General features: G+C 67.1%; 49 protein-coding genes (2 of these 49 running past the window's edge). 21 read left to right on the top strand and 28 right to left on the bottom strand.

Annotation, left to right across the window (positions count from 1 at the left end):
* From recF to AOA14_RS14245, 3 genes are all read left to right on the top strand, one after another.
* On the top strand, positions 1-442 hold the end of the coding sequence (gene recF, locus AOA14_RS14235; RefSeq protein WP_062902265.1) for a DNA replication/repair protein RecF. The gene continues 668 nt to the left of window position 1, outside the view; the window shows 442 of its 1,110 coding nt (coding positions 669-1,110); its start codon lies beyond the left edge, outside the window; its stop codon occupies positions 440-442.
* Positions 443-562: 120 nt separating this feature from the next.
* On the top strand, positions 563-2,317 hold the full coding sequence (locus tag AOA14_RS14240) for a class I adenylate-forming enzyme family protein (RefSeq protein ID WP_202988274.1): 1,755 nt from the start codon (positions 563-565) through the stop codon (positions 2,315-2,317).
* Between the two features lie 126 nt (positions 2,318-2,443).
* A complete protein-coding gene (locus tag AOA14_RS14245) occupies positions 2,444-3,127 on the top strand; it encodes a hypothetical protein (RefSeq protein WP_062902266.1) in 684 nt (227 codons plus the stop codon).
* Here the strand turns inward: AOA14_RS14245 and AOA14_RS14250 are convergent.
* Together AOA14_RS14250 and AOA14_RS14255 are read right to left on the bottom strand one after the other, a co-directional pair.
* Positions 3,109-3,519, bottom strand: coding sequence for a hypothetical protein (locus AOA14_RS14250; RefSeq protein WP_062902267.1), 411 nt, complete (start codon positions 3,517-3,519; stop codon positions 3,109-3,111). The genes AOA14_RS14245 and AOA14_RS14250 overlap by 19 nt on opposite strands.
* Before the next feature lie 49 nt (positions 3,520-3,568).
* On the bottom strand, positions 3,569-4,186 hold the full coding sequence (locus AOA14_RS14255) for an exonuclease/endonuclease/phosphatase family protein (protein ID WP_062902268.1): 618 nt from the start codon (positions 4,184-4,186) through the stop codon (positions 3,569-3,571).
* A gap of 156 nt (positions 4,187-4,342) precedes the next feature.
* Between AOA14_RS14255 and AOA14_RS14260 the strand changes: the two genes are divergently transcribed.
* The 4 genes from AOA14_RS14260 to AOA14_RS14275 all read left to right on the top strand — a co-directional run bounded on the left by AOA14_RS14260 (position 4,343) and on the right by AOA14_RS14275 (position 9,137).
* The gene (locus tag AOA14_RS14260; RefSeq protein WP_234180222.1) at positions 4,343-4,864 is read left to right on the top strand and encodes an RNA polymerase sigma factor; all 522 of its coding nucleotides are present in this window, start codon (positions 4,343-4,345) and stop codon (positions 4,862-4,864) included.
* Positions 4,865-4,900: 36 nt separating this feature from the next.
* A complete protein-coding gene (locus AOA14_RS14265; protein ID WP_062902270.1) occupies positions 4,901-5,836 on the top strand; it encodes a FecR family protein in 936 nt (311 codons plus the stop codon).
* Positions 5,815-8,208 carry a TonB-dependent receptor gene (locus AOA14_RS14270; RefSeq protein ID WP_062902271.1) on the top strand — a complete coding sequence of 798 codons (2,394 nt, stop codon included), beginning with the start codon at positions 5,815-5,817 and terminating at the stop codon, positions 8,206-8,208. The genes AOA14_RS14265 and AOA14_RS14270 overlap by 22 nt, the downstream gene beginning before the upstream one ends.
* A 128-nt stretch (positions 8,209-8,336) precedes the next feature.
* Positions 8,337-9,137 (top strand): DUF2334 domain-containing protein, encoded by an 801-nt coding sequence (locus tag AOA14_RS14275; protein ID WP_062902272.1) that lies wholly within the window; start codon positions 8,337-8,339, stop codon positions 9,135-9,137.
* Here the strand turns inward: AOA14_RS14275 and AOA14_RS14280 are convergent.
* The 3 genes from AOA14_RS14280 to AOA14_RS14290 are packed head-to-tail and all read right to left on the bottom strand — an operon-like array spanning position 9,092 to position 11,728.
* Positions 9,092-10,273: a glycosyltransferase gene (locus AOA14_RS14280; protein WP_062903183.1), complete on the bottom strand. Its 1,182-nt coding sequence runs from the start codon at positions 10,271-10,273 to the stop codon at positions 9,092-9,094. The genes AOA14_RS14275 and AOA14_RS14280 overlap by 46 nt on opposite strands.
* A 4-nt stretch (positions 10,274-10,277) precedes the next feature.
* Positions 10,278-10,808 (bottom strand): DUF2141 domain-containing protein, encoded by a 531-nt coding sequence (locus AOA14_RS14285; RefSeq protein WP_062902273.1) that lies wholly within the window; start codon positions 10,806-10,808, stop codon positions 10,278-10,280.
* On the bottom strand, positions 10,805-11,728 hold the full coding sequence (locus tag AOA14_RS14290) for a hypothetical protein (RefSeq protein ID WP_238929668.1): 924 nt from the start codon (positions 11,726-11,728) through the stop codon (positions 10,805-10,807). The genes AOA14_RS14285 and AOA14_RS14290 overlap by 4 nt, the downstream gene beginning before the upstream one ends.
* A gap of 171 nt (positions 11,729-11,899) precedes the next feature.
* Between AOA14_RS14290 and AOA14_RS19870 the strand changes: the two genes are divergently transcribed.
* Complete coding sequence (locus AOA14_RS19870; RefSeq protein ID WP_062902274.1) at positions 11,900-13,114, top strand: glycosyltransferase; 1,215 nt, start codon at positions 11,900-11,902, stop codon at positions 13,112-13,114.
* Here the strand turns inward: AOA14_RS19870 and AOA14_RS19370 are convergent.
* Positions 13,020-13,604: a TetR/AcrR family transcriptional regulator gene (locus AOA14_RS19370; protein WP_165760685.1), complete on the bottom strand. Its 585-nt coding sequence runs from the start codon at positions 13,602-13,604 to the stop codon at positions 13,020-13,022. The genes AOA14_RS19870 and AOA14_RS19370 overlap by 95 nt on opposite strands.
* Positions 13,605-13,751: 147 nt before the next feature.
* Between AOA14_RS19370 and AOA14_RS14305 the strand changes: the two genes are divergently transcribed.
* Genes AOA14_RS14305 through AOA14_RS14315 form a run of 3 tightly spaced genes read left to right on the top strand, consistent with a single transcriptional unit; the run spans position 13,752 to position 19,548 of the window.
* A complete protein-coding gene (locus tag AOA14_RS14305) occupies positions 13,752-14,942 on the top strand; it encodes an efflux RND transporter periplasmic adaptor subunit (protein ID WP_238929669.1) in 1,191 nt (396 codons plus the stop codon).
* Positions 14,939-18,136 carry an efflux RND transporter permease subunit gene (locus AOA14_RS14310; protein WP_062902277.1) on the top strand — a complete coding sequence of 1,066 codons (3,198 nt, stop codon included), beginning with the start codon at positions 14,939-14,941 and terminating at the stop codon, positions 18,134-18,136. The genes AOA14_RS14305 and AOA14_RS14310 overlap by 4 nt, the downstream gene beginning before the upstream one ends.
* Complete coding sequence (locus tag AOA14_RS14315; protein ID WP_318153200.1) at positions 18,133-19,548, top strand: efflux transporter outer membrane subunit; 1,416 nt, start codon at positions 18,133-18,135, stop codon at positions 19,546-19,548. The genes AOA14_RS14310 and AOA14_RS14315 overlap by 4 nt, the downstream gene beginning before the upstream one ends.
* A 74-nt stretch (positions 19,549-19,622) precedes the next feature.
* On the opposite strand, the gene cydX is transcribed toward AOA14_RS14315, so the two are convergent.
* Genes cydX through AOA14_RS14325 form a run of 3 tightly spaced genes read right to left on the bottom strand, consistent with a single transcriptional unit; the run spans position 19,623 to position 22,491 of the window.
* Entirely contained in the window at positions 19,623-19,733 is a 111-nt protein-coding gene (cydX, locus tag AOA14_RS19375; protein WP_003044383.1) for a cytochrome bd-I oxidase subunit CydX, read from the bottom strand.
* A 15-nt stretch (positions 19,734-19,748) separates the two neighbouring features.
* Positions 19,749-20,897, bottom strand: coding sequence for a cytochrome d ubiquinol oxidase subunit II (gene cydB / locus AOA14_RS14320; RefSeq protein ID WP_062902278.1), 1,149 nt, complete (start codon positions 20,895-20,897; stop codon positions 19,749-19,751).
* A gap of 13 nt (positions 20,898-20,910) precedes the next feature.
* The gene (locus AOA14_RS14325; protein ID WP_062903186.1) at positions 20,911-22,491 is read right to left on the bottom strand and encodes a cytochrome ubiquinol oxidase subunit I; all 1,581 of its coding nucleotides are present in this window, start codon (positions 22,489-22,491) and stop codon (positions 20,911-20,913) included.
* 91 nt (positions 22,492-22,582) lie between these two features.
* Here AOA14_RS14325 and AOA14_RS14330 point away from each other — a divergent pair, with 91 nt between their 5' ends.
* A complete protein-coding gene (locus AOA14_RS14330) occupies positions 22,583-24,229 on the top strand; it encodes an ATP-binding cassette domain-containing protein (protein WP_238929670.1) in 1,647 nt (548 codons plus the stop codon).
* Positions 24,226-25,821: an ATP-binding cassette domain-containing protein gene (locus AOA14_RS14335; protein ID WP_062902279.1), complete on the top strand. Its 1,596-nt coding sequence runs from the start codon at positions 24,226-24,228 to the stop codon at positions 25,819-25,821. The genes AOA14_RS14330 and AOA14_RS14335 overlap by 4 nt, the downstream gene beginning before the upstream one ends.
* A 10-nt stretch (positions 25,822-25,831) precedes the next feature.
* Here AOA14_RS14335 and AOA14_RS14340 read toward each other — a convergent pair whose 3' ends face one another.
* The 7 genes from AOA14_RS14340 to AOA14_RS14370 all read right to left on the bottom strand — a co-directional run bounded on the left by AOA14_RS14340 (position 25,832) and on the right by AOA14_RS14370 (position 31,490).
* Positions 25,832-26,185 (bottom strand): ArsR/SmtB family transcription factor, encoded by a 354-nt coding sequence (locus AOA14_RS14340; RefSeq protein WP_062902280.1) that lies wholly within the window; start codon positions 26,183-26,185, stop codon positions 25,832-25,834.
* A complete protein-coding gene (locus AOA14_RS14345) occupies positions 26,182-26,838 on the bottom strand; it encodes a peroxiredoxin (RefSeq protein WP_062902281.1) in 657 nt (218 codons plus the stop codon). The genes AOA14_RS14340 and AOA14_RS14345 overlap by 4 nt, the downstream gene beginning before the upstream one ends.
* Positions 26,839-26,916: 78 nt before the next feature.
* On the bottom strand, positions 26,917-27,717 hold the full coding sequence (locus AOA14_RS14350; RefSeq protein WP_082819943.1) for a sulfite exporter TauE/SafE family protein: 801 nt from the start codon (positions 27,715-27,717) through the stop codon (positions 26,917-26,919).
* 13 nt (positions 27,718-27,730) lie between these two features.
* Entirely contained in the window at positions 27,731-28,654 is a 924-nt protein-coding gene (locus AOA14_RS14355; protein ID WP_062902282.1) for an MBL fold metallo-hydrolase, read from the bottom strand.
* 78 nt (positions 28,655-28,732) lie between these two features.
* Positions 28,733-29,998, bottom strand: a complete 1,266-nt coding sequence (locus AOA14_RS14360) for a TolC family protein (protein ID WP_062902283.1) — start codon at positions 29,996-29,998, stop codon at positions 28,733-28,735.
* The gene (locus AOA14_RS14365; protein WP_058811342.1) at positions 29,995-30,198 is read right to left on the bottom strand and encodes a YgaP family membrane protein; all 204 of its coding nucleotides are present in this window, start codon (positions 30,196-30,198) and stop codon (positions 29,995-29,997) included. The genes AOA14_RS14360 and AOA14_RS14365 overlap by 4 nt, the downstream gene beginning before the upstream one ends.
* 14 nt (positions 30,199-30,212) lie before the next feature.
* Entirely contained in the window at positions 30,213-31,490 is a 1,278-nt protein-coding gene (locus AOA14_RS14370) for an NAD(P)/FAD-dependent oxidoreductase (RefSeq protein WP_062902284.1), read from the bottom strand.
* Between the two features lie 193 nt (positions 31,491-31,683).
* Here AOA14_RS14370 and AOA14_RS14375 point away from each other — a divergent pair, with 193 nt between their 5' ends.
* Genes AOA14_RS14375 through AOA14_RS14395 form a run of 5 tightly spaced genes read left to right on the top strand, consistent with a single transcriptional unit; the run spans position 31,684 to position 38,412 of the window.
* Positions 31,684-32,022, top strand: a complete 339-nt coding sequence (locus AOA14_RS14375) for a rhodanese-like domain-containing protein (protein ID WP_062902285.1) — start codon at positions 31,684-31,686, stop codon at positions 32,020-32,022.
* A 2-nt stretch (positions 32,023-32,024) separates the two neighbouring features.
* Positions 32,025-33,089, top strand: a complete 1,065-nt coding sequence (locus AOA14_RS14380; protein ID WP_062902286.1) for an efflux RND transporter periplasmic adaptor subunit — start codon at positions 32,025-32,027, stop codon at positions 33,087-33,089.
* Positions 33,086-36,304: an efflux RND transporter permease subunit gene (locus tag AOA14_RS14385; RefSeq protein ID WP_062902287.1), complete on the top strand. Its 3,219-nt coding sequence runs from the start codon at positions 33,086-33,088 to the stop codon at positions 36,302-36,304. The genes AOA14_RS14380 and AOA14_RS14385 overlap by 4 nt, the downstream gene beginning before the upstream one ends.
* The gene (locus AOA14_RS14390) at positions 36,301-36,618 is read left to right on the top strand and encodes an ArsR/SmtB family transcription factor (protein WP_062766819.1); all 318 of its coding nucleotides are present in this window, start codon (positions 36,301-36,303) and stop codon (positions 36,616-36,618) included. Before AOA14_RS14385 ends, AOA14_RS14390 begins: the two co-directional genes overlap by 4 nt.
* A gap of 39 nt (positions 36,619-36,657) precedes the next feature.
* Positions 36,658-38,412: a chloride channel protein gene (locus AOA14_RS14395; protein WP_062902288.1), complete on the top strand. Its 1,755-nt coding sequence runs from the start codon at positions 36,658-36,660 to the stop codon at positions 38,410-38,412.
* Between the two features lie 196 nt (positions 38,413-38,608).
* Here AOA14_RS14395 and AOA14_RS14400 read toward each other — a convergent pair whose 3' ends face one another.
* The 6 genes from AOA14_RS14400 to AOA14_RS14425 all read right to left on the bottom strand — a co-directional run bounded on the left by AOA14_RS14400 (position 38,609) and on the right by AOA14_RS14425 (position 45,916).
* Complete coding sequence (locus tag AOA14_RS14400) at positions 38,609-39,460, bottom strand: HTD2 family dehydratase (protein ID WP_062902289.1); 852 nt, start codon at positions 39,458-39,460, stop codon at positions 38,609-38,611.
* Positions 39,460-41,055, bottom strand: a complete 1,596-nt coding sequence (locus tag AOA14_RS14405; protein ID WP_062902290.1) for an acyl-CoA dehydrogenase family protein — start codon at positions 41,053-41,055, stop codon at positions 39,460-39,462. Before AOA14_RS14405 ends, AOA14_RS14400 begins: the two co-directional genes overlap by 1 nt.
* Positions 41,056-41,197: 142 nt before the next feature.
* A complete protein-coding gene (locus tag AOA14_RS14410) occupies positions 41,198-42,412 on the bottom strand; it encodes an acetyl-CoA C-acetyltransferase (protein WP_062902291.1) in 1,215 nt (404 codons plus the stop codon).
* An 80-nt stretch (positions 42,413-42,492) separates the two neighbouring features.
* A complete protein-coding gene (locus AOA14_RS14415; RefSeq protein ID WP_062902292.1) occupies positions 42,493-43,689 on the bottom strand; it encodes a CoA transferase in 1,197 nt (398 codons plus the stop codon).
* 129 nt (positions 43,690-43,818) lie between these two features.
* Complete coding sequence (locus AOA14_RS14420; protein ID WP_062902293.1) at positions 43,819-44,988, bottom strand: acyl-CoA dehydrogenase family protein; 1,170 nt, start codon at positions 44,986-44,988, stop codon at positions 43,819-43,821.
* Positions 44,989-44,998: 10 nt separating this feature from the next.
* Complete coding sequence (locus AOA14_RS14425; protein WP_062902294.1) at positions 44,999-45,916, bottom strand: SDR family NAD(P)-dependent oxidoreductase; 918 nt, start codon at positions 45,914-45,916, stop codon at positions 44,999-45,001.
* A gap of 102 nt (positions 45,917-46,018) precedes the next feature.
* On the opposite strand from AOA14_RS14425, the gene AOA14_RS14430 reads away from it, so the two are divergent.
* Positions 46,019-46,777 carry a helix-turn-helix domain-containing protein gene (locus tag AOA14_RS14430; RefSeq protein WP_062902295.1) on the top strand — a complete coding sequence of 253 codons (759 nt, stop codon included), beginning with the start codon at positions 46,019-46,021 and terminating at the stop codon, positions 46,775-46,777.
* A 60-nt stretch (positions 46,778-46,837) separates the two neighbouring features.
* A complete protein-coding gene (locus tag AOA14_RS14435) occupies positions 46,838-49,105 on the top strand; it encodes an FdhF/YdeP family oxidoreductase (RefSeq protein ID WP_062902296.1) in 2,268 nt (755 codons plus the stop codon).
* Here AOA14_RS14435 and mobA read toward each other — a convergent pair.
* The 6 genes from mobA to ypfJ form a co-directional block, all read right to left on the bottom strand.
* The gene (mobA, locus tag AOA14_RS14440) at positions 49,102-49,620 is read right to left on the bottom strand and encodes a molybdenum cofactor guanylyltransferase (RefSeq protein ID WP_062902297.1); all 519 of its coding nucleotides are present in this window, start codon (positions 49,618-49,620) and stop codon (positions 49,102-49,104) included. The two genes, AOA14_RS14435 and mobA, sit on opposite strands and share 4 nt — an antisense overlap.
* The gene (gene fdhD / locus AOA14_RS14445) at positions 49,617-50,426 is read right to left on the bottom strand and encodes a formate dehydrogenase accessory sulfurtransferase FdhD (protein WP_062902298.1); all 810 of its coding nucleotides are present in this window, start codon (positions 50,424-50,426) and stop codon (positions 49,617-49,619) included. Before fdhD ends, mobA begins: the two co-directional genes overlap by 4 nt.
* Positions 50,426-51,598: an acyl-CoA dehydrogenase family protein gene (locus AOA14_RS14450; protein ID WP_062902299.1), complete on the bottom strand. Its 1,173-nt coding sequence runs from the start codon at positions 51,596-51,598 to the stop codon at positions 50,426-50,428. Before AOA14_RS14450 ends, fdhD begins: the two co-directional genes overlap by 1 nt.
* Positions 51,599-51,690: 92 nt before the next feature.
* Complete coding sequence (locus AOA14_RS14455) at positions 51,691-53,151, bottom strand: helicase HerA domain-containing protein (protein WP_062902300.1); 1,461 nt, start codon at positions 53,149-53,151, stop codon at positions 51,691-51,693.
* A gap of 70 nt (positions 53,152-53,221) precedes the next feature.
* Positions 53,222-54,499, bottom strand: coding sequence for a Xaa-Pro dipeptidase (locus AOA14_RS14460; RefSeq protein ID WP_062902301.1), 1,278 nt, complete (start codon positions 54,497-54,499; stop codon positions 53,222-53,224).
* Positions 54,472-55,377 (bottom strand): KPN_02809 family neutral zinc metallopeptidase, encoded by a 906-nt coding sequence (gene ypfJ / locus AOA14_RS14465; RefSeq protein ID WP_062902302.1) that lies wholly within the window; start codon positions 55,375-55,377, stop codon positions 54,472-54,474. Before ypfJ ends, AOA14_RS14460 begins: the two co-directional genes overlap by 28 nt.
* Before the next feature lie 158 nt (positions 55,378-55,535).
* Here ypfJ and AOA14_RS14470 point away from each other — a divergent pair, with 158 nt between their 5' ends.
* Positions 55,536-56,390: the 5' portion of a patatin-like phospholipase family protein gene (locus AOA14_RS14470; protein ID WP_062766861.1), read on the top strand. It continues 291 nt past the right edge of the window; only the first 855 of its 1,146 coding nucleotides appear in the window; the start codon lies at positions 55,536-55,538; its stop codon lies off the right edge, out of view.

Below are 56,390 nucleotides of genomic sequence, written 5' to 3' on the forward strand. Positions count from 1 at the left end.
CCTTGTCGATGCCGATGGCGCCCCGCGCGGCGCGGCGCACGACGCCGCGGCGCTGCGCGATCTGTTTGCGGCGCGGCGCCGGATCGATGCCGCCGCCGGGCGCGCGACGGCCGGCCCGCACCGCGACGATCTTGCCGCCGTCCACGCGGCGAGCGGCCGCGCCGCGGCGCGCTGCTCGACCGGCGAGCAAAAGGCGATGCTGCTCTCGCTCGTGCTTGCGCACAGCGATTGCGTGGCGCGCGACCGGGGACAGCGGCCGATATTGCTGCTCGACGAAGTCGCCGCGCATCTCGACCCGCTGCGCCGCGCCGCGCTTTACGCGCGCCTTGCCGGTCAGGGCGGGCAGGCGTGGCTCACCGGAACCGAGGCGGGGCTGTTCGTCGCGATGCCGGGTCAGGTGTCGCGCTTTCGGGTTGCGGGCGGGCGGATCGCGCCGGGCTAGGGCGTCGCCGCGCCGCGACGAACACTGCGCCTTTCCACGCTTCGCCCGCTTGTGCGGCCCGTCGTTCGTCCGTAACGCTGAGGCGAATCTCCGGCGCCCGACCGGACGGATATGGGAGCAATGCGCGTGACGAGTGACGTGATGATAGAGCCGCTGGTGGCGCTCGATCCGGCCTGGCCGAAGATGTCGATGGCCGATGCAACCGCGGTGCTGACCGCGCCAGGCGCGCGCTTCGAGATGGAGACGGTAACGATCCGCGGCGTCCCGACGCGCGTCTGGAAAAATGCCCCCAACGATCTGGGCGTCCTTCTGGACCTGTCGCGCACCCATGGCGCGCGGCTATTCTCAATTCTCGACGACGACCGCGTCAGCTTCGAGGCGAATTGGCGCGCCACCGCGGCGCTGGCGCATGCGCTGCAGGAGATGGGCGTCGGCAAGGGTGACCGCGTCGCCTTTGCGATGCGCAACCTGCCCGAATGGCCGATGGTCTTTTTCGCGATCACGACGATCGGCGCGATCGCAGTGCCGCTCAACGCGTGGTGGACCGGCGCCGAACTGGCCTATGGCATCCGCGATTCGGGGGCGAAGGTCGTGATCGTCGATGGCCAGCGGCTGGAGCGGCTGCGCGATCATCGCGAAGAACTGGGCGGCGTATCGCGCTGGATCGTCGCGCGCGGCGGCGCTGAAGGGGACACGACGGCGATCGAGGATATCGTCGGCGCACCCGCAAGCTGGGCGGCGCTTCCCGATATTGCGCGGCCTGTCGTTGCGATCGATCCCGATGACGAGGCGACGATCTTCTACACCAGCGGTACGACGGGCAATCCCAAGGGCGCGCTCGGCACCCATCGCAATCTGATGAGCAATATCCTCTCGGGCGGCTTTTCGGCGGCGCGCAGCTTTCTGCGCCGCGGCGAAGCGATCCCCGATCCGCAGCCGCGCACGACGCTGACCGTCATTCCGATGTTTCACGTCACCGCCTGTTCGGCCAGCCTGATGGGCAGCATGGCGGCGGGCAACACGACGATTTTCATGCGCAAATGGGACGTGGTGCAGGCGATGGAGATCATCGCGCGCGAAAAGGTCAATGTGACCGGCGGCGTGCCGACGATCGCCTGGCAGCTGATCGAGCATCCCGACCGCGCCAATTACGACCTCTCGTCGATCGAAGCGATCGCCTATGGCGGCGCGCCGTCGGCGCCCGAACTGGTCAAGCGCATCTACGAAGAATTCGGGGCGCTGCCCGGCAACGGCTGGGGGATGACCGAAACAATGGCGACAGTGACGTCGCATTCGTCGGAAGATTATCTCAATCGTCCGACCAGCGCCGGGCCGGCGGTTGCGGTCGCCGACCTTGAAATCCGCGACGATGACGGCGTGACGGTGCTGCCGACGGGAACGGTCGGCGAGCTGTGGGCGCGCGGCCCGATGATCGTCAAAGGCTATTGGAACAAGCCCGAGGCAACGGCCGAAACCTTTGTCGACGGCTGGGTGCGCACCGGCGATCTCGCGCGCCTCGATGACGAAGGCTTCGTCTATATCGTCGACCGGGCGAAAGACATGGTGCTGCGCGGCGGCGAGAATATCTATTCGTCGGAAGTCGAAAACGCGCTCTACGAACATCCGGCGGTCACCGATTGCGCGATCATCGGCATCCCGCATCGCACGCTGGGCGAAGAACCCGCGGCGGTCGTCCATCTGGCGCCGGGGATGACGGCAAGCGAGAGCGAATTGCAGGATTGGGTGCGCGCGCGGCTCGCCGCGTTCAAGGTGCCGGTGGCGGTGCATTTCGTCGCCGACACGCTGCCGCGCAACGCCAATGGCAAGATATTGAAGAAGGATCTGAAGGCGCTGTTCGCCGACCGCGCAAGCTGACGGACGTTTTGGGACGAGCGGGGAGTGCGGCTTTGCCGCCCCCGCGACGTCTTCCGGGCAAAGGATAGGCCTTTGCCAAATTTTCTATACGATTTTCCGCTCCATGTTTGCTTGCCGCGTGGCGCGATGATCCTGCCTCTGCTGACTCTCGCAGCCTGCGGCGCACCGCATTCGCCCTCCGATCAGGCGATTGCGACCTTCTCGCTGACGACGCGCGCGGGCATTACCGATTATGCGGTCGATCCCGATCCGCTCAAACATGCCGCTGCCGGCTATTTTCGCGATGTCGCGGTGGCGGCGCCGGACGAATCGGCCGGGCAGTTTCGCGCTCGCGTCGCTACCGCCATCTATTCCGAAAAAGGCGTCCACGCGTCGCTCGGGGCAGCGGCGCAGCAGGCGATCGTGCCGCGGCTCGCGGCGCTCGATGCCGCCGCGCGGCAGGACGACCGGCAGGGTGCCGGACTCGCCGCGCTCGAAATCTATCGCGCGCTGGTCGAGGATATGGCGACGGTGTCGAAGGCGACAACGGCAATGGCGCTGATTGATTATGCGCAATTGGCCGGGGCCGCGCGTCTTGCGGCGGCGCGGCCGGACTGGTCCGGGGTCGATGCCGCGATGACAATGGCCGGCCAGCATTGGGATGACATTGCGGGCGACGTCGGCGACCCGGCGCTGGCGGGCCAGATGGGTGCAGCACTGAAGGCGGCACGGGAGGGCGCGGCGCGGCGCGACGATGCCGCCACCGAGCAGGCGTTACAGGCTGCGCGGCCGTCGATCGATCGCCTGATCGCCTATTTCAAACGGACATAGCCGAGCGGGCCGCGTGCGGCGGTCGGCGCGAGCGGCCTCGCAAGGGGCGCGAGGCGATAGCGCGCGAGATAGCCGGTATGGTCGGACAGCATGCGGCCGTCGGCGCCGCGCCCGAACGGCACCGATATGGCTTCAGCGGTGAGCGCGGCAAAGCGTGTCGATGCAAATAATTGCCAGTCCTTCGAGCGGCGAAAGCTTTCGAGCGCGGCGCGGGGGAGGCCGCTTGTGCTGCGCGAGCAGGCGTGCATCGCATCGTCGAGCGCGCCGGTGCGGCCATTTCCCCACCAGCCATCCGTTGCCGACGCGAAGGCGCGGGCGCGCGGCGCGATCTTGCCGACGTTGAAGTCACCGGCAAAGATGATCGGATAGCGATGCCATGGGCTTTGCGCCATGAACCGTCCGGCAGCGTCGAGCTGGCGGCGATAGGCATAGTCGGCGCGCTCATCCGAAACCCCCCGACGCGCCGCGCGAATTGAAATGTGCGGTGGTGACGACGACCGGCGTTGCCGCGCCCGGCACCGCGACGAGCGCCATCAATATGCCCTTGTTGGCAAGGCAGTCATAACCGGCACAGGCATAGGCCGGAAAGGGCGCGCGGCGTACCGCGAGGATCGGATAGTCCGACAGCAGTTGCAGCCCGCTGCCGAGCAGCTTGCCCGACCGCTCGCCCTTGAACCACGATGCCGAGGCAGCGAAGCGGCGGCCGGCGTCGGTTGCGGGCAGGCTGCTTCGATCGGCGGCGGCCGGGCCGTCCACGACATAGCGATAGCCGCTTTCTGCGCCGATCCGCTGGGCGGAGCGGGTGAAGGCTTCCTGCAGCACGACGATGTGCGGCTGGATTCCCGCCTGCCGCATCGCGCGCAGCCGCGCCGCGATCTGTCCGAAATCATCGCTGCGCCCCCAGGCAAGCGGCCAGGGAAGACCATGGATATTGTAGGTGAGGACACTGATCGGCGTTGCGGAGGCTGGCGACGGCGCGGCGGTGGCGGTGCAACTTGCGGCAAACGCCCCCGCCAGCGCAGCGATCCGGAGCGCGCGGCGGGACAGGATTTGGGACATGGGGCAAGACTCCCGCTACGCAATTCGACCATTGCCCCTGTCAAATGGACGACGCCGCGCGCGATTTTCCGCATCGGCACGAAAAAAGCGTCGCATTGCCGATCGATGGGCGCGATCCGATTGCGGCTTGCGCGCGGCATTGGTATGGGGCGGCGCATGATCGCCGACGGTCTGGATGGGGCGTTCCTGGCCCACCGCGCAGCGCTGGAACGTTTCGTGCGGGCCCGCTGCGGCGACGCGTCGGACGCCGAGGATATTCTGCAGGATTTGTGGATCAAGATCGGCGGGATCGCGGCGGTTCCAGACGATCCGCTCTCCTATCTCTATCGGGTCGCCGACAATCTGGTGATCGATCGCCGCCGCTCGGCGCAGCGCCGCGAGCGGCGCGACGATGCGTGGAGCGCGCTGGCAACGGGCGACGCGGGCGAGGCGTCGCCGGCTCCATCGGCCGAGCGCACGGCGATCGCGAAGAGCGAGCTTGCCCGCGTCGCGGCGCTGTTTGACGAACTGGGCGAGCCGACCACCGGCATCTTCCGCAGCTACCGCATCGATGGCACACCGCAGCGCGATATTGCCGCGCATTTCGGCCTCAGCCTGAGCGCTGTCGAAAAACATCTACAAAAGGCCTACAAGGCCGTATTGCAATTACGTGACAAACTCGATGCGGAAAATGACTGACCATACCGTCCTAGCTGCGAAGGGACGGTTTTAGGCATGGCAAACGGCGCGGCAGAAAAGGAAGCGGTGGGCTGGTTCGTCCGGCAGCGCGACCCCGCGCATGCCGATTGGCCCGCCTTCACCGCGTGGCTGGAGGCCGATCCGGCGCACGCCGCAGCCTATGACCGGGTAGCGATCGCCGATGCGGCGATGACCGAGGCCCTCGCCGCGCGCCCCTTGGCCGCGGATCGCCCCGACGCCGCGCCTGCCAACGACAATGCCCCCGGATTCTTCCGCCGCTCTGGTGCAGTCGCCGCCGCGCTGCTTGTCGCGGTGAGCGCATGGCCGGTCTACCGCGTCGCGGTGCCGACCTATGCGGTCGAGACCGCGCTCGGCGAGCAGCGCAGCGTGACGCTGGACGACGGGACGGTGATAGACTTAAACGGCGGAACGCGCGTGACACTCGACCGCCGCAATCCGCGCATCGCCACGCTCGAAAGCGGCGAGGCGGTGTTCCGCGTCACCCACGATCCGACCGATCCCTTCACCGTCGTATCGGGCGATATGCGGCTGCGCGATATCGGCACGGTCTTCAACGTCGCGCGCGAGGACGGACGTGCCGAAGTGAGCGTTGCCGAAGGTGCGGTGATGTTCGATCCCGATCGCGCGGCCCTGCTGCTCCGCGCGGGGCAGCGGCTGCTCATCGCACATAGCGGCGCGGCGCCGGTCGTCACCCGCGTCGATCCCGCAACGGTGGCGGGGTGGAAGACGGGCCGGCTCGATTTCACCGCGACACCGCTGTCGGATATTGCACCCGACCTGTCGCGCGCGCTTGGCGCCCCGATCGCCGTCGATCCCGCCATCGCCGATCGCACCTTTACGGGCACGATCCTGATCGACGGCAAGGATAGGGCCGCTATAGAAAAGATCGCGATCCTGATGGGCGTTTCGGCCCGCAAGGTCGGCGAGGAGTGGCGACTGACCGCGAACTGATGGTGCAGCGTTACAGGCAATGGGCGGCGGCCAGCCTCGTGGCGGCTCTGGCCCCCGCGTCGGTCCATGCCGCCGAGACGCATCGCTTTGCCATCGCTGCCGGCCGGCTCGACCAGGCGATCCTCGACCTCGGGCGCCAGGGCGGCGTCAGCGTCGCGCTTGCCGATCCTGCGATGGGCGAGATCCGGGTGCGCCGCGTCGCCGGCACGATGGACGTCGAAACCGCGCTCGCGCGGCTGCTGCGCGGCACCGCGCTGGGCGTGACGATCATCGACGCGCGCAGCTTTCGCATTGTGCGCGTCCCCGTCCGGGCGCGCCCGGCACCGCCGCCGCGCCGCCCGGCGCCGCGCCCCGCGGCTCCGCGCCCGGCCGACTCCGCGCCGCCCGAAGAGATTATCGTCACGGCCAGCAAGCGCGACACCTCGCTCGCCGACTATCCCGCTGCGGTCACGGTGATGCGCCTCGATGACAGTTTCGCGGGCGCGCCCGGGCAGCATGGTTCGGACGTCATCGTGCGCCAGCTTCCGTCGGTCAATTCGACCAACCTCGGCCCCGGCCGCAACAAACTGTTCATTCGCGGCGTCGCCGATTCAAGCTTCACCGGCCCGACGCAGGCGACGGTTGGGCAATATTTCGGCTACGCGCGGCTCAACTATAACGCGCCCGATCCCGACATCGCGCTCTATGACATCGACAAGATCGAGGTGCTGGAAGGGCCGCAGGGGACGCTTTACGGCGCCGGATCGCTCGGCGGCATCATCCGCATCGATCCGGCAAAGCCCGATAGCGGCGGTTTCGCGGCGCGGATGCAAGCGGGCTATGCACTGACCCAGCACGGCGCCGACAGCCACGATGCGGCGGCGACGCTCAACCTGCCGCTGTTGACCGACCGTGCTGCGCTGCGTGTCGTCGGCTATCATCGCATCGATGGCGGCTATATCGACGACAGCGCCCGCGGGCTGAGCAACGTCAACCGCAGCCGCATCTTCGGCGGGCGCGCGGCGCTGCGTGTGACACCGGGCGACGGCTGGACGATCGATGCGGGCTGGGTGCGGCAGGACATCCAGACGCGCGACGGTCAATATTCGGAGGCCGGGCTGCCCGACCTGACGCGGCAGAGCCTGATCGCGCAGCCCTTCGACAATGATTATTCGCTGCTTTACGCGACGGTCGAAAGAAGCTGGGGTCCGCTGGTGCTGCGATCGACTGGTGCGATCGTGTCGCACGATCTGGCGAACCGCTTCGATGCGTCGGCGCTCGGCGGCGGGAACCCCTTGGCCTTTACGCAGGATATTGGGATCCGCCAGCACGCCAATGAAACCACGCTGTCGCGGCAGGGCGCGCACGGGCATGGCTGGATCGCGGGGATCGGCATCACCGACGGGAAGGACCGGACCCGGCGCGCGCTTGGCGACCCCGCCGCGCCCGCCCCGATTGCCGATATTCTGAACGAACGCAGCGAGGTGGCGCTGTTCGGCGAATGGACCTTCGGCCTCGCGCCGCGGCTCAGCGCCAGCCTCGGCGGCCGCTATGCCCATACGCGTTTTTCGGGCGAGTTGATCGATCCCGCCAACCCGAACCCGCCCGAACCGCGCCGCGCCGTCGACTATTTCGTACCCGCCGTGGCGCTGCGCTGGAAGCCGGGGGGCGGGTGGCTGATCTACGGGCGCTATCAGGAGGGATTCCGACCCGGCGGCTTGTCGGTGAGCAGCCCGGGAAGCGCGGTCGCCTTCCAGTCGGACACCATTGCGACGTTCGAACTCGGCGCGCGGCGGGGCGCGCCCGATCATGATCCGCTCAGCGTGGCGCTGTCGGGCTCATACGCGCGCTGGGAATCGATCCAGGCCGACCTCGTCGATGCGCAGGGTTTTCCCTACACGGACAATATCGGCAATGGTTCGATTCTCGGATTCAGCGCGTCTGCGACGTGGAACGCCACCCCGTCGCTGCGCCTCGACGGCAGCGCCTTTCTCAACCACAGCAGCCTGACCCAGGCCGCACCGGCCTATGCGCGGGCGGAGGACAATGATCTGCCCAATATCGCGCAGTGGGGCGCGCGGGTGGGCGCGCGCTGGGTGCAGAGCGTCGGCGCCGATGCCCGCCTGTCGATTGCCGCCGATGCGCGCTATGTCGGCAAATCCTATCTCGGCGTCGGCAATCTGCTCGACATCAGCCAGGGCCGCTATGTCGACACGGCTCTGAACCTGCGTCTCGAGCGCGGGCGTTTCGGCTTTGCGCTAGGTGTCACGAACCTGTTCAACGCCGATCGTAACCGCTTTTCCTATGGGAACCCCTTCACTGTGGTCGCCGGTCGGCAGGAAACGCCGCTGCGGCCCCGCACCGTCAGGATTGGCCTGGATGCAGCCTTTTGAACGGAGGTTCAGCCGCGCGCGGCGGCGGCGCCTTTGCGGGCGCGGTGCGGGTGCGAGGCGCCTTGTCCGCGTTGCGGCTGCCCCAGACGAGCAAGCGATAGACCATCGCCATCAAGGACATGTCAGTCATGCGGCCCTCCGATAAATCCTCGCGCAAATTCCTCGCCTCGATCCACGACGTCAGCCCGCGCTTCGCCGACGAGGTCGATCGCCTGCTCGATCAACTCGTCCGCCACCTTGGTGGGCCGAAGGTCGCGATGCTGGTCGTTCCCGACCATTGGGACAGCGCGCCGATCGCCGAAGACCGGGGCTTTCAGAGCCGCCTGCGCGGCTGGGCCGACGCGGGTGTTGAAATGTTTGTGCATGGCTGGGCGCATCGCGACGACAGCCGGCACAGCGGAGCGCTCGACGGCTTCCGCGCGCGCCACATGACGGCGGGCGAGGGCGAGTTCCTCGGCCTTGACCATGCCACCGCGCTGGCGCGGATGACGGCGGCCAAGAAACTGGTTGAGGACGTGACAGGGGTTGCCGCAACCGGTTTCATCGCGCCCGCGTGGCTCTACGGAGCTGGGGCTCTGTCCGCTTTGCCACAGGCCGGATTTACGATGGCCGAGGATCATATGAAGGTGTGGAATCCGCAAACCGGCGCGGTGCTCGCGCGCGGTCCGGTCATCACCTGGGCAAGCCGCAGCAGGGCGCGGATTGCCAGTTCCTTGTTGTTTTCTGCGCTCGCGCGGCATGCGCTGAAGCCGATGCGCGACGTGCGCGTCGCGGTGCATCCGGGCGATGCGCATGTGCCCAACCTTGTGACCAGCATCGACAAATGCTGTGCCGCGCTGCTCGCCGGACGCCGGGTCGCCCGCTATGGGGATCTCGCGGCCGATCATGCCGCCACCCGCGACGAACGCGCGGCGATCAGCGCGTCATAATGGCGGAGCAGGTCCGCGACATGGTCGCGGTCCGACCGGACGGCGATGGCGGCACGGCGCGCCGCCTGACGGACCGCCGCGCGATCGCGCGCGCAGAAGCGGGCGATGGCCTGCGTCGCTGCGGCGGCATCGCGTGCGGCATAGGTTTCCGCAAAATCCTGGCGAGCGATCTCGGCACAGCCGCCCTCGTCGGGGACGATCAACGGCAGGCCCGACGCCAGCGCTTCCGACGCCACCAGGCCGAAGGTTTCGCCTTCGCATCCGTGGATCAGCGCGTCGCAGCTCGCCATCAGCGTTGCCAGTTGCGGCCGGTCATAGATTGGCTGGAACATGCGGATATGCGGATTGCCGCCGACCTGCTTGCGCAGCGCGGCGCTCGCCGGTCCCTTGCCGATCAGGATCAGGCCGACGGGTTCGCGGGCGGCGGCCGCCTGCACCGCGTCGATCACCATGTCCCATCGCTTTTCGCCATGGTGCCGCCCGATGCCGACCAGCAGCGTGGCGCTTTCGGGAAGGTCGCATTGCGCCAGCAGGTCGGCGCGCAGGCTGGCGTCGCGCAGGGTCGGTGAAAAGGCGGCGCGATCGATGCCCAGCGCGACGCAATGCGCCGGACCGATGTGGCGGTCGCTCAGCCGCTTGCCCAGCGAATCGCCGCAGACCACCAGACTGTCGAACAGCGGCATCGCGCGGCGCAGATAACGATTGAACCATTCGAAGGCGGCGTCGATCTTTTCGCGCGAGGCGATCCGTCCGAACCAGCGCTGCGGATAGGATACGACCGGGTCGCTGTGCAGGAAAAAGACCTTCGCGGCGTCGCCGGCCCATTTTCCGACGATCCACGCGGGGCGCCAGGGCGAAGAGGCTTCGACGACATCGGGGTGCAACCGGTCGAGCCAGGCATGGATCGGCGCCGCATCCCAGAACATGCGATAATTGGCATCGAACGGCAGCGGCGGCGCCTTGACCCAGATGATCCGGCCGCCGGTCGCGCGCACTTCCTCGCGATCCTCGGCGCCGGGCGCGAGGACGATCAGTTCGTGGCCGGCTTCGGCAAGCAACTGCATCTTGCGGTCGACATAGGAGCGGATGCCGCCGCCGGTGGGGGAATAGAATTCGCAGACGTCGACGATCCGCATCACCTCAATCCTTCTTGACCGGCGAAAAGCCCAGGCCGTGGAAATAATTCATCATCACGTGCATTTCCGTGACACCGCTGCCCAGCGTCACCGCGGCCTTTGCCGATTTGGGTTTGCTCCACCCCAATTTGGGATTGCCGGGAAAGCCGACGCCGTCGGAGGAAAAGCTGAACTTGTGCTTGCCGTCGCGGTCGTGGATCATCGCGAAGCTGAAGCGGCCAGGCCGCGGCGCCCGGATGCACACCGCGACCGGACCGGCGGCGGGGGCCGCAAATTCGATGCGGCGGAAATCCTTGCCCGCTTTCTGAAGGACGAAATCATCCTCCAGAAAATCCTTGTCGTTGCTCGGGAACAGCTCGACCCGGATCCGTCCCTTGCGGTCCTTCAGCCCGTCGAGCCAGACGAGCAGCGCCGGCGTTGTCGAACCCGCGGCGCAGGCGGGCGCGTCGCCATAGACCGCGGCGCGTGCGGACGGCACCATTGCGGCTGAAGCCAGCATGGCGGCGGCGAGGGCAGGGAAGCGGAAGCGGGTCATGCGGCCGCTCCCTTGCGCAGCGGCAGCCAGGTCAGCGCAAAGACGATGACGTGGCAGAGCAGGGTCAGCGCGACTGTCAGAGCCACGAGCCGCGTCACCGCGGCGTCGTTGCCGACCAGAAAGACCGCCAGATTGGCAAAGACGATGTCCTTGTTGGGGACGAGCGGCAGGCGCGCGACGAGTTGGCGTCCCGTCACGAGCAGCATCCAGAGCGCGAGCGGCACGAGCGGCAGCGCAAGATGCCAGCACAGCGCGAGCAGCCCGGTGTAGGCGATGGTGCGGACGAGGTGGATCAGGAACACCCGGCGCAGTTCACTCGCAGGAAGCGAGAACAGGCGGCCGCGGAAGAGCAGGATGGCGAGCGACAGGGCGAGCATGACCCCTACCGACCCCAGGATCGGGCGGATATGCTCGGCGGGCAGCAGCGAATAGGCGAAGGGCGTGGCGATAGCGAGCAGTGCCAGCGTGAAGATGTTGCCGACGACCGCCGACAGGATGCTGACATCCTTGATCGCCGCGAAAGGCGCCGCGACCATGTTGAGCCGCGTCCGGGCCCAGGCGTAGAAATAGGCTTCCCCCGAATAGCCGAGCAAAATCTCGTTCGCGACCAGCTTGCGCAGGATCGGCACGATGCCCGACAGCGGCAGGCCCCACAGCCGCCGGAAAATCACCAGATCGGACAGCGGCTGCACCGCATAGATGGCAAGGAAGACCAGATAGAATAGCGGGTTGGTGGGCAGCGCCTCGTGCAGCGCGGCCAGTCCGCCGCCCAAAAGCTCGCGTATCAGTCCGGCGAGCAGCGCCAGGCTGAGCAGGCCGCTGACCAGCGCCGGCCAGCGGCTGCGGATTGGTGTCAGCGGCTCAAGTGCGGCGAGGGGAGGCGTCGGTGTGGGGGCTGTGGCAACCGTCAATCCGTTCACGCTTTTATCCCGTTAGTATCGTTTCCAGCGATTTTTCGCTTCTTCAGCTTCAGACGCCGCGGCGCGGCCGATCCCGCATCGGCGCGGTGCGGAAAATCGACGCGCGCGGCGTCTTGTCGATGGAAGGGCGTCCGACACGGGCGCCGGTATGGCATCGGAAAGGCCTGCGGCGTGGCGCGAGCGCAGCACATCGTCATCATTTTCCACGATTTTTCGTTCGGAGGGACCGAGGTGATCGCGCTGCGGCTGGCGCGCGAATGGGTGGCGCAGGGGCGCCGCGTCACCTTGCTTTGCGGCACATTCGATGGTCCGCTGCGCTCCGCCGTGCCGCGCGGGGTACACACCGAACGCCTCGAACCCGAAATTCCCAGAACGCCGCTTTCGCGCCTGCGCCTGCGGCGTGCGCTGTCGGCGGCGATCGCTCGCCTGCGGCCGGACGTCCTCTTTCTGCCGGGCAATTTTCATCATGTGCTGGCGGGCGCCGTGCGCGATTTGCCGCGGCGGCCGAAGGTCGTGGCGAAGATCAGCAATCCGCTGGCGCCTTCGGCGATCCCGGCGCTACGCGCGCTGCTTGCGCGGGCCTTTCGTTGGGCGGCGCGCGATGTCGACTGGTTCGCCGCCATGTCGACCGGGCTCGCGGACGATGTGCGTGCGCTGACGGGACGCGCGGAGGTCAGCGTGATCTTCGATCCCAATATCGACACGATCATAAATTTGCCGGCAGCCAGGAAGGTGCCGGGCACCGGGCCGCTGCATCTGCTGGCGGCGGGGCGACTCGTCGAGCAGAAGGATTTCGGTCTCGCGGTGCGCGTTGTCGCCGAACTGGCCAAGCATCGCGACGTGCGGCTGACCATTGCGGGCGACGGGCCCGACGCGCCGCGGCTGGCGCGGCTGGCGCGGCGTTTGGGCGTTGCGGACCGGATTGCGCTACCGGGGCGCCTGGCATCGATCGGGCCGGCGCTCGACCATGCCGACCTGCTGCTGATTACCTCGCGCTACGAAGGCGGGCCTGCCGTTGCGGTCGAAGCGCTCGAACGCGGCGTTCCGGTTATCGCCACCGACTGTTCGCATTTCCTGCGAGATTTGCTCGCGGACGGTGATTGCGGCGCGATCGTCCCCAGCCGCGAACCGGCGGCGATTGCCGAGGCGATGCTCGAATGGATCGACCGGCAGGATCGCCGACCCTTTTCTCCGGCGGTCGTTACCGAGCCTTTCGGCACGGCTTTCGCTGCGCGCCGCTATCTCGATCTTTTCGACCGTCTGGCCGGGGCGGGCGGTTGCGCCGCGGCGGTCAGCAGGTCAACGCCGCCGCGAACAGGCAGCGAAAGCGCTCGACGCACTCGGCCCCTTCTTCGGCATCGAGTTCGAAATTATCGACCTTCATGATCGTCCGCAGGACGCCGACGCCCATCAGGATCGCCAGCAGCATATTGGCGCGCATCTCGCCCTGATCGCCGCCGATCGTTCCGGCGAGCGGCTCCAGAACGTCGCGGTTCACCAGTTCGCGGATGATATCGCCCGCCTTGGGAGACGAGGCCGAGCGCAGCATGATGACGAACATCTCCATGCGATGATGGCGGTCGGCGTCGTCGTCTTCGGCGACGAGTTGCGCCAGAAAACCGGGTAATTCGTCGATGCTTTTGGGCTCGCGGAACAGATGCGGCTTTGCTTCGTCGCTGACGACTTCGCGGAACAGCCCTTCCTTGCCGCCGAAATAGCGGCTGATCAGCGCGACATCGACCCCGGCATCACCCGCAATGTCGCGCAGTCCGACATTTTCATACGCCTCGCGCAGAAAGCGTTGGTGCGCGGCCGCCAATATCGACGCGCGGGTTGCAACGGCATCGCGCCGCTTGATGGTTGAGCTTCTCTCCATTTTTGCGTCCATAATGGTGAATGAGAATAAATCAACAACTGTTGACTTACGATGAACGGCCCACTAGTTGACAGCGACCGTCATCGCGCAACTTCCCCCCCTCCCTGTCGCGCGATGGCGGAACGCTTCAACAGAAAAGACAAGATCATGCAAAAGCGCTTTCTCCTCGCGCCCGTCCTGTGCCTTTCGTTCGCGCTGGCTGCCTGTTCGGGCGGCGGCGACCAAGGACAGGGCGGTCCGCCGTCGCTTCCCGTCACCGTGTCTCAGCCCCTCGTCCGCGACGTGACGGAGTGGGATGATTTTGTCGGCCGTTTCGAAGCGATCGACAGTGTCGAAGTGCGGCCGCGCGCCTCGGGATATTTGCAGCGCGTACACTTTGCCGACGGCCAATATGTGCGGGCCGGGCAGCTTCTCTTTTCGATCGATGCGCGCCCGAACCAGGCGGCGCTCGATCAGGCGCGCGCGCAGTTGGCGCGCGCCAACGCGACCTTGGCGAACGCAAAAACCGAATTCGCGCGCTCGGCGACACTGGCCGCATCGCAAGCGGCGAGTACCGAGGAGGTCGAGCAGCGCCGTGCCGCGGTGCGCGCTGGCGAAGCCGATGTGGCGGCGGCGCAGGCCGCGGTGCGATCGGCGCAGCTCAACGTCGGCTTCACGCGCGTGACCGCACCGATTTCGGGGCGTATTTCGCAGCGGCTGGTCGATCCCGGCAATGCGGTCACCGCCGATCAGACGGTGTTGACGACGATCGTGTCGACGAGCCCCATCCATTTCAGCTTCCAGGGTTCCGAGGCGAGCCTGCTCGGCTATGAACGCCGCGGCGACAAGCTCGACGGCGCGCCGGTGCGTATCCGCCTGCAAGGACAGCAGGATTATGCGATTTCGGGCCGGATCGACTTTGTCGACAACGCACTGTCGAACGGATCGGGGACGATCACCGTCCGCGCCGTCGTGCCCAACCCCGATGGCAAGCTGCGCCCGGGCATGTTCGGCCAGCTTCAGCTTGCGGCTTCGGCGCCGCACGCCGCCGTCATGGTTCCCGACACCGCCATCGTCACCGATGCGGCGCGGCGCCTGGTCTATGTGATCGGCGACAAGAATGTGGTGCAGGCGCGCCCGGTCGAGCTTGGCCCCGTCATCGACGGGCTGCGCGTGATCCGTTCGGGCATCACCGCCAAGGATCGCGTCGTCGTCGGCGGCATCCAGCGCGCGATGCCGGGCAAGCCCGCGAAGATCGAGGCGGGCCGGATCGGTGCCGATGGCAAGGTCGTGCCCGCCAAGGCGGCCGCGAAGCCTGCCGCGGCGGGCGCTGCAGCGGGCAAGGGCGGCGCACAGTGAATTTCAGCCGATTTTTCGTCGACCGCCCGATCTTCGCGGCGGTCATCGCCATCTTCATCACGCTGATCGGCGCCTTTGCCTATCCGCAGCTTCCGCTCGCCCAATATCCGGAGATCGCGCCGCCGACGATCAGCATCACCGCATCCTATCCCGGCGCCTCGCCCGACACGATCGCCGAAACGGTGTCGTCGACCATCGAGCAGGAGGTCAACGGCGTCGAGAATATGCTCTATATCCAGTCGTCCTCGACGCAGGGTCTGGCGCAGATAACGGTGACATTCCAGCCAGGCACCGACCTCGATGCGGCGCAGGTGCTCGTTCAGAACCGCGTTGCGCTCGCCGAACCGCGCCTGCCCGAACAGGTGCGCCAGATCGGCGTGCAGGTGAACAAGCAGGAAACCGGCTTCCTGATGATCGTCGCGCTGACGACGACCGATCCGGCGATCGACCTCGATTATGTCGGCAACTATGCCAATTCGACGCTGCGCGACCGGCTGCTGCGCCTGAAGGGCGTCGGCGGGGTGCAGATTTTCGGCGGCGGCTATTATTCGATGCGCGTGTGGATCGACCCCGACAAGGCCGCCGCGCGCAACCTGACCGCGACCGAGATTGTCGCGGCGCTGCAGAGCCAGAATGTCCAAGTCGCCGGCGGCTCGGTCGGCGCGCCGCCCTATGGCAAGGGCAATCCCGCGTTCGAGCTTCCGGTCGAAGTGCCGGGACGCCTCGTGACGCCCGAACAATTCGCCAATGTCGTGATCAAGACCGATACGCAGAATGGCGCGATCACGCGGCTGAAGGACGTCGCGCGGGTCGAGCTTGGCAGTCAGGATTATGGCGTGCGCGGCGTTTTCAACGGCCAGCCGGGCGTCGGCATGGCGGTGATCCAGCAGCCGGGCGCCAACGCGCTCGATGCCGCGAAGCTGGTGCTCGACGAGGTCAAGGCGGCGTCGAAGGACTTCCCGCCGGGGCTGGAATATCAGATCCCCTTCAACCCGACCGAATATGTGCAGGCGTCGGTGAGCGCGGTGCAGGAAACGCTGATCGAGGCAATCATCCTCGTCGTCATCGTCGTGCTCGTCTTTCTGCAGACCTGGCGCGCGGCGATCATCCCGATCATCGCGATTCCGGTGGCGCTCATCGGCACCTTTGCGGTGCAGCTGGCGCTCGGCTTTTCGATCAACTCGCTGTCGCTGTTCGCGCTGGTGCTCGCGGTCGGCATCGTCGTCGACGACGCGATCGTGGTCGTCGAGGCGGTCGAGAAGCATATTCGTCAGGGCCTCACCCCGCGCGAAGCCGCGCACCGGACGATGAGCGAAGTGTCGGGCGCGCTGATCGCGATCGGCCTCGTCCTTGTCGCGGTGTTCGTGCCGACGGCCTTCATCCCCGGCATCCCCGGTATCTTCTATCAGCAATTCGCGGTAACGATCGCGGCGGCGACGGTCTTTTCGCTGCTGACGTCGCTTACCCTGTCGCCCGCGATGGCGGCGCTGCTGCTGAAGCCACACGAGGAGCATCACGCCGAACCGAAAAACCGGATCATGCGCGTGGTCCGCCGCGCCGCGAACAGGTTCAACGACGGGTTCGACCGACTGTCCGAACGCTATGGCACCACCACCGCGTCGCTGATCCGCAAGACGGCGCTGATGCTGGGCATCTATGCGGTACTGCTCGCCGCGACCGGCTGGCGCCTCGCAGATACGCCGACGGGCTTCATCCCCGATCAGGATCAGGGCGTGCTGATCGGCGTGGTTCAGCTTCCGCCCGGCGCGTCGCTCGATCGCACGAGCGAGGTGCTGGCGCGCGCGCAGAAGACGGTGTCGCAGATCGACGGCGTCGAGAGCATCGCGACCTTTTCGGGGCTCGACGGCGCGAGCTTTTCGACCGCATCGAACGCGGGCACGATGTTCATCCGTCTGAAGGACTGGAGCGAGCGCGGCAGCGATCTGAGCGCCAGCGCATTGTCGGGCAAGCTGTCGGGCGTCCTCGCGATGGCGCTCCCTGAAGCAAACGCCTTCGTCATCGCGCCGCCCGCGGTGCAGGGCCTCGGTAACGGCAACGGCTTCACCATGATGCTGCAGGCGCGCGAGGGGCAAAACTATCGCGACCTTGAAAAGGTGACGCAGGCGATGATGGGCGGGGCGCAGCAGGTGCCCGACGTCACGCAGGTCTTTTCGCTGTTCAACACCGGAAGCCCGCGCATCTTCGCCGATGTCGATCGTGACAAGGCGCAGATATTGGGCGTCGACCCGAGCCAGGTCTACGCCGCGCTCGGCACCTATCTTGCCTCGACCTATGTCAACGACTTCAACTTCCTTGGCCGCACCTTCCGCGTCACGGCTCAGGCCGAACCAAGCGCGCGCAGCCGGATCGAGGATGTGGGCCGATTGCAGGTGCGGTCCTCGTCGGGCGAGATGGTTCCGCTCTCGTCGGTCGCGACCTTCCGCGACGACAGCGGTCCGACCCGCGTCGTGCGTTACAATCTGTTCCCCGCGGTCGAACTGCAGGGACAGGCGGCGCCGGGCGTCTCATCGGGTGCGGCGTTGACCTCGATGGAGGGACTGGCCGCGAAGACGATGCCGCAGGGCTTTTCCTATGAATGGACGGGCCTTGCCTATCAGGAAAAGCAGGCGGGGAGCAGCGCGGTGCTGATCTTCCTGCTCGCGGTGGTCTTCGTCTTCCTGGTGCTGGCGGCGCAATATGAATCGCTGCCGCTGCCGCTCGCGGTGATCCTGATCGTGCCGATGTGCATATTGGCGGCGATGCTTGGCGTGAACCTGCGCGGGATGGACAATAATATCCTGACGCAAGTCGGGCTGGTCGTGCTGATTGCGCTCGCGGCGAAGAACGCGATCCTGATCGTCGAATTCGCCAAGCAGGCGGAGGAAGAGGAGGGGATGGCTCCGCTCGACGCCGCGGTTCACGCCGCGCAGTCGCGCCTGCGTCCGATCCTGATGACCAGCTTTGCCTTCATCTTCGGCGTCATTCCGCTCGCGGTGGCAAGCGGGCCGGGGCAGGAAATGCGCCAGGCACTCGGCACGGCGGTGACGTTCGGCATGCTCGGCGTCACCATATTCGGGCTGATCTTCACGCCGATCTTCTACGTCGTGTCGCGCAAGCTGGGCTATCGCGTCCAGCAATGGTTCGCGCGCGGCCGCACCAACAAGGGCGGCGATGCGCCGCTGGAGATGCCATGATGAGCCGTAATGTCCTGCTGGCCGGTGCCGCCGCGCTTGCACTGTCGGGCTGTGCCGTCGGTCCGGCCTATGTGTCGCCGACCCCCGCCGCTCCCGGACAGACGCCTTTCCTCGAGGCAGGCAAATCGCCCGCCTTCACCGGCGAGCAGCCGGCGGGGCATTGGTGGAGCCTGTTCGGCGACCCGACGCTCGACGCGCTCGTCGAAGAGGCGCTCGCCGCCAATACCGATCTGCGCGTCGCCGCCGCCAATCTGGCACAGGCGCGCGCGGTGTTGAAGGAATCGCGAGCGGGGCGCCTGCCGACCACCGGAATAAGCGCCAGCGGCACCTACGCCCGCCAGCCGGGCAGTGTCACCGGCATCGGCCCGGTCGAGGGCGAAAGCTATGATGTCGGGCTCGACATCGGTTATCAGGTCGATCTGTTCGGGCGCGTCGAAAGTGCGATCCGCGCGAGCCGCGCAGATGCCGACGCGGTGCAGGCGGCCTTCGACCTGACGCGCATCACGGTCGCGGCGGAAACGACGCGCGCCTATGCTGACGTCTGCGCCTACAACCGCCAGCTTGCGGTGGCGGAGGAAACGCTGCGCATTCAGGAACAGACCTTCGACCTGACGCGCCGGCTGTTCGAAGGCGGGCGCGCGACGCGGCTCGACACCGGGCAGGCAGGGGCGCTGTTGGAACAGACGCGCGCGACCCTGCCGACCTTGAAGGCGCAGCGCGCCGGGGCGCTCTATCGCCTTGCGCTGCTGACTGGCAAGCCGCCCGCCGAAGCGCCGCAGGCCGCGTTGCAATGCCAGGCGCCGCCCGAACTCGACCGTCCGATTCCGGTCGGTGACGGCGCCGCGCTGCTCGCCCGTCGCCCGGATATTCGCCGGGCCGAGCGCCAGCTCGCCGCCGCCGCGGCGCGCGTCAATGTTGCGACCGCCGACCTTTATCCCAGCATCAGCATCGGCGGGTCTGTGGGATCGACCGCCGACGCGGTGTCGGGGCTGGGCAAGTCCGACAGCTTCCGCTTTTCGATCGGGCCGCTGATTTCGTGGAGCTTTCCGAACATCGCGGTCGCGCGTTCGCGGCTGAAGCAGGCGGAGGCCGGCGCCGACGCGGCGCTGGCGACCTTCGACGGCACCTGGCTCGGCGCGCTTCAGGAAACCGAAAGCGCGCTCGCCAACTATGCCGGCGAACTCGACCGGCTTGCCGCGCTACGCCGTGCAGCGGACGAAGCGGGCGAGGCGGCGCGGATCGCGCGGCTTCGCTATCAGGCGGGGCGCGAGAATTTTCAGGTCGTACTCGATGCCGAGCGCTCGTTGGCGCAGATCCAGGCGAGCATCGCCCAGTCCGAACAGCAGCGCGCGACCTATCTGGTCGCGCTGTTCCTGGCGCTGGGCGGCGGCTGGCAGGACGGCGCCGCCTAAGGCGCCGATCTCGTGAAAGAAAAAGGCCGGTGCAGCGTGGGCTGCGCCGGCCTTTTTCATGGCTGCTTTGCCGGTCAGAGCGTCGCGTCGTCGTCGGCGGGCGAGTGGAATTCGTGCCACAAGCCGTTCAATATGCCGAAGCCGACCGCGAGGCCGAGGCCGAGTACCCAGGTAAAATACCACATGGCGTGTTCCTCCGGTCAGTAGAAATCGAGGTTGGTGCGAACGTCGTCGAGCGTGACGCGGCCGAACAACACCTTGAGCACCCACGCCGTGTAGGCGAGGACGATGGGCAGGAAGATCAGGGTCACGACGAGCATGATCCACAAGGTGAGGTGGCTCGACGAGGCATTCCAGACCATCAGGCTCGAATGCGGGTCGATCGAGCTGGGCAGGATGAAAGGGAACATCGACAGGCCGACCGTCGAGATGATCCCGACCACCGCGAGCGCCGAGCCGACGAAGAGCAGGCTCTGCTTGCGCCCGGCGATCGCGACATAGGCGAGGATCGGGCCCAGGAAGCCGAGGATCGGCGCGAGCAGCATCCACGGGTGGCGCCCATAATTGTCGAGCCATGCGCCCGCCGCCGGGACTGACGTTGCCCACAGCGGGTTCGAGGGGCCGGCGGGATCGAGTTCGCCCTCCAGCCGGTAGCCAATGTTCGTCGTGGCGACCATCGCGCCGCCGATTGCGAACAGCGCGATGACGAGCAGCGCGGCGATCTTGCCCCAGCGGCGCGCCCGGTCCATCACGACGCCGTCTTCGGCCTTGAGCGCGAGCCAGCCGGCGCCGTGCAGCACGACCATCGCCACCGACAGCAGGCCGGTGAGCAAGGTGAAGGGCGAAAAGAGGCCGAGCAGCGAGCCTTCGTAAAAGGCGCGCAGGTCGCTATCGAGGCGGAAGGGTGCGCCCAGAAGGACGTTGCCGACCGCGACCCCGAACACCAGTGCGGGGACGAAACCGCCGACGAACAGCGCCCAATCCCAGCGGCTGCGCCAGGCGGGATCGTCGTGCTTCGAGCGATATTTGAATGCCACGGGGCGCAGGATCAGCGCCGCGAGGACAAGTAATATCGCGAGATAGAAGCCCGAAAAGCTGATCGCATAGACAAAGGGCCATGCGGCGAAGATCGCGCCGCCGCCTAGGATCAGCCAAACCTGATGCCCCTCCCAAGTCGGGGCGATGCTGTTGATTGCCAGCCGCCGTTCCTCGTCGGTCCGCGCGATGAAGGGCAGCAGCGCGGCGACGCCGAGGTCGTAGCCGTCGGTGAGCGTGAAGCCGATCAGCAGCACGCCGAGAAGCAGCCACCAGATCAGGCGGAGCGTTTCATAGTCGAAGGGAATCGCCATCGTCTGATCCTCCTTATTCGGCCGGCAGCGGGGTATAGCCCGCGTCGGTGGGTTCGATGCCCGAGGCAAGGTCGCGGCCGCGCTTGGACTCGGGGCCCTTGCGGATCGCCGCGAGCATCAGCCGCACCTCGATGAAAGCGAGCGCGCTGTAGAGCAGGGTGAAGGCCGCGATGGTCGTCCAGACCTGCGCCACCGTCAGGCTCGATGCGCCGAGGAAGGTCGGCAGCACGCCCTCGATCGCCCATGGCTGGCGGCCATATTCGGCGAGCACCCAGCCCATTTCGGCGGCCAGCCACGGCAGCGGCATGATGATCACCGCGGCGCGCAGGAACCACTTCACATCGAAGCGCCGCACCGTCGCATAATAGAAGGCGAGGGCGAAGAAGCCGATGAAGAAGAAGCCGAGCCCCGCCATGAAGCGGAACAGCCAGAAGGTGACCGGGACGTTGGGCACCGTGTCCCACGCCGCCTGCATGACCTGGTCGGCGGTCGCGTTGCGCGGATCGGGGACATAACGCTTGAGCAGCATCGCATAGCCGAGGTTGCTGCGGTTCGCCTCGAAGATCGCGCGCGCGGTTGCGTTGGTGCGATCGGCCTTCAGATCCTCGAGCGCGCCATAGGCGAGCTTGCCGCTTTCGATGCGTTCCTGCGCGTGGAGGACCAGTTCGTTGATCCCCTGGACCTGCCCGGTCAGGCTGCGCGTCGAAATCAGGCCGAGGACATAGGGTATCTTGATTTCATAGCGCGTCTCGCGGTCCTTGACCGACGGCAGGCCGAAGAGCGTGAGCCCGGCGGGCGCCATTTCGGTGTGCCACATTGCCTCGATCGCGGCGAGTTTCATCTTCTGATGATCGGTGAGCGCATAGCCCGATTCGTCGCCGAGGACGACCACCGACAGCGAGGAGGCGAGGCCGAAGGCCGCGGCGACGGTCAGCGAGCGCTTCGCGAGCGCGGTGTAACGGCCGCGGAGCAGATACCAGGCCGAAATGCCGAGAACGAAGACCGAGGCGGTGACATAGCCGGCGCTGACCGTGTGGACGAACTTCGCCTGCGCGACGGGGTTGAACAGCACCGAATAAAAGTCGACGACTTCCATGCGCATCGTGTCGGGATTGAAGCGCGACCCGACCGGATTCTGCATCCAGCCGTTGGCGATCAGAATCCAAAGCGCCGAAAGATTGGAACCCAGCGCGACGAGGAAGGTGACGAGGAGATGGAGCTGCTTGGACAATTTGTCCCAGCCGAAGAACATCAGCCCGACGAAGGTCGCCTCGAGGAAAAAGGCCATGAGCCCCTCGATCGCGAGCGGCGCGCCGAAGATGTCGCCGACATAGTGCGAATAATAGGACCAGTTCATCCCGAATTCGAACTCCATCGTCAGGCCGGTCGCGACCCCGAGGACGAAGTTGATCCCGAACAGGCGGGCCCAGAAACGCGTGATGGTACGCCAGATTTCCCTTTCGGTGATGACATAGATGCTCTCCATGATCACCAGCATGAAGGAAAGCCCCAGCGTCAGCGGAACGAAGAGGAAATGGTACATCGCCGTAAGGGCGAATTGCAGGCGGGATAATTCGACTACGGCCAGGTCCATGGCGCCACTCCTGAACAGCGACTCGGCGGGGTGCCGCACGGCTTGCGGCATCGTCATTTAATGAATATGGGAATGTGTGAATATTAGAAAAATGTCAAGTAGAGATAACGCCACATCTGCAGCACCCGCCGCCAGCCGCGGTGCCTTGGCCGCTTGGCTTGGCGATGCCGTTGCCGCGGTGCTCTTCGCGCTCGCGCTCGCGCAATTGCTGGCGCTCCACGTCGCGCGCGACCTTCGCGGCGGCGGAGGGGGCGACGCGGGATTCGGCATTGCGGGCTGGGCGTGGATGCTGCTGCTGATTGGCGCGGCGCTGGCACGCGGCGCTTTGCAGGGCGGCGCCTTTGCGATCGGCCTGCGCCACGCCGCGCGCTTTGCCGCCGAGCTGCGCGCGCGCGTCGCGCCCGCGCTCATGGTGAGCGCGGCGGGGCGCGGACGCCTGATCGGTGAAGATGCCGAACTAGCGGTGACCGCGATCGACCGCATCGAGCCCTATGTTGCGCGTTTCCTGCCGCTGCGCCGCGCCGCGATGCTTTCGCCGCTGCTGATCGCGCTGGCGGCGCTGCCCGCAAGCAGCGTCGCCGCGGCGATCCTGTTCGGCACGCTGTTGCCCTTCGCGATCGGTATGGCGCTCGCCGGCAGCGCCGCGGCGCGGGCGAGCGAGGCGCAATTGGGGGCGCTGTCGCGGCTCGGCGGCTTGTTCGTCGACCGGGTTCGCGCGCTGCCGCTGATCCTCTCCTATGGCGCCGAGGATCGCGTCACGCGTCAGATCGGCGGGGCGGCGCGCGATCTGGCGGAACGGACGCTGGGCGTGCTGCGCATCGCCTTTGCATCGAGCGCGATCCTCGAATTTTTCAGCGCGCTCGCGGTCGCGCTCGTCGCGGTTTATTGTGGCTTTTCGCTGCTCGGCCTGCTGCCCTTTCGCGCGCCCGAAAGCCTCGACTTCGCCGAAGCCTTTTACGTTCTTGCGCTCGCGCCCGAATTTTATCTCGGCATGCGCCGCCTGGCCGCGGCCTATCACGACAAGCAGCAAGGCGAAGCGGCGCTGGCGGCGCTTGCCGCCGCGGAGGCACCGATCGCCGATCACGCAGTCGCACCGCCGTTACCCGGCGCACCGGCGGCTCTTGTCGTCGATGCGTGGGTTGTTCGGCACCCCGAAGGCGCGGCGATCGGACCGATCAGCGCGCGCTGGATCGGCCCCGGCCTTCACCTGATCGTCGGGCCGAGCGGATCGGGCAAGACCAGCCTCCTCCGCGCGTTGATCGGGCAGGTGTCCGTCGAGTCGGGGCGCCTTTACGCCGACGATGCCGCGGTCGACCCACGCGCGCTCGCCTCGCTGTGCGGCTGGGCGGGTCAGCGGCCCTTGCTGTTGCCCGGGAGTCTCCGCGCCAATCTGCTCGTAGGAGAGGCGAAGGCGCGCGATGCTGCGATCATTGCCGAACTCGACGTGCTCGGTCTTTCGGCGCTGATTACCGCGCGTGGCGGCGGGATCGACTGGGTTGTCGATGACCGCGGCAGCGGGTTGTCGGGCGGCGAACGGCGACGGATCGGGCTGGCGCGCGCGCTGCTGTCGCCCCGCCCGCTGCTGCTGCTCGACGAGCCGACTGCCGACCTCGACGCCGCGAGTGCGGCGCGCGTCGTCGCGGTGTTGCAGGCCGCTGCGACGACCCGGACGATCGTCGCGGCGACGCACGATCCGGCGCTGATCGCCGCGGCGGACAGCGTGGTGGAAATCGGATGATCGCGGCATTGCTCCGATCCGCGCGCGCGGGCCAGCGCCGCGCGGTGTTGCTCGGCATGGCGGCAGCTGCAGTCGCTGCGCTGTCGGCGATCGGCCTGCTCGCGGTGTCGGGCTGGTTCCTGACCGGTGCGGCGATTGCCGGCCTGACCGGCGCGGCGGCGGTCAAGGCGTTCAATTATCTGGTGCCCAGCGCCGCCATCCGCGGGCTGGCGATCTTGCGCACGCTGTCGCGCTATGGCGAGCGGCTGTTCAGCCATCAGGCGATGCTGTTTGCCCTTGCCGAGGTGCGTGCCGTGCTGTTTGCGCGGTTGATCGCGGCACCGCCGGCGACGGCGCTTCTCCACAATCGCGGCGATGTCACGGCGCGGCTTGGTGGCGACGTCGAAACGCTGGAGGAGGCACTGCTGCGCACGACGCTGGTACCGTCGGGCATCGCAACGCTCGCGGGGACGATGCTGTTGATGGCACTCGCGGGCTGGGCTGCTGCAGCGGCCTTGCTGGGCGCAGCGGGGGCAAGTTTTGCAGTCGCGCGCCGGATCGGGCGCGACCGGATCGCCCCGGCGCTCGACGCCGAAAGCGCAGCGCTCGGTGCGCTCAAGCGATGCTATGTCGAACTGGCGGCCGGGGGCGACGATATTGCGGTCTATGGGCTTGCCGCCGACGTGCGAGCGGCAATCGCGGCGGCCGAAGCGCCGCTCCACCGCGCCCGCGCGGCGATGGCCGGCGCCGACACGCTGGTGTCGATCGTGCATTGGGGGCTGACCGGTGCGGCGGTGGCCGCGATCGTCGCGCTGTCGCCCGCTAGCGCCCCGGTTGTCGCGCTCGCAGCGCTTGCTGCGACCGCTGCTATGGAGATCGTCGGCGGCCTCGCCCGGCTCGACATTCAACGCTGGAAGAGCCGCGGTGCGCGCGCGCGGCTCGATGCGATGTTTCCGGACGTCGCCGCCCCGGCGAGCGATGGTGCGCCGGCGCAGCCGATCGTCGAACTGGCGGTCGCGGGCGCCCTGTACCGCATTGTTCCGGGCGACCGCGTTCTGCTCGCCGGGCGGTCGGGGAGCGGCAAGACGCGGTTGCTCGAAACGCTGACGGGGCTGCGCGACGATGCGCCCGAAGATGTGCGGATCGGCGGATTGCTTGCGGTAGGCTTGCCGCTCGCGGCGCGGCGGTCGCTGTTCGCGCTCGCGGCGCAGGACGCGGCGATGATCGCGGGCAGCGTGGCCGACAATCTGTCGCTCGCACGGCCGGGCATCACGCGCGACGAGATGCAGGCGGCGCTGACCGTTGCCTGCCTTGACGATGTCGTTGCGCAATTGCCCGGTGGGCTCGACTGCCGGCTGGGCGACGACGGCGCGCGGCTGTCGGGCGGACAGCGCAAGCGGCTGTCGCTGGCGCGAGCGCTGCTGGCGCAGCGGCCGTTCCTGCTGCTCGACGAACCGAGCGAAGGGCTCGACGGGGCGACCGAAGCGCGGCTGATCGTGCGACTGGGCGACTGGCTTGCGGAGGCGGGAAGCGGGTTGATCCTCGTCGGCCACCGCCCCGCAATGCGGGCGCTTGCCACGCGGCAGATCGAGATGGACGGCGATCCCGGCTAGCGCCAGGATCCTAGCGCAAGATTCTCGCGAAATGGGCGGCGCTGGCGGAGGCGTCGCGGGTGCTCGTCGTCGCGGCGGGACTGACGCCGAACTGGTCGGCGAACGCGCGGACGGGCGCGAGCGCTTCGGGTTTCAGGCGGTAGAAAATCTGCTTCGCCTCGCGCCGCGTTTCGACGATCCGCGCGTTGCGCAGCACGCCGAGTTGCTGGCTGAGCAGCGGCTGGCCGATGCCGGTCGCGCTTTCGATCTGCCCCACAGCAAGTTCCTGATCGCGCACGGCGAAGATCAGCTTGAGCCGCACCGGATGCGCCAGGACGCGCAGCAGTTCGACCAGATCGTCGTCGATGAGCGCCTCACCGGTCATTGCGCCCTGGCATCCTTCGCGAGCGTGTAGAACCAGCCGGTCGGATTGTCGGCCGCGAGCACGCCTTCGGTGGCGAGTTCGGGCGGGACGAGGAGGTCGTCGCCGGGCTGCCAACCCGCGGGCGTCATCGCCGACCCGTCGCTCGTGCACTGGAGCGCCGCGACGGTGCGCACCATCTCGTCGACCGAGCGGCCGACGGTCAGCGGATAGATGGTCAGCGCACGGACGACGCCGTCGGGATCGATGAAAAAGGCCGCGCGCACCGTCGCGGCGCTGAAGGACTGGGCGTCGACCATGCCGAAAGCGTGCGCGATTTCGAGCGAGGGGTCCTCGACGATCGGAAAGGGGATGGCGACGCCCAAGTCGTCGCGCAGCGCGCGGATCCACGCGAGATGCGAAAAAAGGCTGTCGACCGAATGGGCGAGCAGCGCGCAATCGAGCGCGGCAAAGCGGTCGGCGGCACGTGCGATGGCCAGAAACTCGCTGGTGCAGACAGGGGTGAAATCGCCTGGGTGCGAAAAGAAGAGCAGCCACCGGCCGCGATAATCGCTGAGCCGCACCGGTCCGGCGGTGCTGCGCGCGATGAAATCGGGCGCGGTGTCGCCGATGCGGATCGGGCGCGCAGCGGGCCGGTTGTCGCTGTTGTCGGGCATCGGGATTCCTCTGGGAGCTTCCTCTCGCTCGACAGCGATCATATATAATTCATAATATCGTGTAAATGTGATATGCGCTCAGCCGAGCATGGCCCCGGCGCTGTGGTAGAGCATATAGGCGGCCACGACGAGAACGAGCAGCGCGAACAGCGTGTTGAGCCGTCCAGTTCTGGCCGACAGGCGCTGCGCACCCTTGAGCCCCAGCCAGCTTCCCAGCGCGCCGCCCGCGATGAACAGCCCGGCAAGCGGCCAGTCGACGAGGCCCGACCAGGCATAGTTGGCGGCGGTGGTGAGCCCGAAGGCGGTTACCGCGACCAGCGAGGTGCCGACCGCGTTGATCATCGGCATTCCCGTCGCGGCGACGATGCCGGGGACGATCAGAAAGCCGCCGCCGATGCCGAAAAAGCCGCTGAACGCTCCGCTGCCGAGGCCGTAGCCGAGCAGGCGCGGCGCATTTTCCCGGCTGATCCGCACCGCGGGATCGCCGATCTGGCCGCGCTTGCGCAGCATGATGACCGCGATGACGACCATCAGCAGCGCGAAGAGAAAGAGCAGCTTGGCGCCGTCGAAGCTCTTGCCGAGGGTCGATCCGGCGAAGGCGCCGACGATTCCGGCGCCGGCGAAGGTCAGCCCGCACGGCCAGCGCACATTGCCAGCGCGCGCATGGTTGGTCAGCCCAACCGCCGCATTGGCGGCGACGGCGAGTGCTGCGGTCCCGATCGCGACATGCGGCTGCGGCACCCCGACGAGATAGACCATCAGCGGCACCGCAAGGATCGACCCGCCGCCGCCGACGAGCCCGAGCGTGAAGCCGACGAGCACGCCGGAGAGCGCGCCGAGGATCATCTGGGCGAGGCTGATCGTCATGGGATCGGTCATCGCGCGCGCTATCCTACAGCTTATCGAGCGGCAGCTTCAGATATCGGGTGCCGTTCGCTTCAGGTTCGGGGAAATGACCCGCGCGCATATTGACCTGGATCGACGGGAGGATCAGCCGCGGCATCGACAGCGTCTTGTCGCGCGCCTCGCGCATCGCGACGAACTGATCTTCGTCCACGCCTTCGTGGACATGAACGTTGGCGGTGCGCTCGGCCGCGATCGTCGTTTCCCAAGCAAAGCTGTCGCGATCCGGCGCCTTGTAATCGTGGCAGAGGAACAGCCGCGTTTCGCCGGGAAGCGACAGCAAGCGCTGGATCGAGCGATAGAGGGTGCGCGCATCGCCGCCGGGAAAGTCGGCGCGCGCGGTGCCATAGTCGGGCATGAACAAGGTATCGCCGGTGAACAGCGCATCGCCGATGATCCACACCATGCACGCCGGCGTGTGGCCGGGGGTGTGGAGGACCATCCCCTCGATCTCGCCGAGCATGAAGCGCTCGCCGTCGGCCATCAGCCGGTCGAACTGCGAGCCGTCGCGCGCGAAGCGCTCATCTTCGTTGAAAATGGCGCCGAACACCGTCTGCACCGTTTCGATATGCCGACCGATGACGATCTGGCCGCCGAGCTTCGCTTGCAGATAGGGGGCAGCGGAGAGGTGGTCGGCATGGGCGTGGGTTTCGATCTGCCATTCGACGGTCAGCCCTTCGCGGCGGACATAATCGACGATCGCGTCGGCCGACGCATGGCCGGTGCGGCCCGAAGGCTGGTCGAAATCGAGTACCGAGTCGATGATTGCCGCCTTGCGCGTCGCGGGGTCGTGGACGACGTGCGTCGCGGTGAAGGTCGGTTCGTCGAAGAAGCTTTTGACGACGGGGATAAGGCCGGTTGCCCGCGCCTTGTCGATCAGCGCGGCGGCGGAATCGCGGTGAAGGTCGTCCATGCGATCATTCCTTCGTTTAAAATATTAGATAAAACTAATATAGTGAGGCGGCGCCGTTTGTCCAGTGGAGGAGGAGGCCTATTCGATACCGCAGAGCAGGCGGAGGCGCCACGCCGCGGTCTGCACCGATGCCTGCGCTTCGGCGAGCCGCGCGGTCGCGGCGATCGCTTCGCGTTCGGCATCGAGCTCGGCGAGCGGGGGGCGGGCGCCCGAGCGCACTTCGAGGCGGGTGCCGCGTAGCGCCTCGCGCGCCGCGGCGTCGCCATCGCGCGCGGCATCGAGCGCGCGTTCGGCGCTGTCGAGCCCGCTCCACGCCTCGATCACCGCCTGGGTGACGTCGTCGCGCGCCTGACGCAGCCGCGCTTCGCTGGCCGAGAGTTTCGATTGCGCCTCGCGGACGCGCGCGCTGCCCGCGCCGCTGTCGAAGAAGGTCCAGCGCCCGCGCAGCCCGACGGTGACATTGTCGGCGCGATAGTCGGGGAAAAATTGGTCGCGGATCCGCGCGCCCTCGGCAAAGACGCCGAGCTGCGGGCGGTTGGTCGCCTTGGCGGCGCGCACTCCCGCGGCGGCGCCGTCGACGCCGGCATCGGCCTGCGCGAGCAGGACATTCGCGGCGACGGCGGCCTCGACCGCTTCGCCGAGCGTCGCGGGAACCTCGGGGCGCGGGGGCAGGGGGGCGAGATCGCCGACAGGCTTGCCGGTCAGCCGCTCGAGGCGGGCGAGCGCGGCGGTGAGGCGGCCCTGGGCCTGGACAAGACCGGCCTGTCCCTCGGCGCGGCGTGCTTTCGCCTGGGCGACCTCGCTGCTCGTCGCATCGCCGACGTCGTAGCGCAGGCCGGTATGACGAACGATCTCGCCCAGCGCATCGACGAGCTTGCCATAGCTCGCGACAAGATCGCGCGCGGTGAGCACTTCGGCATAGGCGCCGACAGTCGCGAGGGTCAGATTCTGGCGCGCCATATCCTTGCCAAGCGTCGCAGCGCGGCTGCCCGCTGCGGCCTGATCGATCGCGGCGCTGATCCGTCCACCGGCGTAGAGCGGGTATTCGCCGACCAGTTGCACGGCGCTGGGGGTCACGTTTTGCGCGGTTAGACCGAAATAGCCGCCAGGGTCGAGCCGGCCGGTGCCGACGCTGCCCTCGACACTGGCGGTGGGACCGGCGGCGGCGCGCGCCTGCGCGAGCCGCGCGGCGGCGGCATCGGCATCGGCTGCCGCCGCTTCGAGCGCGGGCGAGTGCGCGCGCGCGTCGGCGATGGCGGTCGCCAGATCCTGCGCCGCCGCGGGGTGCGGCAGCGCGAGCGCGGCAAGGCATGCCGCCGTCAGCAGGGTCGCGGCGCGCTTCACTTAAAGGCGGCTCCCTGCCGCACGCCGAGACGCTTGAAAATGGCCGCCGCGGGACAGAAGCCGGTGAAGCTTGCCTGGATCATGTTGAGCCCCGCAAAGGCGGCGAGTCCGATCCACCAAGGATGGACGAACCAGGCGAGCAGCACGCTCGTCAGCACGACGAGGCCCGCGAAGCGCAAAACAGCACGATCGAGGTTCATGGGTCTTCCTTTCGTCAGAAGCGGAGTTTTTTGATCCCGAGCGCATGCATCGCGAGCTTTTCGTAAAAGGGCTCGCTCTCGCCCTTGCGGACCTTGCGCAGGAAATATTTTTCGAAGCCGATCTTCGCGAGATGGACCCACTTGCCTGACGACGACCAGTTGAGGTTGCGTGGCGGGATCTGTGGCTGCGCGACAAAGGCGACGCCGCCGTCGCCGAAGTCGGCGAGGCAGACGGCGTTCCACGTCGCCTCATGCTTCGGTGGCTGACCGGCGAGTTCGAGTTTCAGATTCTGCGCGATCGCGGTGACCATCGATTCGATCATGAAGCCCGTCTTGGGCACGCCCACCGGGACCGGGGTCGGGCCGACCGGCGGGATCGCGACGCAGACGCCGAGCGAATAGATGTTGGCGAAGGTCGGATTGCGCTGATGCTTGTCGGCGATGATGAAGCCGCGCGGATTGGTCAGTCCTTCGATGCCGAAGACGGCATCGACGCCGCGAAAGGCGGGCAGCAGCATCGAATAGCCGAAGGGCAGGTCGTGCTTGGCCTTGACGCTGCCGTCGTCGGCGACTTCCTCGACATGCGCCATGCCGGCCTCGAAGCTGGTGACGCGCGCATTGGTGATCCATTTGATGTGACGGTTGCGCAGCTCGCTTTCGAGCAGGCTCTTGGTATCGCCGACGCCATCGAGGCCGAGATGGCCGATATAGGGTTCGGCGGTGACGAAGGTCATCGGCACCCGGTCGCGCAGCTTGCGGCGCTTGAGTTCGGTGTCGAGGATCAGCGCGAATTCATAGGCCGGCCCATAACAGGAGGCGCCCTGTGCGGCGCCGACGACGATCGGCCCCGGATTTTCGCAGAAGCGGTCGAAGGCATCGGCCGCGGCGGCGGCATGATCGGTGGCGCATACCGATACGGTGTTCGCCTCCGGCCCGAAGCCCTCGATCTCGTCGAAGGCGAGTTTCGGCCCGGTTGCGATGACCAGATAATCATAATCGATGAAGGCGCCGTCGTTCAGTTCGACCCGATTTTCCTTGGGGTGGACGCGCTTCGCGCCGACCGCGGTGAAATCGATGCCCTTGCGCTTCATGACGGGGGGCAGGTGAACGCAGATCGCTTCGGGTTCGCGCCAGCGGACCGCGACCCAGGGGTTGGAGGGGACGAACCAGTAATTTTCCTGGTCGGAAATCACCATCACCTCGGCCTTGCCCTTGGAAGCCTCCCGTATTTCGTAAGCGGCAATGGTGCCCCCGAGTCCGGCGCCCAGAACGACGATCCGCGGTAACGACATGCTTTCTCTCCTTGTTCCGGCGCTGGCTGGCTCCGGCTTTTTCAAATGGTTCGGTGTGCGGCCAGTTCGGTGAGTCGGACCCGATTGCTGTCGGCATAATATTAGATATTGCGAATATTACAACTAAGTAATATTATCAGTGTCGAAATCTGGCCGCGCCGGTTAGCGTGCCGGTCAACCGAGGAGTTTCGTCATGCTGAGCCTATTCCGCAAACCGCGCCATAAGGAGATTCCCGCACAGCAGCTTGCGGCTTTGCTTGACCAAAAGCGTGCGATTCTGGTCGATGTCCGCGAATCGGACGAATTCGCGAGCGGCCATGTCGCGGGCGCGCTGTCGATGCCGCTGTCGCGGTTTCAGGCAAGCGCGCTTCCGGCGGGCGACAAGCCGGTCATCCTGACCTGCGCCGCGGGTCGCCGTTCGGCGATGGCGCTCGACAAGGCGGCGGCGGGGCGGCCCGACATCGACACCCATCTTGCGGGCGGGATGGGCGCCTGGCGCGCGGCCGGCCTGCCGGTCGTGACGGGGAATTGACGATGCGCCCATCATCCCTGCTCACCTCTGCGCTGCTCAGCGCCGCCCTGTTTGCGGCATCGCTGTCGCTCGCCGGCTGTGGCGGCGAGACGACTGCGCCCGCCGAAAAGAGCGCGGCCGTGACGGGCGAAAGGCTGGCGTTGCAGCCGGTGACGATCACCGACTGGAAGGATGTTGGCGCGCTGGTAACGAGCGTCGATATGGCCGACGCCCGCGCGCGTATTCCCGGCATCCTCGACAGTCTGAGTGTTCGCGAAGGCGACATGGTGCGCAAGGGACAGGTGATCGGCCGCGTCGTCGACAGCCGCCTCGGCTATGAAGGCGCGGCCTATGGCGCGCAGGCGGCGGCGGCCCAGGCGCAGGCTGCACAGGCCGATGCCGAGCTGGAGCGCGTGCGCTACCTCCATGCCAATGGCGTCTATGCGCAGGCGCGGCTCGATCAGGCCGAAGCGCAGGCGCGTGCGGCGCGGGCACAGGTTTCGGCGGCGCGGGCGCAGCAATCGGCGGTCGGTGCGGTCGCCGGGCAGGGCGCGGTGGTCGCCCCCTCGACAGGGCGCGTGCTGATCGCGCAGGTTCCGGCGGGTTCGGCGGTCGCGCCCGGCACGTCGATCGCGACGATCACCTCGGGACCGATGGTCCTGCGCCTCGAACTGCCCGAAACCTTGGCCGACAAGGTTCATGTCGGAAGCGCGGTGCTGGCGACGGGGCTTTCGGACGACAAGGGCGCGGCACCGCCGCGCGCCGGCGTCGGCCGCGTCTATCCCGCGGTCAGCGGCGGGCAGATGTCGGCCGACGTTCCGATCCCCGGACTTGCCAGCACGATGGTCGGTCGCCGCGTCGCGGCGCGCGTTGCGGTCGGCGAGCGGCAGGCGCTCGTCGTTCCGCGCCGCTTCGTCGAAACCAGCTATGGCATCGACTATGTGACGATCATCGTCGGCAAGGATGCGACGTCGCGGGTGCCGGTCCAGATCGCGCCGACCGACGATCCGGCGCGGGTCGAGATATTGTCGGGCGCGGGCAAGGGCGACACGCTGATCGCGGTGGCGCGCGGGGCGGCAGGCAAATGAGCCTGGGCCTGTCGGGGCGGCTGACGCGCGCGACGATCCGCAGTCCGCTGACGCCGCTGATGCTGCTCGCCGCCATAATGGTGGGGCTGCTCGCGATCATGACGATCCCGCGCGAGGAGGAGCCACAGATCAGCGTGCCGATGGTCGACCTGATGGTCGCCGCGCCCGGCCTGTCCGCGAGCGATGCGGTCGAGCTGATCGGCAAGCCGCTGGAGACGATCGTCAAGAGCGTCGACGGCGTCGAACATGTTTATACCCAGGCCGAAGACGACGGGGTGATGGTCACCGCGCGCTTCCTGGTCGGGTCCGATCCCGACGACGCCGCCATCCGTATCAACGAGCGGCTGTCGGCGAATATGGACAAGCTGCCGCAGGGCATCCAGCCGCCGCAGGTGACGGTGCGCGGGATCAGCGATGTGCCGATCGTGGTGCTGACGCTGTCGCCCAAGGCCGGCGCGCGCGGCGACTGGAACGAGCAGGCGCTGCGGTCGCTCGCCGCCCGGTTGCGGACCGAGGTTGCGAAGGTCGACAATGTCGGCCTGACCTTCATCACCGGCGGGCAGGAGGAACAGCTTCGCGTCGTTCCCGATCCGGCGAGACTCGCCGCGCATGGCGTCTCGCTCGGCGCGCTGATGGACGCGGTGGGACAGGCAAACCGCAGCTTCCCGCTCGGAACGGTGCGCGAAGGCGGCGCGGCGACCGCCGTCGTTGCCGGACAGACGGTCCGCAGCGCCGAGCAACTGGCGACGATCACGGTGCGCGCCGCCAACGGCAATCCCGTCTATCTGCGCGATGTCGCGACGGTCACGCAGGGGCCGGGTGAGGATCAGGCGCGAGCATGGCGCTGGGCCAAGGGCGCGGGCGATCGCTGGTCGATGGCGCCCGCGGTCAGCCTGGCCATCGCGAAGCGTTCGGGGGCCAATGCCGTCAATGTTTCGGACGCTGTGGTCGCGCGGGTCGAGGCGCTGCGCGGCAGCCTGATCCCGCCGGGCGTCGAGGTCGCGGTGACGCGCAATTATGGCGAAAGCGCCAATGAAAAGGCGAACGAGCTGATCTTCCACCTCGGACTCGCGACGGTGTCGATCGTCATTCTGATCGGCTTCGCGATCGGCTGGCGCGAGGCGGGGGTGACGGCGGTGGTCATCCCGACCACGATCCTGCTCACCATGTTCGCGTCGAACATCATGGGCTTCACGATCAACCGCGTCAGCCTGTTCGCGCTGATCTTTTCGATCGGCATCCTGGTCGATGACGCGATCGTGATGATCGAGAATATCGCGCGCCACTGGGCGATGGCCGACGGGCGCAGCCGGATCGACGCGACGGTCGATGCGGTCGCCGAGGTCGGCAATCCGACGATCATCGCGACGCTGACCGTCGTCGCGGCGCTGCTTCCCATGCTGTTCGTATCGGGACTGATGGGCCCCTATATGGCGCCGATCCCGATCAACGCCTCGGCGGCGATGCTCTTTTCCTTCTTCGTCGCGGTGATCATCGCGCCGTGGCTGATGGTGCGCTTTGCGCGCGATACGCTGGCGCAGGGCGCGCACGACCATGCGGGCGGGGGCAAGCTCGGCGCGCTCTATGGCCGCGTCGCCATCCGCGTGATCCGCGATCGCAAGAGCGCGCGCAATTTCCTGATTGCCGTCGGCGCCGCGACGCTCGTCGCCTGCTCGATGTTCTATTTCAAGGCGGTGACGGTGAAGCTGCTGCCCTTCGACAACAAGTCGGAGGTGCAGCTTGTCCTCGACATGCCCGAGGGCACGTCGCTCGAGACGACGGGGCGCACGCTCGACGCCGCCGCGGCGGTGGTGCGGCAGATTCCCGAGGCGCGGTCGATGGAAGCCTATGCGGGCACCTCGGCGCCGTTCAATTTCAACGGCCTCGTGCGGCACTATTTCCTGCGCAATCGGCCCGAGATGGGCGATTTGATGGTGACGCTGACGCCCAAGGGCGAGCGCGACCGGTCGAGCCACGCCATTGCGCTCGATCTGCGCCAGCGGCTGAAGAAAGCGCTGCCGCTGCCCGCCGGTGAGTCGATCAAGGTCGTCGAAACCCCGCCGGGACCGCCGGTGCTCGCGACGCTGCTCGCCGAAATATATGGTCCCGACGAAGCGACGCGGCGCAAGACCGCCGCGCAGGTCGAGGCGCTGTTCCGCACCGTCCCCTATGTCGTGGATGTCGACAACAGCTTCGGCGTCCCGCGCCCCCGCCTGCGGCTGATACCCGATCGGGCGCGGATGGACGCCTATGGCATTTCGGAGCGCCAGCTTTTCGACAGTATCGGCGCGCTGCTGGGCGGGCAGACCGTCGGCTATGCGCCGCGCGGCGACGGGCGCGATCCGCTGCCGATCCGCATCGCGCTCGATCAGTCGCAGCGCAGCTGGAGCGCCGACCTTGCCGCGACGCCGGTTGCGACGATGGGACCGGGCGGGCGGCTCGTCCAGCTCGGCGAGATCGTCGATGCGCGCGAGGAGGCAGGATCACCCGCGCTGTTCCGCCGCAATGGCCGCGCCGCCGATATGGTCACCGCCGAACTGGCGGGCGAATATGAAGCGCCCATCTATGGCATCTTCGCGGTCGACGATGCGATCGAGGCGTTCGACTGGAAGGCGCACGGGATGGAAAAGCCGGTGGTCCGCTTCAACGGTCAGCCCGACGATGAACAGGTGCCGACCCTGCTGTGGGACGGCGAGTGGGAGATCACCTGGGTGACCTTCCGCGACATGGGCGCCGCCTTCATGGTTGCGCTCCTGGGCATCTATGTCCTGGTCGTCGGGCAGTTCCGCAATTTCAAGATTCCGCTCGTCATCCTGACGCCGATCCCGCTGACGCTCGTCGGTATCGTGCTGGGGCATATGCTGTTCGGCGCGCCCTTTACTGCGACGTCGATGATCGGCTTCATCGCGCTGGCCGGGATTATCGTCCGCAATTCGATCCTGCTGGTCGACTTCATCAACCATGCGAAGGGCGAGGGCAAACCGCTGCGCGATACGCTGCTCGAAGCGGGGATGATCCGCTTCAAGCCGATCGTGCTGACGGCGGCGGCGGCGATGATCGGGGCGGCGACGATCCTGACCGACCCGATCTTTCAGGGCCTTGCGATTTCGCTGCTCTTCGGACTCGCCTCCTCGACACTGCTCACCGTGCTCGTTATTCCCGCGATTTACATCGTCCTGCGCGACGATGGCCGTGAAGGAACCCTCTCCCCATGACCAAGCCGACCGACCTTTCGATCCTGAAACGCGATGCGCGCGAGATGGCCGACTATTTGAAGCTGCTCGCGCATCCCGAGCGGCTGCTGATGCTGTGCCAGATGGACGAGCGCGAAGTGTCGGTCGGCGAACTCACCGAACTCAGCGGGCTGTCGCAATCGGCCGTGTCGCAGCATCTGGCGCGCTTTCGCGACCAGGGCATCGTGTCGGCGCGCGGCGAGGCGCAGACGCGCTATTACAGCCTGTCCGACGCCAAGATGCAGCGCATCATCGCGGCGCTGTGCGAGGCATGTCACGGGCACGAAGCGGCTTAACACTTGACCCGGAGCCGCCGCCGCGCTTGGAGCGCCGACGTGTTCCGGATACGCAAAACCCGTCTGCTGATCGCCGCCGCGCGGCAACGCCGGCGGCTGCGCGAGAGCGAAGCCGCGTTCATCCTGCTCGCCGCGCTGGCGGGGCTGGCGGCTGGGGTGCTGACCAACATCCAGCAATTTCTGGCGCATGGCATACAGCAGCTTCTTTACGGCGTCACGATCAACCGGCTGAGCGCGCTCGGTGAGATCCATCATCCGTGGAAGCTGATCGCGCTGCCCATCGGCGGCCTTCTGCTCGTCCTGCTCGCGCGCGGCCTGCGCAACCGCAAGCGCATGCCCGTCGACGTGGTCGAGGCGAACGCGCTGCACGGCGGACGCATTCCCTTTGCCGACAATCTGGTGATCGCGTCGCAGACGATTATCTCGAACGGTGCTGGCGCGTCGGTGGGGCTCGAAGCCGCCTATGCGCAGATGGGCGGCGGCTTCGCCTCGCAGCTCGGCCAGTGGTTCGCACTGCGCCGCAACGATCTGCGCACGCTGGTCGGCGCCGGGGCGGGCGGGGCGATCGGCGCGGCCTTCGGCGCCCCGCTGACCGGCGCCTTCTATGCGTTCGAGATCGTCATCGGCAACTATACCCCCGCCGCGATCGCCCCGGTGATGGTCGCGGCGCTGTCGGCCGTGTTCGTCAGCCGCGCGCTCGGCGTCGATCCCTATCTGATCGCGACGACCGTCGACCGCGCTTTTTCGACCGCCGACTATCTTGCCTATGCGTTGCTCGGGCTGGTTGCCGCGCTGTTCGGCATCCTCATCATGCGGCTCGTCACCTTCGCCGAAATTCGCGTTCAGGGATGGCAAAGGATCGCAGGCTGGCGGCCACTGATCGGCGGCTTGCTGCTGATCCCCTTGGCGCTGGTGTCGCCGCAGACGCTGTCGGCGGGGCATGGCGCGCTGCACCTTGATCTGGTGCTCCGCCCGGCGCTGTCCTTCCTCGCCATCGTGCTGCTGCTCAAGATCGCGGCGTCGGTCGTGTCGCTCAGCTTCGGCTTTCGCGGCGGGCTGTTCTTTGCCTCGCTGTTCCTGGGGTCGCTGATCGGACAGATCTTTGCGGGACTCGTCAACATGAGCCCCCTCGGCATCGCACTCGATCCCAATGACGCGGCGCTGGTCGGCATGGCGGCGCTCAGCGTCTCGGTCGTTGGCGGGCCGATGACGCTCGCGGTGCTGATGCTCGAGACGACGCATGATTTCGCGCTGATGGGCGTGGTGCTGACCGCGACGCTGGTGTCGAGCGCGCTGACGCGCGAATGGTTCGGCTACAGCTTCTCGACCTGGCGCCTGCATTTGCGCGGCTCGAAGATCCGCAGTCCGCGCGACATTGGCCGGTTGCTGACGCTCACCGCCGGACGGATCATGCGCACCGACTGGACCGCCGTCCCCGCCGCCATGACCGTCGCCGATTTCCGCCTGCGCGTGCCGCTCGGTTCGACGGCCAAGGCCGTACTCACCGATGGCGAGGGCCGCTATGGCGGGATCGTCGTCACAGCCGCGGCCTATCATCCCGACATTGCGGGCGACGCCCCGATCGCCAGCCTTGCGACGCTCACCGACGACACGCTGCACCCCGCAACCGGGGTCGAGGCGATGATCGCAGCCTTCGATGCCGCCTCGGCCGATGAACTCGCGGTGGTCGACGATGGCGGAAAGGTGATCGGCGTCGTCACCGAAAAACATGCACGGCGCCGCTATTTCGAGGCGCTCGAAGAGGCGCAGCGCGACCTGTTCGGAGAAAGCTGAAAAATTTGCGCCGGCGGATGGGGCCGCCGGTGCACCTCCCTAAGGGGGGCGGGAGAGGAGAACAGCGTATCGTGCTTTGCCCCGCCGCTGTGGGCGCAATCGGCGGTCGGCGCGCCTGCGCTGCGCCGAAACGCGATTATCGCGCCACGAAGGTTGCGGGAGATAGTGCGGGAGGCCGGGGGGCGCCGCGCCGGTGTTAGCGGGTGGCGCTCGCCGCCATCACCTGCCGCCCGTCGCTCGCGAAAGCCCCAAGAACGATATCGTCGCCGTCTCCGCGCAGCGCCAGATGCAATTGCTCGCCGCAGATCGCCGGAGACGTGCCGCGGAAATCGAAGCGGGTGAGGGCGTTGTCGCCGAAGTGCCGCGCCGCGAGGTCGAGAAGCAGCGTCGCGGTGAGCGGGCCGTGGACGACGAGGCCGCGATAGCCCTCTTCTTCGGTCGCATAAGGCAGGTCATAGTGGATGCGGTGGCTGTTGAAGGTCAGCGCCGAGTAGCGGAACAGCAGCGCCTCCGACGGCACAAGCATCTGGTGCGCGTCCCAGCCCCCGGGATCGAAGCGGCCCTCGCCCGGCGGCGGCGGGGCTGGTGGGGCGCCGCCGGGCGCGGGTTCGCGGAAAACGATGGTCTGCGTCTCGCGCACCGCGAGTTCGCCGTCGCCATGCGTTTCGTGCGCGACCTCGGCAAAGACGAGCGCGCCGCTGCCGCCCTGCTTTTCGGTGATCGCGGCGACGCGCGAGCTGCGCATTACCGTCTGGCCGGGGCGCAGGGGATTGAGGAATTCGACCTTGCTTGCGGCCCACATTCGGCGCGGGAGGGGGATGGGGGGCAGGAAGCTGTCGTCGCTATCCTCGCGCACGGGGTGGCCGTCGGCGCCGAGGATCGCCGTCGGTGCATCGGGGAGGCAGAGGCACCAGTGATAGGCTTGCGGAACGCTATCGTCGGCGGGCGCGGAGCGGTCGAGCGTCGCGAGCCAGCGCTTCACCGCGCCGGCATCGACATGATCGTGGCGGATATCCTCGCGGCCGATCCAGGCGCTCCAATCCTTCATCAATTGCGTCCTCCGGTCAGCCCGCGCGCGATCACCTGCGCCTGTATTTCCGCCGCGCCCTCGAAGATGTTGAGGATGCGGGCATCGCAGAGCACCCGGCTGATCTCATATTCGAGCGCATAGCCATTGCCGCCGTGGATTTGCAGCGCGGCGTCGGCGTTCGCCCAGGCGGCGCGCGCGCCGAGCAGCTTTGCCATACCGGCTTCGATGTCACAGCGTTTGCCGCTATCCTTGGCGCGCGCGGCGGCGTAGCTGAGCTCGCGCGCCATCACGAAGTCGACGAGGCCCATCGCCAGCTTGTCGGACACGCGCGGGAAATGGACGATCGCCTTGCCGAACTGCTTGCGGTTGAGGGCATAGTCGAGCCCGAGTTCGAGCGCGCGGCGCGCAACGCCGACCGCGCGCGCGGCGGTCTGGATACGCGCGCCTTCGAAGGTGCGCATGAGCTGCTTGAAGCCCTGCCCCTCCTCGCCGCCGAGCAGCGCGTCGGCGGGTGCGGTCATGGCGTCGAATTGCAATGCATATTCGCGCATCCCGCGATAACCGAGCACCTCGATCTCGCTGCCGGTCATGCCGGGGGCGGGGAAGGGATCGGCCTCGGTTCCGCGCGGCTTGGGGACGAGCAGCATCGACAGGCCGGCATAGCCTTTCGCGTCGGGCAGGGTGCGCGCGAGCAACGTCATCAGGTCCGAACGCGCGGCGTGGGTGATCCAGTTCTTGGCGCCGTCGATGACCCAATGTTCGCCCTCGCGCCGCGCCCTGGTCTGCAGTGCGCCGAGGTCCGAGCCGACGTCGGGTTCGGTGAACACCGCGGTGGGCAGGATTTCGCCGCTCGCGATCCGCGGCAGCCATTCGGCCTTCTGCGCATCGGTGCCGCCATGAACGATCAACTCGCCCGCGATCTCGGACCGGGTGCCGAGCGAACCGGTACCGATCCAGCCGCGCGATAGTTCCTCGGTGACGATGCACATGACGAGCTTGCCGAGGCCGAGGCCGCCAAATTCCTCGGGAATACAGACGCCAAAGGTGCCTAGCTCAGCCATCGCCTGAACCGTCGCATCGGGGATCAGCTCATTGGCGAGGTGCCAGCTATGCGCGTGCGGGATGATCGCGGCGTCGGTGAAGCGGCGATACTGGTCGCGGATCGCGTCGAGGTCGGCGTCGTGGAGCGTCTCGCTCGGCCATTGATTTTCGGCTAGCGCGGCGGCGACCTCGGCGCGGGTGACGGCATGGTCGGCGTCGAGCAGGTTCGCGCAGGCGTCGGCGAGCGTTCGGGCGGCGGCGGCGAGGCCGAGGTCGGCGGGACGGAAAATCTCGTTCTGGCCCATCGGCAGGCCCCCGGTGAGCTGACCGATGCTTTCGGCGAAGGCGAGGGTAGCGATTTTTGCGTCGAGCGGGTTTGTGCCCTTGCCCGCCTCGAGCCAGTCGAGCGTCGCTTCGAGCGCCGCGACCGTGGTCGCGACCCATGCGAAGCCGTGCGCCGCGCGCTGCTCGCTGTCGATTAGTGTGGCCGCCAGCCGCTCGGCGAGCGCGGCTTGCGCCGCACCGCGATACGCCTGCGCGGCAATCAGCGCGGCGTTCAGATTAGCAAGCATCACCAAAAATCCGTTCGCGCTGAGCCTGTCGAAGGGCTGTTCTTCTCTTCAACGCGGCGAAGGAAGGACGGTGCTTCGACAAGCTCAGCACGAACGGCTTTTTGCGGAGAGGCCGCTCCAATGTTCATTGGTCGGATATCCTTCAAGCCGCGCGCTCGAAGATCGCGGCGATGCCTTGGCCGCCGCCGATACACATGGTTTCAAGGCCGTAGCGGCCATTCCTGCGAACGAGTTCGCGCGTCAGATTGGCGAGGATGCGGCCGCCGGTCGCGCCGATCGGATGGCCGAGCGAGATGCCCGAGCCGTTGACGTTGAGGATTTCGTTCCGGCTGTCGTCGTCGGACCAGCCCCAGCCCTTGAGCACCGCGAGCACCTGCGGCGCGAAGGCTTCGTTGAGTTCGACAAGGTCGATGTCGCCCCAGCCGAGGCCATTGCGCGCGAAGAGGCGTTCGACGGCCGGGACGGGGCCGATGCCCATGCGGCTGGGGTCGCAGCCCGCCGCAGCCGAGCTGTGATACCAGGCGATGGGGGTCAGCCCGAGTTCGTCGAGCTTGTCTTCGGCGACCACGAGGCACGCGGCGGCGGCGTCATTCTGTTGGCTGGCGTTGCCCGCGGTGACGACGCCGCCTTCGAGTGCGCGCAATTTGCCCAATGTTTCCATCGTCGCGTCGGCGCGGTAGCCTTCGTCGTGGGCGAAGACGACCGGGTCGCCCTTTTTCTGCGGGACCGAGACGGGGACGAGTTCGTCATCGAACAGGCCATTCGCCCAGGCGGCGGCGGCGCGCTGGTGGCTGCGCACGGCATAGGCGTCGCAGGCCTCGCGGCTGATGTCATAATCCTTGGCGAGATTTTCTGCGGTCTCGATCATCCCGGTGATGACGCCGAAGCGTTCGACGGGCTGCGACATCAGCCGCCCGCGGGTCAGCCGGTCGTGGAGCGTGAGGTTCCCCGCCCGCACGCCCTTGCGGATATCGGTCGAATAATGCTCGACGTTCGACATCGATTCGACGCCGCCCGCGACGACGACGTCGGACATGCCGGTCTGGACCATCATTGCGGCGTTGACGACCGCCTGCAGTCCCGAGCCGCAGCGGCGGTCGAGCTGGTAGCCCGGCACGTCGAGCGGCAGCCCTGCTGCAAGCCACGACCAGTGGCCGATCGCCGGCGCTTCGCCATTGCCATAGCCCTGCGAAAAGACGACGTCATCGACGCGCGCGGGGTCGATCTTCGTGCGCTCCATGAGCGCCTTCAGAATGACCGCGCCGAGGGCGCCGGCGGTCATGGAGGACAGCGAGCCGCCGAACTTGCCGACGGCGGTGCGGATCGGGGCGACGATGGCGGCGCGGCGAAGGGTCATTTGGGGTCTCCGGTTTGTGTTCGTTCAAAATGCCACGTGCCCCCGCGAAGGCGGGGGCCCACAGAGAGAAGAAGGGAAGGCTAGGCGACACCGACGATACCGGCATCAATCAGGCGGGCGATTTCGCCCGAGGAGAGCGAAAGGCGCGAGGTCAGCACTTCTTCACTGTGCTGGCCGTTGAGCGGGGCAGGGCGCGGGGGTTCGCGTTCCGCCTGCGGGATGGTCGCGAAGGCGCCCGCGGCGGGGTAGGCGAAGCCGCTGGGGTTCTGCGCCGCGCCGAAGATCGGGTTGTTCGCGACGAGCGCCGGGTCCTGAACCGCATCAAGCATCGTGCGGTAGAGCGAATAGACGATCCCGCCCGCATCGAAGGCGGCGGCGAGATCGGCATGGTCGCGATTTGCGATGGCTTTCTCGAACAAGGGGTAGAGCGCATCGCGGTGGTCGAAGCGGAGGCCGTCGTCCTTGGCGAACGAGACGCCGCGCGCCGCCTCGATGCTCGCGATGGCGTCGCCGAGATTGAGCGCCGCAATCAGGTTCGCCCATTGGCGCGGCGTGACGACGACGATCATCGTCCGCTGGCCGTCGCGGGTCACGAAGTCGCGACCGAACAGGCCGTAAACCGCGTTGCCGAGCCGCGGGCGGCTTTCGCCCGAATAGAGGACTTCGGCGACACCGCCGAGGTTGGCGACGGTGCCGATCGCGACGTCCGACAGGGGTATGCGGACCTCGCCGCCTTCGCCGCTGACGCTGCGCCGCTGGATCGCGGCGAGCAGCGCAAAGGCGGCATAGGCACCGGTGAGCAGGTCCCAGGCGGGCAGGACATGGTTGACCGGCTCGGGCCCGGCGCCGGTTAGCATCGGATAGCCGACGCTGTTGTTCACCGTATAATCGAGCGCGGGCGAGCCGTCGGCCCATCCCATGACGCGGACGGTGATGAGGTCGGCGCGGCCTTCGGCGAGCGTGTCGTGCGACAGGAAGCCGCCCGCCGGAAAGTTGGTGATGAACTGGCCGGTCGCGCGGACCAGTTGCTGCAGCAACTCGCGTCCCTCTGGCCGGGACAGATCGAGCGCCACCGACTTTTTCGCCCGGTTCAGATTTTCCCAATAGAGCGAATTATTCTCTGCGGTCACCGGCCAGCGGCGGAAATCGGGGCCGCCGCCGATCTGGTCAACGCGGATCACCTCGGCGCCGAACTGCGCGCAGTAGAGCCCGGCCGTGGGCGAGGCGACGAAGGAGGACGCCTCGATGACCGAGAGGCCGGAAAGGAGGTTATACATGGCGTGTTCCGTCGTCCCCCGCTCCCGTCATCCCGGCGAAGGCCGGGATCTCGCCGGTGCATTCAAACGCTACGGCGAGATCCCGGCCTTCGCCGGGATGACGATAGGGTGTGAGGCGGCGCTCCACCCTCAATTCGCCGCCGCAAACTCGCGCAGCATATGCTTGGCGATCTGGAGCTGCAGGATCTGCGTCGTCCCTTCGTAGATGCGATAGATGCGCGCATCGCGGAAGAAACGCTCGGCGTCATATTCGGCGAGATAGCCCGCGCCGCCATAAACCTGCACGCACGCATCGACGACGCGGCCGCACATTTCGCTGGCGAAGACCTTGAACGCCGCCGCCTTGCGCAGGACATTCTCGCCCGCGTCGGCGCGGCGGGTGACGTCCTCCATCATGCATTCGGCGCCATAGATATCGATCTCGCTCTGCGCGAGCATCTGCTGGATCAGCTGGAAATTGGCGATCGGTTCGCCGAACGCCTTGCGTTCGGTCGCATAGCGTACCGCGCTGTCGAGCGCGCGGCGGGCATAGGCGGTCGCCGCGGCGCCGACCGACATGCGGCCGTTGTCGAGGCTCATCATCGCATAGGCAAAGCCTTTGCCGAGCTCGCCGCCCAGCAGCGCTTCGCCGCCAACGCGAACATCCTCCATGATCACGTCGGCGATGTGACTGCCCGCCTGGCCCATCTTCTTGTCCGACTTGCCGATCGATACACCGGGGGCGTCCATTGGCACGACGAACGCCGAGACATGGGCGTTCTTCGGCAGATTTTCCTTGCTCGTCCGCGCCATGATCAGGCCGACCTTGGCGAAGGGCGAGTTGGTGATGTAGCGTTTGGTGCCGTTCAAGACCCAGCCATTGTCGGTCTGCGTCGCGGTCGTCTGGAGCCCCGCCGAGTCCGATCCCGAGCCGGGTTCGGTGAGGCCGAAGCAGGCGATCTCGCCCGCCGCGACGCGCGGCAGCCATTCGGCCTTCTGCGCCTCGGTCCCGCCATTCTTCAATGCCGAGGCGAACATGCCGATGTTGATCGAGATGATCGAGCGGAACGCCGGCATCGCATAGCTGATCGTGTGGATCGTGCGGATATACTGGCTGACGTTCATCCCCGCGCCGCCAAATTCCTCCGGGATCGTCAGTCCGAAGAGGCCCATGTCGCGCATCTCGGACAGGATATCGTCGGGGATCGCGTCGCTCTCGATGATCTCCTTCTCGGCGGGGAGAAGGCGATCGCGGACATAGCGTTCGAGTTGTTCGATGAACTGTTCGAAGACGTCCGCGTCCATGCCGGGATTGCTCATCTTAAAGTCCTCAGATCGGGTCGTAAGGGAAAACATGCGCCGACACCTCGTCGGCGCGCGCGAAAGCTGGGCGGAAGGCGGGGATCAACTCGTCGGCAATCGCTTCGGCGGTCCAGCCTTCGAGCTTCGCCATCGAGCGGACCGGGCGCGGCTTCGAGAAAAGCAATATCTCGTTCTTGCGCACGCTGAAGATCTGGTTGGTCACATCCTTCGACAGGTCGGACGCGAGATAGGCGACGAGCGGCGCGATCTTGTCGGGCGACATTTCCTGCAACCGCTTGACGCGCTCTTGCTCTGCCGGGGTCGTCGCCGGGATCGAACTGGTCATGCGGCTCCACGCGAAGGGCGCGATGCAGTTCGAGCGCACCCCGACGCGCGCCATGTCGAGCGCGATCGATTGCGACAGCGCGACGACGCCGAGCTTGGCGGCGGAATAATTGGCCTGGCCGATGTTACCGATAAGCCCGCTGGTCGAGGTGAAGTGGATAAAGCTGCCCGACTGCTGCTCGCGGAAGTACGGCGTCGCGGCCTTCGAGACGTTGAAGACGCCGGTGAGGTTGACCTCGATGACGCTCTTCCAATCCTCGTAGCTCATCTTGTGCCAGATGGTGTCGCGCAGGATGCCGGCGTTGTTCACGACGGCATCGATGCGGCCGAACTTTGCGACCGCATCCTCGATGATGCCGGCGGCTTCCTTGGGATCGGCGACATTGCCGAAATTGGCGGCAGCCTTGCCGCCCGCGGCGACAATGTCGTTCGCGGTGGTCTCCGCCGGGGCAGCGTCGCCGCCATCGCCCGCCTGCGCGACGCCGGGGTCGTTGACGATGACCGCTGCGCCTTGCGCGGCGCAGTGGAGCGCCAGTTCGCGCCCGATGCCGCGTCCCGCGCCGGTAATCGCGACCACTTTGCCGTCCAGACAACCGCTCATGTCACTCTCCCGTCGAATCAATCGATAGCGCGATAGGGCGGGCAATGCATCATTTCAACATTGGGAATTGTTCTTTCATATATATGAAAATATAGGAAAGCCATGACCGGCCCCGTGCGTTCCGTTTCCGTGGCTTTTGCGATCCTGCGCCTGCTCGCCGACGCGGGACCGCTGACGCTGTCCGATATCGGCCGTAGCCTCGGCCTCAGTCCGTCCAGTTGCCTCAATCTTCTCAAGACGCTGGCGGGTGAAGGCGCGATCGAGCGCGCCGAGCCGGGCAAGCGGTACCGGCTGACGGCGGCCTGGCAGGCGGCTGCGCTGCTGCGCGACAATGGCGGCGCCGCGGCGCTTGCCGAACGCGCCCGCCCCCTGATGCTTCGCTTCGCGCAGCGCAGTGAGGCGGCGGTCGGCCTGTGGGCGGCGGTGTCGCGCGAGCGGATGCAATTGCTCGCGCATGCCGAAAGCGATGCCGGAATGCGGCTGCGCCTCGCCGACGAACAGCGCCAGCCGCTCGGCGGGGGCGCGGCCGGCCGGGCGCTCGCGGCGGCGCAGGGCGTCGATGCCCCTGAACTTGCGCGTCGCTTTGCACCGGTGCGCTGGCAGGCCGCGCTCGATTTCGACACCTATGCCGCGCAGGTGCGCGAGGCGGCGGCGAAGGGCTTTGCCGTCGACGAGGGCTTCGCGCATCGCGGCGTCGTGACCGTGGCCGCAGGGCTGGCCGAGCCACGCCCCGGCTTTTGCCTGTCGGCGTCGATCGTCGCGGGGTCGCGCAGCGCGGCAGAGATCGAAGCGCTTGGGGATGCGCTGCGGCAATTGCGCGATGCGCTCGGCGCAGGCGGGGTCGCCGACGCAGGGCGATAAGCTCTGGAGTTCATGCAATGGCGGGACCATAGTGGGCGTCCAATCGCTCGGGATACGACCATGGCCGAAGGCAAGCCCCGCTACACCCCCTACAAGCAGCCCGCGGGCGGATGGGGCGCCGCCGCGGCCACCGCAAAAGTGCTGCTCGAACAAAGCGTCGTTACCAAGGGATCGCGCGCGCTGCTGTCGATGAACCAACCGGGCGGTTTCAAATGTCCGAGCTGCGCCTTTCCTGATGCGAGTTGCACCAAGAAGCTGGAATTCTGCGAGAATGGGGCCAAGGCGCTCGCGCATGAGGCGACGAAATTCCGGGTCACGCGCGACTTCTTCGCGGCGTACAGCGTCACCGAGCTCATGGCGCAGTCGGACTATTGGCTCGAGATGCAGGGGCGGCTCACCGAGCCGATGCGCTATGACGCCGCGACCGACCATTATGTGCCGGTGAGCTGGGACGACGCCTTTGCGCTGATCGGCCGGCACCTGCGCGCGCTCGACGATCCCGACCAGGCCGAATTCTATACCTCCGGTCGCACTCCGAACGAGGCGGCGTTCCTTTATTCGATCTTCGTGCGCGAGTTCGGCACCAACAATTTTCCCGATTGTTCGAACATGTGCCATGAGCCGACGAGCCGCGGCCTGCCGCCCGCGATCGGGGTGGGCAAAGGGACGGTGATCCTCGACGATTTCGACCATGCCGAGGCCATCTTCGTGATCGGACAGAACCCCGGCACCAACGCGCCGCGCATGATGACCTGCCTCGTCGAAGCGCGGCGGCGCGGGGTTCCGATTGTCGCGGTCAATCCGATGCCCGAACGCGCGCTGATCCGCTTCACCGAGCCGCAGGACATCGCGCAGATGGCGACCTTCGGCTCGACGCCGATCGCCAGCGAATTCGTGCATGTGAAGATCGGCGGCGATCTTGCGCTGATCAAGGGCATGATGCGCGCGATGTTCGAGCGCGAAGCCGCGGGCGAAACGATCTTCGACCATGATTTCATCGCCGAGCATACCGAAGGCTTCGAGGAACTGCGCGACGATATCATGGCGCAGGACTGGGGCGAGATGGTCGCGGTGTCGGGCATTTCGGAAGAGCAGATTCGCCGATGCGCCGAAGTCTATATCCGCTCCAACGCCACGATCATCTGTTACGGCATGGGGCTGACCCAGCATCAACTGGGATCGCGGCTGCTCCAGCAAGTTGCGGCGCTGCTGCTGCTCAAGGGCAATTACGGCAAGCCCGGCGCCGGCATCTCCCCGATCCGCGGCCATTCGAACGTGCAGGGCGATCGCACCGTCGGCATCGACGAAAAGCCGACCGAGGCTTATCTCGATCGCGTGCGCGATGTCTTCGGCTTCGAGCCGCCGCGCGCACACGGCCATCACACCGTCGAATCGGTCGAGGCGATGATGGCGGGCACCGCGAAGGTCTTCATCGGGCTGGGCGGCAATTTCGTGCGCGCGGTGCCCGATACCGACCGCGCCTATGACGCGATGCGCAAGCTGGACCTGACCGTCGGCATCGCGACCAAGCTCAACCGCGGGCATCTGGTGCATGGCAAGGATGCGCTCATCCTGCCGGTCATCGCGCGATCCGAACGCATCGAAACCGCGGCGGGCGAGCAATTCGTCACGATCGAGGATTCGATGTCGAACGTCACCGCCTCGGGCGGGGTGCTCGATCCGGCGAGCGAACATCTGTTGCCGGAGGTCGAGATCGTCTGCCGCATGGCAATGGCGGCCTTGCCGGACAGCAAGGTCGATTGGGCGAGCTATATCGACGATTATGCCCGCATCCGCGACCGGATCGCCGATGTCTATCCTGCCGTCTACGCCGATTTCGGCGAGCGCATCAAAGCGCCCAAAGGCTTTCATCTCGACATCGCGCCGCGGCGGCGCGCGTGGCTGACCCCGAACGGGAAAGCCAACTTCCTGCCGCTGCCCGGACTGCACGTCGATGCGCCGGTCGAGGATCCCGGCATGCTGCGGCTGGCGACGGTGCGATCGCACGATCAGTTCAACACGACGATCTACAGCTATAATGATCGCTATCGCGGCGTGTACAACGACCGGATGGTGGTGTTCATGAATGCCGAGGACATGGCGGCGCGCGGCTTGGCCGAAGGCGCGAAGATCACGCTGGAAACGATCAGCACCGACGGCATCGTGCGGCGGGTCGAGGGGCTGACCGCGATCGACTATCCGATGCCGGCAGGTTCCATCGCGGGCTATTATCCCGAACTCAACCCGCTGCTGCCGCTCGCCTATTATGACCCGATCAGCGGCTGTCCGGCGGCAAAGTCGATCCCGGTGCGGGTCGTCGGCGCCTAAGCGAAACGATCGAGATCGGGCGGTCGGTTGATGTTCGGCAGTTCGACATCGCTCTCGACCGCACGCGCACCGATGCGGCGGGCGAAGCTGCGCACCGACCGGTCGTCCTCTTCGCTGAGAAGCGCGTCGAGCAGCGTCAGCGCCTGCACCGGCCACAGACCGATAACCGGCTGCGCGGCGACAAACGCGGGCGGCGGGGCAAGCAGGTCGCGCAGATTCGCGGGTAGCCGCAAGCAGTCGACCGGCACCGTCAGCACCGCATCGAAGCCTTCGTTTGCGGCATAAGAAAGCGCCCCGGCGATGCCGCCGAGCGGGCCGAGGCCGGGCTGCGGCCGGTCGGGTATCGCGGCGACGCGCCCGTTTTCGCGCCCGACGATGACGATCCGGTCGCATTGCGGCTTCAGCGCCGCGACGGCATGATCGAGGAGCGTCGTGCCGCCCAAGAGCGCCTGCGCCTTGTCCGAGCCGAAGCGGCGCGACTGCCCGCCGGCGAGCACCGCGCCGAGCAGCCTCATGCGATCATGCCCTGCGCGTCGGAGATGATAAGGGCATTGTCGGCGCGCGCCAGCGAGACGAGCGTCAGCCCGGCCGATGCGGCGCGCTCGGCGGCCAGGCTGGTGGGCGCCGAGATGGTGACGAGCATCGGGCAACCCGCGCGCACCGTCTTTTCGACCAGTTCATAGCTGCAGCGCGCCGACAGCAGGATGAAGCCGCCCGCCGGATCGGTAGCGCCGCGCGCGAGCGCACCGACAAGCTTGTCGAGCGCATTGTGCCGGCCGACATCTTCACGAACGAGCAGAATGTCGCCATCGGGGTCGCAGAAAGCGGCGGCGTGAGCGGCGCCGGTCGCACGCCCGAGCGGTTGCCGCTCGGGGAGCGCCGCAAGCGCGCGCGCGATCGCCGCGCGCGGCACGGTGACGCGCGCGGTCACGGGGGGCAGCGGGCGCAGCACCGCGTCGATATTTTCGAGGCCGCACAGGCCGCAACTGCTCTCGCTCACGCGCGTCCGGGCGCGGTCGAGCGCGCGCGCGGCGCAAGCGGGGGAAAGCCAGAGTCGCAGCGCTTGGCCGCCGGGAACCGGCTGCGCGTCGATCCGGTCGATCTGCGCTGCCGTATCGACGAACCCCTCGGCCAGTGCAAATCCGACGCCGAAATCTTCGAGATCGGCGGGCGTCGCCATCATCACGGCATAGGCGAGCCCCTGAACCTCGATCGAGACCGGCATTTCGACCGCGATCATGCGCTCGATGTCGGCATCGCCCGCCACCCCCAGACCCATCCGGCGCACCGGGCGCGGAAGGAAGGGCGGGGTATCGGCCATCAATAGGACCGCAGCATGCCGAGGACATGCTCGGCGAGGAAGGAGAGGATGAGGTTCGTCGAGATCGGCGCGACCTGATAGAGGCGCGTCTCGCGGAACTTGCGCTCGACGTCATATTCCTCGGCAAAGCCGAAGCCGCCGTGGGTCTGGATGCAGACATTGCCGGCTTCGACCGACGCGTCGGCGGCGAGCATCTTTGCCATATTGGCCTCCGCGCCGTTGGGCTGTGCGGCTTCATAGAGCCGGGCGGCTTCGTGAACCATCAATTCGGCGGCGCGCATATTGGCATAGGCACGGGCGATCGGGAAGGAGATGCCCTGGTTCTGGCCAATCGCGCGGCCGAAAACATGGCGTTCGTTCGCATAGTCGGCGGACTTCCGGATGAACCATTTGGCGTCGCCGACACATTCGGCGGCGATCAACGTCCGTTCGGCGTTCATGCCCGAGAGGATGTAACGGAAGCCTTTTCCTTCCTCGCCCAACAGGTTGGCGACCGGAATGCGCATATTGTCGAAGAAGACCTCGGTCGTCGCATGATTCATCATCGTGCGGATCGGGCGGATGGTGAGCGACCCGTCGGCCAGCGCCTTTTTCATGTCGACGATGAAGGTCGAGAGGCCTTCGGTCTTTTTCGCCGCCTGATCCTTGGGGGTCGTGCGCGCGAGGAGCAGCATCAGGTCGCTATGCTCGGCGCGGCTGGTCCAGATTTTCTGGCCGTTCACGACATAATCGTCGCCATCGCGCACCGCGACGGTGCGCAGCGCGGTCGTGTCGGTGCCGCTCGTCGGCTCGGTGACGCCGAAGGCTTGCAGGCGCAACTCGCCGGTTGCAATTTTGGGCAGATAGGCTTGCTTCTGTTCTTCCGACCCGTGGCGCAGGATCGACCCCATGATGTACATCTGCGCATGGCAGGCGCCGCCATTGCAGCCTTCGGCTTGGATCGTCTCGAGGATCGCCGCCGCCGCCGACAGGCCGAGCCCCGATCCGCCATATTCTTCGGGGATCAGCACCGAGAGATAGCCCGCGTCGGTCAGAGCCTTGACGAAGGCGGTGGGATATTCGCGCCTTACGTCGAGTTCGCGCCAATATTCGCCCGGAAACTCGGCGCACAGCCGCCGCACGCCCTCACGAATCTCGGGAAAATGCTCGCTGTCATAGGGGCTGAGCTGCATCGTCGCTGGTCCAATCCTCTCTTTGCTTCGCGCCGCTTATGCCGAAGCGCCGCGCCGCCGCAACCATCAAGCGTGAGAGGGAGGGCGGCCGATCACTCGGCCTCGGTGCTCAACCCCAGCGCCGGGATGCCTATCGACCGGCGTCCGCCGAAATCCGACCGCACCACCACCGCGCCCTGCCGCTCCATATATTCGACGAGGCGGCGGACCCGGCCCGGCGAGCGCGTGCCATAAGCCGCGCCGAGCGCATCGTCGTCCGGGCAGGGCGATCCCTCCATCGCGGCGCGCCCGATCAGCAGGAAGGGCGCGAGCATGTCGTCGGGCAGGCGCGCCGCCGCGTCGAGCAGGTCGTGCCATTGCGGCTCGGCGGGATCGAAGATGCCCGCCTTCGCGAGCGCGAAGCGGCGCCGGAACTGCGCAAGGTCGAGCGGCACCTGCCGCAGCTTCTGCATCCGGCAGCGCACCGAAAAATCCTGATAGAGAAAGGATTCGGCATGAAAGCCGCACGCCGGGTCGGCGAGCATGTCGCGCAGCGCCGCGATGACCACGGGTTCGGGATCGATCGCCGGTGCCGGCTCCGACGGCGGGCCGTCGTCGATGGGCGATGTGGCGTCTTCGGCGGGGACGACGAAGCGCTCCATCAACTCCTGGGCCGCGACCGGGCGTGGGGCCGGGGCGGGGTGCGGCACGGGTTGGGCGTCGAGATTGGCGAAGAGCATCGTCTGCATATCGGCCGGCTCGGCGCTTGGCAGCGGCAACAGGCTGTGCGTGCCTGCGCGCGTCGCGGTGCGGGTCGAGCCGATACGGATCGATACCGGCCGCCGCGTGATCGCGGGACCAAGGCCGAGAAAGCAGCCGCGGTCGAGGTCGCGTATCTGCTCGGCCTGGCGGCGCTCCATGCCGAGCAGGTCGGCGGCGCGCGCCATGTCGATGTCGAGGAAGGTGCGCCCCATCAGGAAATTGCTCGCCTCCGCGGCAACATTCTTGGCGAGCTTTGCGAGCCGCTGCGTCGCGATGGCGCCGGCGAGGCCGCGCTTGCGGCCGCGGCACATCAAATTGGTCATCGCCGACAGCGAGGCGCGCCGGACCGCGTCGGATACTTCGCCCGCCGCGCTCGGCGCGAACATCTGGGCTTCGTCGACGACGACGAGCGCCGGGAACCAGTGTGCGCGCGGCGCATCGAACAAGGCGTTCAGGAAGACCGCGACGCAGCTCATCTGCGCCTCGATCTCCAGCGTGTCGAGGCTGAGGACGACCGAGGCGCGGTGTTCGCGGATGCGCGCGCCCATCGCCGCGATTTCGGCCTCGCTATAATCGCCTGCGTTGACGACGATGTGCGAATATTGGTCGGCGAGGGTGACGAAATCGCCCTCGGGATCGATCACGATCTGCTGGACGAGTCCCGCGCTTTCTTCGAGGAGGCGGCGGAGCAGGTGCGATTTGCCCGAACCCGAATTGCCCTGGACCAACAGGCGCGTCGCCAGCAATTCCTGGACATTGACATGAACGGGCCGCTGCGCGCCGTCGATTCCGATTTCGATGCTGTTGTCCACTGCGCAGCCCCTAACGAGGCGCCCGCGCCGTGACAACCGGGCTCGGCGTCCGGCGACGGCGCTCGCCTTGTCAGCGGATGATCGTCCCGCCTTTCATCACATGATCGATCCGTTCGAGGACGCGGATATCGGTCAGCGGGTCGGCCTTCACCGCGATCAGGTCGCCATAGCGGCCCGGCGCCACCGCGCCGACATCGCTACGGCCCATTTCTTCCGAAGCGCGGCCGGTCGCGGCCTGGATCGCCTGCATCGGCGTCATGCCATAACGGACCATATAGGCGAATTGCCGCGCGTTGAGCCCGTGCGGATAGACCCCCGCGTCGGTCGCGAAGCCGATCTTGATTCCCAATTCGACGGCCCGCCTGAACGCCGCGCGCTGCGTGTCGGTGGTTTCGCGATTCTTGCGCAAATATTCCTCGGGCCAACCCTCTTTCGTCCCGATGTCGTTGATGTAATCGCCGTTGTAGATGTCCATCGCGAGCCAGGTGCCGTGCGCCTTCGCCATTTGCAGCGCCTCTTCGTCGACGAGGCTTGCATGCTCGATGCTGTCGACCCCGGCACGGATCGCATTCTTGATCCCTTCGGCGCCATGCGCGTGAGCCGTGACGCGCTTGCCGCGTGCGTGGGCGACCGTCACGACGGCGCGAAGCTGATCCTCGGTGAGTTCGGGCGCACCGGGTTCGGTGCCGATCGCCAGCACCGCGCCGGTCGCAATCGTCTTGATGAAATCGGCGCCATGATCGAGCAGAAAGGCGGTCTTGTCCGCCGCCTCTTCGGGCGTCGCGGCGACTCCCAGCCGCATATCGGGCGGGAGCTGGTCATTGGGGACGACGCCGTTGAGTTCGCCGCCGCCGCCGGGGATGGTGATATAGGCGCCCGCGACCCGCATGCGCGGCCCCGGTACATCGCCGCGGTCGATCGCATTGCGGAGCGCGAGATCGGTCAGCCCGCGATAGGTGCCGACGTCGCGCACGCTGGTGAAGCCGGCGTCGAGCGTCACGCGTGCGTTGCGCGCGCCGACGAGCGCGGTTTCGGCGGGCGAGGCCTTCATCGGTGCGGCAAGATCGGCGCTCTGCCCCAGATCGGCGAGGTGCGTGTGCAGGTCGATCAGCCCGGGCAGCACGGTATAGGCCGACCAGTCGACGACCTGCGCGCCGTCGGGCGCCTTGCCGCACGGCGCGACCGCGACGATATGCTCGTCGGCGATGGTGATGCACTGGCCGGTGCGAACGGTGTCGGTCAGCCCGTCGATCAGGCGCCCGGCCTTTACATAGATGCTTGCCGCCGAAGCGGGCGCGGATGCCGCCGCCAGCGCGGCGATCAGAGCGAAACGTTGAAGGTGTCGCACTGGCGCGGATCTCCGGTTTCCAGGCCGCGGCGCAGCCAGCTCATGCGCTGTTCGCTCGTGCCGTGGGTGAAACTTTCAGGAACGGGACGCTGCCCGGCCGAGCGCATCAGCGTATCGTCGCCGATCGCGTTGGCGGCGCGCATCGCTTCTTCCATATCGCCGGGTTCCATCACCGGCTGACCGTCCTTCGTCCGCGCGCGATTGGCCCAGACGCCGGCGTAGCAGTCGGCCTGCAGCTCCATGCGAACCTGCAGTGCATTGCCCTCGGCCTGTGACGATCGCGCCTGCATCTGGCGAACCTTGTCCGAAATGCCGGTCAGCGTCTGGATGTGGTGACCGACCTCGTGCGCGACGACATAGGCCTGCGCCGCATCGCCGGCGGCGCCGAAACGGCTGGCCAGTTCGTTGAAGAAGTTGGTGTCGAGATAGACGCCCTGATCGGCGGGGCAGTAGAAGGGCCCCATCGCCGCCTGCGCCGCGCCGCAGCCCGACCGGTTTTCGTCGGTGAAGAAATTGAGCGTCGGCTTGCGATAGCCGTCGACGAGCTGACCCCAGACCTGATGCGTCGAGCCGAAGACGTTGCAGGCGAATTTCTCCGCCGCCGTGTCGCAGGCAACCCCCTGCGGTGCGCCGCGGCTTTGTGCCATCGGGTCGGCGCTTCCGCCCCCGGTGCTGAGCAGGCTGGCGCCGGGACCGAGAAAGACGAAGGCGAGCACGCCGAGCAGCAGGATGGTCCCGCAGCCCATCTTGCGTCCGAGCAGCATCGGCAGCAGGCCGACGAGCAATCCGCCCATGCCGCCGCCCCCGCCGCCGAATCCGCCTCCGCCGCGACCGAGATCGCGAATGTCGTCGCCGGGATCATAATCGTCGAGGCGCATGCCTGTCTCCGCCGTCAAAGCCTTGTCGTAAAACGGTTGTGGCAGCAGCACCCCGCAATTGGAAGGGGATTCGCGCTGCACAGCACCCTTGCATTGTTCGCTGTTGCGGCGCACAAAAGACGCGGGTGCCGACCCAGAAGAGGATCGTTTCCGAGTCCATGCCTCGCCGCGCTGCCCGAGCCGCCCTGCCGCTTCCCGACCTTGTGGTGCTTGTCCTGCAGGGGGGCGGTGCGCTTGGCGCCTTTCAGGCGGGCGTTTACGAAGCGCTGATCGATCTGGGGATCGAACTCGATTGGGTCGCGGGCATTTCGATCGGGGCGATCAACGCCGCCATCATCGCGGGCAATCCGCGCGACGAGGCGGTCGGAAAGATGCGCGCCTTTTGGGAGGGCGTGTCGTCGGCGCTGCCCTCGCTACCGGTGGTCGACAATGATGCGGTGCGTGAGTGGGTGCATCTGGGCGCTGCCGCGCAGGTCGCGAGTTTCGGGGTGCCGGGATTTTTCGTTCCGCGCATCCCGCCGCCGCTTTTCGCCGAACGGCAAACGCCTGCCGCGGTCAGCTATTATGACACGACGCCGCTGATCGCGACGCTCGACCGGCTGATCGACTGGGATCGGCTCAACACGGGCAATGTCCGGCTTTCGGTCGGCGCGGTCGCGGTCGAGACGGGCAATTTCCGCTATTTCGATACCCGCACCGACCGGATCGACGCGCGGCATATCATGGCGTCGGGCGCCTTGCCGCCGGGACTGCCGCCGATCGAAATCGACGGGCATTGGTATTGGGATGGCGGGCTGGTGTCGAACACGCCGCTCGAGCATGTGGTCGAGGCGGCGCACGAGGATATGCTCGTCTTTCAGGTCGATCTTTTCCCGGCGCGCGGCGATCGTCCGCACGATCTGGAAGAGGCCTGGTCGCGCGAAAAGGATATCCGCTATTCGAGCCGTACGCGGCGCATTTCCGACGGTCTGGTACGGCGGCGCAAGGAGCATGCGTTGATCGATCGGATGCTG

The organism is Sphingopyxis terrae subsp. terrae NBRC 15098, assembly GCF_001610975.1.
GTDB classification, from domain to species: Bacteria; Pseudomonadota; Alphaproteobacteria; order Sphingomonadales; family Sphingomonadaceae; genus Sphingopyxis; species Sphingopyxis terrae_A.

What these genes read in the sequence shown, in the direction of transcription:
- AOA14_RS14370 (WP_062902284.1), bottom strand. Translation starts at nt 31,490, where the DNA reads ATGTCGTTACCGCGGATCGTCGTTCTGGGCGCCGGACTCGGGGGCACC.
- AOA14_RS19370 (WP_165760685.1), bottom strand. Translation starts at nt 13,604, where the DNA reads ATGGAGAGAAGCTCAACCATCAAGCGGCGCGATGCCGTTGCAACCCGC.
- AOA14_RS14260 (WP_234180222.1), top strand. Translation starts at nt 4,343, where the DNA reads ATGATCGCCGACGGTCTGGATGGGGCGTTCCTGGCCCACCGCGCAGCG.
- AOA14_RS14335 (WP_062902279.1), top strand. Translation starts at nt 24,226, where the DNA reads ATGATCGCGGCATTGCTCCGATCCGCGCGCGCGGGCCAGCGCCGCGCG.
- AOA14_RS14330 (WP_238929670.1), top strand. Translation starts at nt 22,583, where the DNA reads ATGTCAAGTAGAGATAACGCCACATCTGCAGCACCCGCCGCCAGCCGC.
- AOA14_RS14410 (WP_062902291.1), bottom strand. Translation starts at nt 42,412, where the DNA reads ATGACCCTTCGCCGCGCCGCCATCGTCGCCCCGATCCGCACCGCCGTC.
- AOA14_RS14250 (WP_062902267.1), bottom strand. Translation starts at nt 3,519, where the DNA reads ATGGCGCAAAGCCCATGGCATCGCTATCCGATCATCTTTGCCGGTGAC.
- AOA14_RS14390 (WP_062766819.1), top strand. Translation starts at nt 36,301, where the DNA reads ATGACCAAGCCGACCGACCTTTCGATCCTGAAACGCGATGCGCGCGAG.
- ypfJ (WP_062902302.1), bottom strand. Translation starts at nt 55,377, where the DNA reads ATGCGCCTCGACGATTATGATCCCGGCGACGACATTCGCGATCTCGGT.
- AOA14_RS14255 (WP_062902268.1), bottom strand. Translation starts at nt 4,186, where the DNA reads ATGTCCCAAATCCTGTCCCGCCGCGCGCTCCGGATCGCTGCGCTGGCG.
- fdhD (WP_062902298.1), bottom strand. Translation starts at nt 50,426, where the DNA reads ATGGCCGATACCCCGCCCTTCCTTCCGCGCCCGGTGCGCCGGATGGGT.
- AOA14_RS14350 (WP_082819943.1), bottom strand. Translation starts at nt 27,717, where the DNA reads ATGACCGATCCCATGACGATCAGCCTCGCCCAGATGATCCTCGGCGCG.
- AOA14_RS14400 (WP_062902289.1), bottom strand. Translation starts at nt 39,460, where the DNA reads ATGAAGGATTGGAGCGCCTGGATCGGCCGCGAGGATATCCGCCACGAT.
- AOA14_RS14355 (WP_062902282.1), bottom strand. Translation starts at nt 28,654, where the DNA reads ATGGACGACCTTCACCGCGATTCCGCCGCCGCGCTGATCGACAAGGCG.
- AOA14_RS14365 (WP_058811342.1), bottom strand. Translation starts at nt 30,198, where the DNA reads ATGAACCTCGATCGTGCTGTTTTGCGCTTCGCGGGCCTCGTCGTGCTG.
- AOA14_RS14315 (WP_318153200.1), top strand. Translation starts at nt 18,133, where the DNA reads ATGATGAGCCGTAATGTCCTGCTGGCCGGTGCCGCCGCGCTTGCACTG.
- AOA14_RS14305 (WP_238929669.1), top strand. Translation starts at nt 13,752, where the DNA reads ATGCAAAAGCGCTTTCTCCTCGCGCCCGTCCTGTGCCTTTCGTTCGCG.
- AOA14_RS14340 (WP_062902280.1), bottom strand. Translation starts at nt 26,185, where the DNA reads ATGACCGGTGAGGCGCTCATCGACGACGATCTGGTCGAACTGCTGCGC.
- AOA14_RS14435 (WP_062902296.1), top strand. Translation starts at nt 46,838, where the DNA reads ATGGCCGAAGGCAAGCCCCGCTACACCCCCTACAAGCAGCCCGCGGGC.
- AOA14_RS14325 (WP_062903186.1), bottom strand. Translation starts at nt 22,491, where the DNA reads ATGGACCTGGCCGTAGTCGAATTATCCCGCCTGCAATTCGCCCTTACG.
- AOA14_RS14380 (WP_062902286.1), top strand. Translation starts at nt 32,025, where the DNA reads ATGCGCCCATCATCCCTGCTCACCTCTGCGCTGCTCAGCGCCGCCCTG.
- AOA14_RS14450 (WP_062902299.1), bottom strand. Translation starts at nt 51,598, where the DNA reads ATGCAGCTCAGCCCCTATGACAGCGAGCATTTTCCCGAGATTCGTGAG.
- AOA14_RS14385 (WP_062902287.1), top strand. Translation starts at nt 33,086, where the DNA reads ATGAGCCTGGGCCTGTCGGGGCGGCTGACGCGCGCGACGATCCGCAGT.
- AOA14_RS14420 (WP_062902293.1), bottom strand. Translation starts at nt 44,988, where the DNA reads ATGAGCAATCCCGGCATGGACGCGGACGTCTTCGAACAGTTCATCGAA.
- AOA14_RS14275 (WP_062902272.1), top strand. Translation starts at nt 8,337, where the DNA reads ATGCGGCCCTCCGATAAATCCTCGCGCAAATTCCTCGCCTCGATCCAC.
- AOA14_RS14240 (WP_202988274.1), top strand. Translation starts at nt 563, where the DNA reads ATGCGCGTGACGAGTGACGTGATGATAGAGCCGCTGGTGGCGCTCGAT.
- AOA14_RS14425 (WP_062902294.1), bottom strand. Translation starts at nt 45,916, where the DNA reads ATGAGCGGTTGTCTGGACGGCAAAGTGGTCGCGATTACCGGCGCGGGA.
- AOA14_RS14345 (WP_062902281.1), bottom strand. Translation starts at nt 26,838, where the DNA reads ATGCCCGACAACAGCGACAACCGGCCCGCTGCGCGCCCGATCCGCATC.
- AOA14_RS14375 (WP_062902285.1), top strand. Translation starts at nt 31,684, where the DNA reads ATGCTGAGCCTATTCCGCAAACCGCGCCATAAGGAGATTCCCGCACAG.
- AOA14_RS14280 (WP_062903183.1), bottom strand. Translation starts at nt 10,273, where the DNA reads ATGCGGATCGTCGACGTCTGCGAATTCTATTCCCCCACCGGCGGCGGC.
- AOA14_RS14265 (WP_062902270.1), top strand. Translation starts at nt 4,901, where the DNA reads ATGGCAAACGGCGCGGCAGAAAAGGAAGCGGTGGGCTGGTTCGTCCGG.
- cydX (WP_003044383.1), bottom strand. Translation starts at nt 19,733, where the DNA reads ATGTGGTATTTTACCTGGGTACTCGGCCTCGGCCTCGCGGTCGGCTTC.
- mobA (WP_062902297.1), bottom strand. Translation starts at nt 49,620, where the DNA reads ATGAGGCTGCTCGGCGCGGTGCTCGCCGGCGGGCAGTCGCGCCGCTTC.
- AOA14_RS14405 (WP_062902290.1), bottom strand. Translation starts at nt 41,055, where the DNA reads ATGCTTGCTAATCTGAACGCCGCGCTGATTGCCGCGCAGGCGTATCGC.
- cydB (WP_062902278.1), bottom strand. Translation starts at nt 20,897, where the DNA reads ATGGCGATTCCCTTCGACTATGAAACGCTCCGCCTGATCTGGTGGCTG.
- AOA14_RS14415 (WP_062902292.1), bottom strand. Translation starts at nt 43,689, where the DNA reads ATGTATAACCTCCTTTCCGGCCTCTCGGTCATCGAGGCGTCCTCCTTC.
- AOA14_RS14245 (WP_062902266.1), top strand. Translation starts at nt 2,444, where the DNA reads ATGATCCTGCCTCTGCTGACTCTCGCAGCCTGCGGCGCACCGCATTCG.
- AOA14_RS14430 (WP_062902295.1), top strand. Translation starts at nt 46,019, where the DNA reads ATGACCGGCCCCGTGCGTTCCGTTTCCGTGGCTTTTGCGATCCTGCGC.
- AOA14_RS14285 (WP_062902273.1), bottom strand. Translation starts at nt 10,808, where the DNA reads ATGACCCGCTTCCGCTTCCCTGCCCTCGCCGCCGCCATGCTGGCTTCA.